At 55.9% G+C, this 48,304-nt stretch carries 53 protein-coding genes; 12 read left to right on the top strand and 41 right to left on the bottom strand.

The window, feature by feature from the left end:
• Positions 1 to 1,075, top strand: a 1,075-nt coding sequence (locus tag OCV64_RS05245) for a bifunctional histidine phosphatase family protein/GNAT family N-acetyltransferase (protein ID WP_262669492.1), incomplete at its 5' end; no start/stop codon positions are given.
• Positions 1,076 to 1,083: 8 nt separating this feature from the next.
• Here the strand turns inward: OCV64_RS05245 and OCV64_RS05240 are convergent.
• Positions 1,084 to 1,347 (bottom strand): hypothetical protein, encoded by a 264-nt coding sequence (locus OCV64_RS05240; protein WP_147570950.1) that lies wholly within the window; start codon positions 1,345 to 1,347, stop codon positions 1,084 to 1,086.
• An 85-nt stretch (positions 1,348 to 1,432) separates the two neighbouring features.
• On the opposite strand from OCV64_RS05240, the gene OCV64_RS05235 reads away from it, so the two are divergent.
• A complete protein-coding gene (locus OCV64_RS05235; protein WP_262669491.1) occupies positions 1,433 to 1,651 on the top strand; it encodes a helix-turn-helix domain-containing protein in 219 nt (72 codons plus the stop codon).
• Between the two features lie 61 nt (positions 1,652 to 1,712).
• On the opposite strand, the gene OCV64_RS05230 is transcribed toward OCV64_RS05235, so the two are convergent.
• Positions 1,713 to 2,330: a tRNA1(Val) (adenine(37)-N6)-methyltransferase gene (locus OCV64_RS05230; RefSeq protein ID WP_262669490.1), complete on the bottom strand. Its 618-nt coding sequence runs from the start codon at positions 2,328 to 2,330 to the stop codon at positions 1,713 to 1,715.
• A gap of 110 nt (positions 2,331 to 2,440) precedes the next feature.
• Here OCV64_RS05230 and rsmI point away from each other — a divergent pair, with 110 nt between their 5' ends.
• Positions 2,441 to 3,271, top strand: a complete 831-nt coding sequence (rsmI, locus tag OCV64_RS05225) for a 16S rRNA (cytidine(1402)-2'-O)-methyltransferase (RefSeq protein WP_262669489.1) — start codon at positions 2,441 to 2,443, stop codon at positions 3,269 to 3,271.
• Between the two features lie 47 nt (positions 3,272 to 3,318).
• Here rsmI and OCV64_RS05220 read toward each other — a convergent pair whose 3' ends face one another.
• Positions 3,319 to 3,579: an AbrB/MazE/SpoVT family DNA-binding domain-containing protein gene (locus OCV64_RS05220; RefSeq protein WP_186852175.1), complete on the bottom strand. Its 261-nt coding sequence runs from the start codon at positions 3,577 to 3,579 to the stop codon at positions 3,319 to 3,321.
• A 237-nt stretch (positions 3,580 to 3,816) separates the two neighbouring features.
• On the opposite strand from OCV64_RS05220, the gene OCV64_RS05215 reads away from it, so the two are divergent.
• Positions 3,817 to 4,395 carry a nucleoside recognition domain-containing protein gene (locus OCV64_RS05215; RefSeq protein ID WP_147571002.1) on the top strand — a complete coding sequence of 193 codons (579 nt, stop codon included), beginning with the start codon at positions 3,817 to 3,819 and terminating at the stop codon, positions 4,393 to 4,395.
• An 82-nt stretch (positions 4,396 to 4,477) separates the two neighbouring features.
• The gene (locus tag OCV64_RS05210) at positions 4,478 to 5,002 is read left to right on the top strand and encodes a spore maturation protein (RefSeq protein ID WP_262669488.1); all 525 of its coding nucleotides are present in this window, start codon (positions 4,478 to 4,480) and stop codon (positions 5,000 to 5,002) included.
• A 38-nt stretch (positions 5,003 to 5,040) separates the two neighbouring features.
• Here the strand turns inward: OCV64_RS05210 and OCV64_RS05205 are convergent, their stop codons facing one another.
• From OCV64_RS05205 to OCV64_RS05180, 6 genes are all read right to left on the bottom strand, one after another.
• The gene (locus OCV64_RS05205; RefSeq protein WP_240286860.1) at positions 5,041 to 6,390 is read right to left on the bottom strand and encodes a DUF1576 domain-containing protein; all 1,350 of its coding nucleotides are present in this window, start codon (positions 6,388 to 6,390) and stop codon (positions 5,041 to 5,043) included.
• Positions 6,391 to 6,421: 31 nt separating this feature from the next.
• Positions 6,422 to 7,330, bottom strand: coding sequence for a riboflavin biosynthesis protein RibF (gene ribF, locus OCV64_RS05200; RefSeq protein WP_262669487.1), 909 nt, complete (start codon positions 7,328 to 7,330; stop codon positions 6,422 to 6,424).
• A 62-nt stretch (positions 7,331 to 7,392) separates the two neighbouring features.
• Positions 7,393 to 8,262, bottom strand: coding sequence for a tRNA pseudouridine(55) synthase TruB (gene truB, locus OCV64_RS05195; protein WP_147571004.1), 870 nt, complete (start codon positions 8,260 to 8,262; stop codon positions 7,393 to 7,395).
• Positions 8,255 to 9,202, bottom strand: a complete 948-nt coding sequence (locus tag OCV64_RS05190; protein WP_147571005.1) for a DHH family phosphoesterase — start codon at positions 9,200 to 9,202, stop codon at positions 8,255 to 8,257. Before OCV64_RS05190 ends, truB begins: the two co-directional genes overlap by 8 nt.
• Entirely contained in the window at positions 9,199 to 9,585 is a 387-nt protein-coding gene (gene rbfA, locus OCV64_RS05185) for a 30S ribosome-binding factor RbfA (RefSeq protein WP_240286853.1), read from the bottom strand. Before rbfA ends, OCV64_RS05190 begins: the two co-directional genes overlap by 4 nt.
• 39 nt (positions 9,586 to 9,624) lie before the next feature.
• A complete protein-coding gene (locus tag OCV64_RS05180; RefSeq protein ID WP_186852180.1) occupies positions 9,625 to 9,846 on the bottom strand; it encodes a helix-turn-helix domain-containing protein in 222 nt (73 codons plus the stop codon).
• 89 nt (positions 9,847 to 9,935) lie between these two features.
• Between OCV64_RS05180 and OCV64_RS05175 the strand changes: the two genes are divergently transcribed.
• Positions 9,936 to 10,118 (top strand): hypothetical protein, encoded by a 183-nt coding sequence (locus OCV64_RS05175; RefSeq protein ID WP_262669486.1) that lies wholly within the window; start codon positions 9,936 to 9,938, stop codon positions 10,116 to 10,118.
• Between the two features lie 577 nt (positions 10,119 to 10,695).
• Here the strand turns inward: OCV64_RS05175 and infB are convergent.
• From infB to OCV64_RS05150, 5 genes are all read right to left on the bottom strand, one after another.
• A complete protein-coding gene (gene infB / locus OCV64_RS05170) occupies positions 10,696 to 13,086 on the bottom strand; it encodes a translation initiation factor IF-2 (RefSeq protein ID WP_262669485.1) in 2,391 nt (796 codons plus the stop codon).
• Positions 13,087 to 13,107: 21 nt separating this feature from the next.
• A complete protein-coding gene (locus OCV64_RS05165; protein WP_262669484.1) occupies positions 13,108 to 13,722 on the bottom strand; it encodes a ribosomal L7Ae/L30e/S12e/Gadd45 family protein in 615 nt (204 codons plus the stop codon).
• Positions 13,715 to 13,990 carry an RNase P modulator RnpM gene (gene rnpM / locus OCV64_RS05160; RefSeq protein WP_186852429.1) on the bottom strand — a complete coding sequence of 92 codons (276 nt, stop codon included), beginning with the start codon at positions 13,988 to 13,990 and terminating at the stop codon, positions 13,715 to 13,717. The genes OCV64_RS05165 and rnpM overlap by 8 nt, the downstream gene beginning before the upstream one ends.
• A gap of 79 nt (positions 13,991 to 14,069) precedes the next feature.
• A complete protein-coding gene (gene nusA, locus OCV64_RS05155; protein ID WP_262669483.1) occupies positions 14,070 to 15,248 on the bottom strand; it encodes a transcription termination factor NusA in 1,179 nt (392 codons plus the stop codon).
• An 86-nt stretch (positions 15,249 to 15,334) separates the two neighbouring features.
• Positions 15,335 to 15,790 (bottom strand): ribosome maturation factor RimP, encoded by a 456-nt coding sequence (locus tag OCV64_RS05150; RefSeq protein WP_262669482.1) that lies wholly within the window; start codon positions 15,788 to 15,790, stop codon positions 15,335 to 15,337.
• Positions 15,791 to 16,094: 304 nt separating this feature from the next.
• On the opposite strand from OCV64_RS05150, the gene OCV64_RS05145 reads away from it, so the two are divergent.
• Positions 16,095 to 16,511, top strand: a complete 417-nt coding sequence (locus OCV64_RS05145; protein WP_262669481.1) for a hypothetical protein — start codon at positions 16,095 to 16,097, stop codon at positions 16,509 to 16,511.
• Between the two features lie 94 nt (positions 16,512 to 16,605).
• Here OCV64_RS05145 and OCV64_RS05140 read toward each other — a convergent pair whose 3' ends face one another.
• Positions 16,606 to 18,618, bottom strand: coding sequence for a YgiQ family radical SAM protein (locus OCV64_RS05140; protein WP_186852184.1), 2,013 nt, complete (start codon positions 18,616 to 18,618; stop codon positions 16,606 to 16,608).
• A gap of 398 nt (positions 18,619 to 19,016) precedes the next feature.
• Here OCV64_RS05140 and OCV64_RS05135 point away from each other — a divergent pair, with 398 nt between their 5' ends.
• Entirely contained in the window at positions 19,017 to 20,348 is a 1,332-nt protein-coding gene (locus OCV64_RS05135) for an MATE family efflux transporter (protein ID WP_240286842.1), read from the top strand.
• Positions 20,349 to 20,416: 68 nt separating this feature from the next.
• Here the strand turns inward: OCV64_RS05135 and OCV64_RS05130 are convergent, their stop codons facing one another.
• The 6 genes from OCV64_RS05130 to OCV64_RS05110 all read right to left on the bottom strand — a co-directional run bounded on the left by OCV64_RS05130 (position 20,417) and on the right by OCV64_RS05110 (position 25,295).
• Positions 20,417 to 20,656 (bottom strand): hypothetical protein, encoded by a 240-nt coding sequence (locus tag OCV64_RS05130; RefSeq protein WP_147571016.1) that lies wholly within the window; start codon positions 20,654 to 20,656, stop codon positions 20,417 to 20,419.
• Between the two features lie 477 nt (positions 20,657 to 21,133).
• The gene (locus tag OCV64_RS16160; RefSeq protein ID WP_147571017.1) at positions 21,134 to 21,310 is read right to left on the bottom strand and encodes a ribbon-helix-helix domain-containing protein; all 177 of its coding nucleotides are present in this window, start codon (positions 21,308 to 21,310) and stop codon (positions 21,134 to 21,136) included.
• 202 nt (positions 21,311 to 21,512) lie between these two features.
• Complete coding sequence (locus OCV64_RS05125; protein ID WP_147571018.1) at positions 21,513 to 21,692, bottom strand: hypothetical protein; 180 nt, start codon at positions 21,690 to 21,692, stop codon at positions 21,513 to 21,515.
• Between the two features lie 408 nt (positions 21,693 to 22,100).
• Positions 22,101 to 23,885 carry a sigma-54-dependent transcriptional regulator gene (locus OCV64_RS05120; RefSeq protein ID WP_186852186.1) on the bottom strand — a complete coding sequence of 595 codons (1,785 nt, stop codon included), beginning with the start codon at positions 23,883 to 23,885 and terminating at the stop codon, positions 22,101 to 22,103.
• Positions 23,869 to 24,777 (bottom strand): helix-turn-helix domain-containing protein, encoded by a 909-nt coding sequence (locus OCV64_RS05115; RefSeq protein ID WP_240286840.1) that lies wholly within the window; start codon positions 24,775 to 24,777, stop codon positions 23,869 to 23,871. Before OCV64_RS05115 ends, OCV64_RS05120 begins: the two co-directional genes overlap by 17 nt.
• A gap of 128 nt (positions 24,778 to 24,905) precedes the next feature.
• A complete protein-coding gene (locus OCV64_RS05110; RefSeq protein WP_262669480.1) occupies positions 24,906 to 25,295 on the bottom strand; it encodes a hypothetical protein in 390 nt (129 codons plus the stop codon).
• A gap of 267 nt (positions 25,296 to 25,562) precedes the next feature.
• Between OCV64_RS05110 and OCV64_RS05105 the strand changes: the two genes are divergently transcribed.
• Both OCV64_RS05105 and OCV64_RS05100 read left to right on the top strand, forming a co-directional pair.
• Positions 25,563 to 26,462, top strand: coding sequence for a dihydrodipicolinate synthase family protein (locus OCV64_RS05105; protein ID WP_262669479.1), 900 nt, complete (start codon positions 25,563 to 25,565; stop codon positions 26,460 to 26,462).
• A gap of 17 nt (positions 26,463 to 26,479) precedes the next feature.
• The gene (locus OCV64_RS05100; protein ID WP_186852190.1) at positions 26,480 to 28,006 is read left to right on the top strand and encodes a UxaA family hydrolase; all 1,527 of its coding nucleotides are present in this window, start codon (positions 26,480 to 26,482) and stop codon (positions 28,004 to 28,006) included.
• Positions 28,007 to 28,077: 71 nt separating this feature from the next.
• On the opposite strand, the gene OCV64_RS05095 is transcribed toward OCV64_RS05100, so the two are convergent.
• The 16 genes from OCV64_RS05095 to rplU form a co-directional block, all read right to left on the bottom strand.
• Positions 28,078 to 28,875: an HpcH/HpaI aldolase family protein gene (locus tag OCV64_RS05095; protein ID WP_243200919.1), complete on the bottom strand. Its 798-nt coding sequence runs from the start codon at positions 28,873 to 28,875 to the stop codon at positions 28,078 to 28,080.
• 233 nt (positions 28,876 to 29,108) lie between these two features.
• On the bottom strand, positions 29,109 to 30,140 hold the full coding sequence (locus tag OCV64_RS05090) for a Bug family tripartite tricarboxylate transporter substrate binding protein (protein ID WP_207721900.1): 1,032 nt from the start codon (positions 30,138 to 30,140) through the stop codon (positions 29,109 to 29,111).
• Between the two features lie 29 nt (positions 30,141 to 30,169).
• The gene (locus tag OCV64_RS05085) at positions 30,170 to 31,690 is read right to left on the bottom strand and encodes a tripartite tricarboxylate transporter permease (RefSeq protein ID WP_186852191.1); all 1,521 of its coding nucleotides are present in this window, start codon (positions 31,688 to 31,690) and stop codon (positions 30,170 to 30,172) included.
• A 15-nt stretch (positions 31,691 to 31,705) separates the two neighbouring features.
• A complete protein-coding gene (locus OCV64_RS05080; RefSeq protein WP_186852192.1) occupies positions 31,706 to 32,230 on the bottom strand; it encodes a tripartite tricarboxylate transporter TctB family protein in 525 nt (174 codons plus the stop codon).
• A 38-nt stretch (positions 32,231 to 32,268) separates the two neighbouring features.
• Positions 32,269 to 33,561 (bottom strand): nickel pincer cofactor-dependent isomerase, group 22, encoded by a 1,293-nt coding sequence (locus OCV64_RS05075; RefSeq protein ID WP_186852193.1) that lies wholly within the window; start codon positions 33,559 to 33,561, stop codon positions 32,269 to 32,271.
• Positions 33,562 to 33,585: 24 nt separating this feature from the next.
• The gene (locus OCV64_RS05070; RefSeq protein WP_262669478.1) at positions 33,586 to 34,335 is read right to left on the bottom strand and encodes a hypothetical protein; all 750 of its coding nucleotides are present in this window, start codon (positions 34,333 to 34,335) and stop codon (positions 33,586 to 33,588) included.
• Positions 34,332 to 35,321, bottom strand: coding sequence for a hydroxyacid dehydrogenase (locus OCV64_RS05065; RefSeq protein ID WP_262669477.1), 990 nt, complete (start codon positions 35,319 to 35,321; stop codon positions 34,332 to 34,334). The genes OCV64_RS05070 and OCV64_RS05065 overlap by 4 nt, the downstream gene beginning before the upstream one ends.
• Positions 35,322 to 35,333: 12 nt before the next feature.
• Positions 35,334 to 36,416: a PdxA family dehydrogenase gene (locus OCV64_RS05060; RefSeq protein ID WP_186852196.1), complete on the bottom strand. Its 1,083-nt coding sequence runs from the start codon at positions 36,414 to 36,416 to the stop codon at positions 35,334 to 35,336.
• Positions 36,417 to 36,427: 11 nt separating this feature from the next.
• Positions 36,428 to 37,336, bottom strand: coding sequence for a 4-hydroxy-tetrahydrodipicolinate synthase (gene dapA / locus OCV64_RS05055; protein ID WP_240286824.1), 909 nt, complete (start codon positions 37,334 to 37,336; stop codon positions 36,428 to 36,430).
• A 23-nt stretch (positions 37,337 to 37,359) separates the two neighbouring features.
• The gene (locus OCV64_RS05050; RefSeq protein ID WP_262669476.1) at positions 37,360 to 38,520 is read right to left on the bottom strand and encodes an iron-containing alcohol dehydrogenase; all 1,161 of its coding nucleotides are present in this window, start codon (positions 38,518 to 38,520) and stop codon (positions 37,360 to 37,362) included.
• Positions 38,514 to 39,785: a four-carbon acid sugar kinase family protein gene (locus OCV64_RS05045; protein WP_262669475.1), complete on the bottom strand. Its 1,272-nt coding sequence runs from the start codon at positions 39,783 to 39,785 to the stop codon at positions 38,514 to 38,516. The genes OCV64_RS05050 and OCV64_RS05045 overlap by 7 nt, the downstream gene beginning before the upstream one ends.
• Before the next feature lie 1,149 nt (positions 39,786 to 40,934).
• Positions 40,935 to 42,215 (bottom strand): GTPase ObgE, encoded by a 1,281-nt coding sequence (obgE, locus tag OCV64_RS05040; RefSeq protein ID WP_240286818.1) that lies wholly within the window; start codon positions 42,213 to 42,215, stop codon positions 40,935 to 40,937.
• Positions 42,216 to 42,239: 24 nt separating this feature from the next.
• Positions 42,240 to 42,662, bottom strand: a complete 423-nt coding sequence (locus OCV64_RS05035) for a PPC domain-containing DNA-binding protein (protein WP_147571020.1) — start codon at positions 42,660 to 42,662, stop codon at positions 42,240 to 42,242.
• A 129-nt stretch (positions 42,663 to 42,791) separates the two neighbouring features.
• Complete coding sequence (gene rpmA / locus OCV64_RS05030) at positions 42,792 to 43,076, bottom strand: 50S ribosomal protein L27 (protein ID WP_147571021.1); 285 nt, start codon at positions 43,074 to 43,076, stop codon at positions 42,792 to 42,794.
• Positions 43,077 to 43,079: 3 nt separating this feature from the next.
• Entirely contained in the window at positions 43,080 to 43,409 is a 330-nt protein-coding gene (locus OCV64_RS05025) for a ribosomal-processing cysteine protease Prp (protein WP_147571022.1), read from the bottom strand.
• Positions 43,409 to 43,720, bottom strand: a complete 312-nt coding sequence (rplU, locus tag OCV64_RS05020; RefSeq protein ID WP_147571023.1) for a 50S ribosomal protein L21 — start codon at positions 43,718 to 43,720, stop codon at positions 43,409 to 43,411. Before rplU ends, OCV64_RS05025 begins: the two co-directional genes overlap by 1 nt.
• A gap of 324 nt (positions 43,721 to 44,044) precedes the next feature.
• Here rplU and OCV64_RS05015 point away from each other — a divergent pair, with 324 nt between their 5' ends.
• The gene (locus OCV64_RS05015; RefSeq protein ID WP_147571024.1) at positions 44,045 to 44,404 is read left to right on the top strand and encodes a hypothetical protein; all 360 of its coding nucleotides are present in this window, start codon (positions 44,045 to 44,047) and stop codon (positions 44,402 to 44,404) included.
• 47 nt (positions 44,405 to 44,451) lie between these two features.
• Here the strand turns inward: OCV64_RS05015 and OCV64_RS05010 are convergent, their stop codons facing one another.
• From OCV64_RS05010 to OCV64_RS04995, 4 genes are all read right to left on the bottom strand, one after another.
• A complete protein-coding gene (locus OCV64_RS05010) occupies positions 44,452 to 45,078 on the bottom strand; it encodes an NUDIX hydrolase (protein ID WP_262669474.1) in 627 nt (208 codons plus the stop codon).
• Between the two features lie 7 nt (positions 45,079 to 45,085).
• The gene (locus OCV64_RS05005; RefSeq protein WP_147571026.1) at positions 45,086 to 45,406 is read right to left on the bottom strand and encodes a hypothetical protein; all 321 of its coding nucleotides are present in this window, start codon (positions 45,404 to 45,406) and stop codon (positions 45,086 to 45,088) included.
• A 53-nt stretch (positions 45,407 to 45,459) separates the two neighbouring features.
• Positions 45,460 to 47,208, bottom strand: a complete 1,749-nt coding sequence (gene argS / locus OCV64_RS05000; protein ID WP_147571027.1) for an arginine--tRNA ligase — start codon at positions 47,206 to 47,208, stop codon at positions 45,460 to 45,462.
• 67 nt (positions 47,209 to 47,275) lie between these two features.
• Positions 47,276 to 47,722: a DUF1934 domain-containing protein gene (locus tag OCV64_RS04995; protein ID WP_147571028.1), complete on the bottom strand. Its 447-nt coding sequence runs from the start codon at positions 47,720 to 47,722 to the stop codon at positions 47,276 to 47,278.
• 256 nt (positions 47,723 to 47,978) lie between these two features.
• Between OCV64_RS04995 and OCV64_RS04990 the strand changes: the two genes are divergently transcribed.
• The coding region (locus OCV64_RS04990) for a hypothetical protein (protein ID WP_262669473.1) at positions 47,979 to 48,304 on the top strand (326 nt) is incomplete at its 3' end.

Below are 48,304 nucleotides of genomic sequence, written 5' to 3'. Positions count from 1 at the left end.
GATTACAGAAAATGGCTTTGCCCAGATCAAGGCTCTGGAGGATCGCTTTCGGGATATCCACATCGACGCGGTCTGGTCCAGCGACCTGTACCGCACATGTACCACCGCCCGGGCCATCTATGTGCCCAAGGGTCTGCCCCTCCACACTGACCCCCAGCTCCGGGAAATCAATCTGGGGGACTGGGAGGACCAGACTTGGGGGCAGGTGCGGCACTTTGATCCGGCGGGGATGGCGGCCTTCAACCGTAGCGACCCTGCCTGGCGGGCCCCTGGCGGCGAGAGTCTGGCCGAGGCGGGGGATCGGCTGGAGCGGGCCTTGACCTCCCTGGCACGGCAGCACCCCGGTCAGACCGTCGCCGTATTCAGCCATGGCACGGCTATCCGCCAATTTCTCGCCAATGTGAAAGGCATCTCCCCAGAGGACTGGCACACCCTCAGCCACAGCGAGAACACCGCCGTCAACTGCCTCACCTTTGACGGAGAGCGGTTCCAGGTAGTCTTTGACAGCGACGCCTCCCATCTGCCGCCGGAGCTGGCCACCCTGGGTAAGCAAGCCTGGTGGCGGAAGGACAAGCAGAAGGCGGAGGACGTGAACCTGTGGTTCCGCCCCATCCGGTGGGATACCGAGCGGGAGCTGTATCTGGGCGCTCGGCGGGATGCCTGGGAGTCCACCCACGGTCTGGAGATCCCCTTTGATGGCGCGGGCTTCCTCCGGGACGCCCAAAAGCACCTGGACCAGTCCCCCTGGGGGGTGACGGTGGCCATGGCCGGGGAGGAGCCGGTCGGCCTGCTCCAGTTGGACCAGGAGCGGTACAGTACCGACAACGCCGGGTACATCCCCTTCTGCTACATGAACCCTCAGCGGAGGGAGCAAAACTTAGGCGTCCAGTTGGTTGGGCAGGCCGTTTCCTACTTCCGCCCCCTGGGACGGGACAGGCTCCGGCTGCGCTGTGCCCCCTACAACGACCGGGCCCAGCATTTTTACCGCAAGCACGGCTTTGTCAAAATCGGGGAGGAAACGGGGAGCCGGGTCCCCCTGGACATCATGGAGAAGTACATCGGCTACCAGCGGTAGGGCCCCCCTCACCCCAGCATCTGGCGGATCAGCTCCTGCCGGAGGCCCAGTCCGAAGGCGTAGTAGCCCCCCTGGAGGTAGCTGCCAAAGTCGGCCAGCTTGGCGAAATAGTCCTCGTACGCCGGGAGCCCCACCGCCGCCTCGATCTGCCGGGCCGCCTGCTCATACTCCCGTTTGGCGGCCTGATAGGAGGGCACCGTGTCCAGAAAGCGCTCCACCGCCTCGGGCACTTCCCCGTTGAGCCAAAAGAGCTGGGCTAAAAGTTGTTGCATATTTAACACCTCATTTTTATGGACTTTAAGCAAGTATTATTATATACTTGCTTAAAGTAGGTGTCAAGAGATTTCGGAGGGAAATATGGCCCTATTTTGTGAACGGTTGAAATTATTGCGAAAAGAAAGAGGTCTGAAGCAGAGGGAGATGGCCGAACAGCTTGGTCTGGCCCTTAGCTCCTATCAATGCTATGAGTATGCCCAGCGCTTTCCCGACTTCCACGGCCTGATCGCCATCGCTGACTTCTTCGATGTCAGTCTGGACTATTTGGTGGGCCGCTCGAATGTCCGGGAGCGCCGGTGACCTCTCTCCTCCATATGGCAAAACAAAGCCGGGACCGTCCACAAACGGTCCCGGCTCTGTTTTATCCTTCGATGGTCAGCCCCGGCTTCCCCTGCCGCACCCCCTCCACCAGCAGGAGGGAGGGCGGATGGCCCGGCCCGTGGGACACCAGTTTGAGCCGCTTAGGCTCCAGCCCGCTGGCCCGGAGGATGCACACCACATCCGTCAGCCGTTCAGGCCGGTGGCACAGGGCAAACCGCCCCCCATTCCGCACCAGTCGGGCGGCGGCGGCGCACAGCTCCTCCAGGGCACAGTGTTCCTCGCTCCGAGCGGGACCGCCGCTCCCTCCACTGCCCAGGGAAAAATAGGGTGGGTTGGACACCACCAGGTCAAAGGCCCCGGCAGGCAGAGGCACGGACCGCAGGTCAGCGGGCAGGATCTCCCCCGCCAGACCGTTGCGCTCCAGATTGTTCCGGGCGGTTCGGGCGGACAGGGGGTCCAGCTCCACCCCGGTAAGGGACAGGCCCTCCGCCCTCCGGGCCAGCAGCAAAAGCAGGACGCCGCTCCCCGTTCCCAGGTCACACACCCGCCACCGGGGCCGCACAGTAGCGAACTCCCCCAGGGCAAGGGCGTCGCCCCCCAGTGGAAATACCCCTTCCGGCCAGGAAAGGTTGTAAGGGCCAAGCTGTTCCGTCTTCATGAGCTTTCTCCCGCCTCTCTCAAACAGATAAGAAAAGAATACCACAAAAGAGAGAACTATGGTATAATACGGAGGAATCTTTTGACGCTGACAGAGGAGGCGAAGGGCATATGGCCGGAACCTTATATCTGGTCCCCACCCCCATTGGCAATCTAGGGGATATCTCCCAGCGGATGGCGGACACCCTGGCTCAAGCGGACTTCATCGCCGCCGAAGACACACGGGTATCCATCAAACTGCTCAATCACCTGGGGCTGAAAAAGCCCATGGTGTCCTATCACCGCCACAATACCGACAGCGGCGGCCGGGCGGTGCTGGACCGGCTGCTGGCTGGAGAGAATTGCGCCCTGGTGACCGACGCAGGGATGCCCGCCATCTCCGACCCCGGCGAGGAGCTGGTGGCCCAGTGCGCCGCCCTGGGGATCCCAGTGTGTCCCATCCCTGGTCCCTGTGCCCTGGTAGCCGCTCTGGCGGCCTCCGGCCAGCCCACAGGCCGCTTCACCTTTGAGGGCTTTTTGCCCATGAACAAGAAAAACCGCCGCTCCCACCTGGACTCCCTTCGGGGGGAGGAACGGACCATGGTGTTCTATGAGGCCCCCCACAAGCTGGCTGCCACCCTCCGGGACCTGGCGGACACCTTTGGAGCGGACCGCCCCATCTCCCTATGCCGGGAGCTCACCAAGCTCCATGAGGAGATCCGCCGCGCCACCCTGGGGGAAGCGGCCGACTACTATCGGGACAACACCCCCAAGGGGGAGTTCGTGCTGGTGGTCCGGGGCTCAGAGCCGACGGAGGAGGGCGAGGTCACCCTGGAGGACGGGCTGCTGCTGGTGGACCGCCTGCGGGGAGAGGGACTATCCCTCCGGGACGCTGTCCGCCAGGCGGCCAAAGAGCTGGGCCTGCCCCGGAAGCAGCTCTATGACCGGGCCGTGGACCGATGAAAAACAAACAGGCAGTCATCCGTTTGGATGACTGCCTGTTTTTGTCTTCACTCCAGGTCGGACTGGCTCAACAGCTGAAGGCCCGCGGCACATTTGCGGCAGACATTTTTCCCCCGGAACGAAAAAATGTCCTTCTCACTATCACAAAAGACGCAGGAAACCTGATACTTTCTCAAAACGATGCTGGGCCCGTCCATATAGATCTCCAGCGGATCTTTCTCCTCGATCCCCAAAGTACGGCGCAGCTCGATGGGCAGTACGACCCGGCCCAGTTCGTCCACTTTCCTCACGATACCGGTGGATTTCATCGCTCTCTTCCTTTCTATATATTTCTCCGGCCCACGGGGAGGGGGCCGGCGGATTGTTTGAAATCATTGTATTGGTTAAAGTTTACTTTGTCAATGTTTTCCTGTCGAAAAAGGGCGAAAAGGAAAAATTTACCTGATATTTTCCTAATTTTTGTCCCATATTTATCCAATTCTCAAAAGGCAGGCATACCGGCCGGGGCCCGCCCGTATAAATGGGGACAAGAGGGGGTGGGCAGTATGACGATGACGGTAATCTGGACAGGGATGGTGGTCATCTCTGTGCTGTGCGGTCTGGCCACCGGCCGAGGGCCGGAGGTGGCCGCCGCCGCGGTGGAGGGCACCTCGGCAGCGGTGGAGCTGTGCCTCTCCATCGCCGGGATGATGTGCCTGTGGACCGGAGTGATGGAGGTCATGCGCCGGTCCGGTCTGGCCGATCGGCTGTCCCGCCTGCTGGGTCCGGTGCTCCGACGGCTCTTTCCCCAGATGGCCCGGGATCGGGCGGTGATGGACAGCATCTCCGCCAATGTTTCGGCCAACCTTCTGGGACTGGGAAATGCCGCCACTCCCCTGGGACTGGAGGCCGCACGGGGCATGGCCAAAAAGAGCCCCGGCGTGGCCTCGGACAGTTTGTGTATGCTGGTGGTGTGCAATACCGCCTCCATCCAGCTCATCCCCACCACAGTGGCCACCGTGCGGGCGGCGGAGGGGTGCGCCTCTCCCTTTGACATTCTTCCAGCGGTGTGGCTGGCTTCCGCCCTGTCTGTGAGTGTGGGGATTCTGATGTGCAAAATCTTGGCAAAGCTCTGGCCAGAGTGAGTTTGGCTTATTCTGGCCGCCGCCTGTTTTTTCCCCTTGAACTCTATTCAAATCTGTTTCCGTCAGGGAGGTCTTCCGGACTGTGCAGCTCTTTTTCAACATGATCGTCCCCTTTACCATCTGTGGGGTGGCCCTCTATGGGGCCTTTCATCGGGTGGATGTGTACTCCTCCCTGGTCCAGGGGGCGGGGGAGGGCCTGTCTACTCTGGTCCGCATCGTCCCCTCTCTGGTGGGGCTGATGACGGCGGTCTATATGCTCCGAGCCTCCGGCGCCCTGGAGCTGGCCGCCCTGGCTCTGGCCCCTCTGCTGGAGCGGGTGGGACTGGACCCGGAGCTGCTGCCCCTGATGCTGGTCCGGCCCATCAGCGGCTCCGCCGCCCTGGGTGTAGGCGCGGAGCTCATTTCCACCTACGGTCCCGACTCCCAGCTGGGCCGGACGGCGGCGGTAATGCTGGGCTCTACAGAAACCACCTTCTACACCATCGCCGTCTATTTCGGGGCCGTTGGCATCACCCGTACCCGGTACGCTGTCCCGGCGGCCCTTTGCGCCGATCTCACCGGCTTTCTGGCCGCCTCTTGGGCTGTGGGCCTGCTGTTTGGAGGATAAGAAAGAGGATGCGGGAACCGTCCCGCATCCTCTTTTTGCTATGTATCGTCCTCTTCGGTCAGCTGCTGTGGGTCCGGAGGCACCAGGGGCTCATCGTGCTCCAGGGGATCAAAGTAATCCTGATCCTGGATGACAGGCTTGCGGTGCCGGGCGATGGCGACGATAGTGGCATAGAGCACAATGGCCACCAATCCGCCGGAGAAGCCGTTGTTGTACAAGTTCATCCCCGCCACTGGGGAGCCGGTATACAGCACCACCGAGGAGTGGATAAAGCCGGCCAGCACCCCATAGGGCCAGCCGAAGTACCCAGACACCGGGGCCAAGGTGGTGCAGAACAGGCAGGCCAGTTGGACTGCCGGGTCATTGAGAGACCAGTGCATCACAAGGCTGCCCAAAAAGACGCCTCCCATCACTGGGATGATATTGAAGGCATGTTTACCAAAGGCGGAGAAACCCATGATGGTCAGGATGCCGCCGATGGTCGGACCGTTGAGTTCGCCCCCTCCGGCCAGAATAAAGGTCATCCCAATCAGGCCGTTGACTCCCGTGTTGATAAGCACCGGGGCGGCGCCGAACATACGAAGATAATCGCTGGGGGCACGGCCGCTGGTCTGGAGCAGACGACGGTATCCCGCCCACGCCGCCCACACCGGCCTTTTGCAGAAAAACAGCCCGGCCAGAATCAGCAGCAGGCACAGGGCGGCCAGCATGGGGGCGAAAATATGGTCATAGCCAGTCGCCCACCGATAGTAGGTGGTGGGATCGGCCCCCATGGAGCTCATGAGGGGAACCAGGATAAAGGCCACCAGCCCACAGGCAAAGCCGATGTTGTACAGGTTCATACCATTTTGCACCTTGTAGGTATAGGCCGAAAGCGGCGGCATAATGAAGCCAATGAGCACTCCTACCAGCACCCCGGAGGCGGGGGTCCCCCAGCCGTTGTCCAGGGCGATGTAGCTGACCACTGGGGCTAGGGCGGTAGCCATCAAGCCAGTGGCGGCGTATTTGCCGAAGGGCTCCTTCCGGCTCTTGGCATACAGCCAGCTGCCCAGCAGGATAGGCCAGATGTTCACCGGGTTTTTGCCGAACAAGGAAAAGCCGGACATCAGGCCGATGACCACCAGGCTCATTCCGTTCAGGGGCTCCCGTGAGGCCCGGAGGACCAGAATGGAAATGGCGGTCACCAAGGCGGAGTTGACCAGGGCCGGCCCCGGCCCGGACACTAGGATATAGTCGGTGATCAGGGCGTCCTCCGTGAGGACGATACGGGCCAGGCCGGACAGCACATCCCTGGGACCGGCCCACACCAGACCAGTAAAAAACAGGATAGCGGTGTAGATCCATAGGCAGGGGTACATCTTTTCATAGCGCCAGTGGTGATGTTCCAATGGACAGGCCTCCTTTCTTTCCGGGGGCGGGTCAGTTCAGGGAGCGGAAATAGGCTCGGGTCTGATCGGCGTTGCGTCCAATCTCGTTCGCCAGGGCCTCCAGGGAGGGAAACCGGCGCTCTCCCCGCAGGCGCTTGAAGAACTCCACCCGGATCTCATGGCCGTACAGGTCCCCATCAAAGTCCAGGATATAGCTCTCCACTGTCACTCGGCCGTCGTTGTCCTCTACCGTGGGCCGGACGCCTACATTTGTCACGCCGTTCCGGCACTGGCCGTCGAACCAGACGCGAGTGGCGTACACCCCAAAGGCCGGGACGATAACCCCTGCCGGCACCCGCAGATTGACCGTGGGAAACCCCAGGGCGGAGCCGCCGATCTTCTTCCCATGGGCCACCCGGTCGGTGAGCGTATGGGGGTGGCCCAGAAACTCCCCAGCCCGCTCCATCTCCCCCTGGGCCACCAGGGTACGGATATAGGTGGAGGAGATGGTGATGCCGTCCTGCTCCACCCTGCCGATGATGTCACACCCCAGGCCGAGCTGGGCGCATTTCTCCCGCAGCCGCTGGGGATTTCCTTTCCCCATATAGCCGAAGTGGAAGTCATGCCCAGCCACCACATGGACCACATTCAGCTCCCGAACCAGATAGTCGGTGATAAAATCCTGCCAGTCCATCCGCTGCATGGCGTCAAAGGAGGCCACTATCACCTCCTGGATGCCGTAGTACCGGCGCATGAGCCAGATCCGATCTTCCACACTGCTCAACAGCGGGACCATCTGTCCAGTGATGACGGCGGTAGGGCTTCGGTCGAACGTAAAGGCGCAGGGAGCGGCCTCCAGCTTGTCGGCGGCAGTCCTCACCGCCCGGAGCAGCTCTCCGTGGCCCAGATGAACCCCGTCGAAAAAACCCAGGGCAATCACACGTTTTGGTTTATCTGCCATATCTCTTTTCTCCTCTGCCGCCCGACGGCGTGCGTCCGGGCGCTGTTTCCATAGGGGGCCAGTCAAACCTGGAAAAAACTTTTGATTGTCGTCAGCTTGCCGCTCCCAGCCCGACACAGGGCCAGAAATTCACCATTCTGGCCATACACCCGATATTCTCCGGTCGCTAACCTGGGCATAACCACTGTCATGCCGTTGCGGACTTTCCGCTCTGCCGCTGGGTCTAGGACCAGCTTCTCCCGGTCAGCAAAAAAGGCGTCCACAGAGCGCAGCAGGGCCGCTGGGTCGGCCGCCTCCCCTGCCTGGTCTAAGGTCAGGGCATCCTCCAGGCCGAAGCCGGCAGCCATTGTCCGCCGCAGGGAGGACATACATCCGCCGCAGCCCAGGGCCATCCCGATATCGTGGCACAGGGTCCGGACATAGGTGCCCTTGGAGCACCGCACCCGGATGGTAAACTCGTCGGGGGCGCTCTGCCCTTCCACCATAAGGGAGCGGATGGTCACCGGCCGGGGCGGCCGCTCTACTTCCCTCCCTTTCCGGGCCAACTCGTAGAGCTTTTTTCCATTAATCTTAATGGCGGAATACATGGGAGGCACCTGGAGGATATCTCCCCGAAACTGCCCCAGCACCTCCTCCAGCCGGTCCGGCGTAACGGAAACCGGGTGCCGCTCCTCCACCTGGCCGCTGGTATCCTGGGTATTGGTGATAACTCCAAGTTTTAACCCAGCAATATATTCCTTATCAGACTTATCAGCAAACTCCACCGCCCGTGTGGCCCGGCCGACGAACACCGGGAGCACTCCGGTCGCCATGGGGTCCAGTGTGCCGGCATGGCCCACCCGCTTCTCATGAAGGATACCTCGGAGCTTGGCGCACACGTCCATACTCGTCCAGCCCTGTGGCTTATCGATGATAACGATCCCATTAGCCATTCCGCACCTGCTCAATCGCGTCGATGACTGCCTGACGGGCCTGGGCCATAGTACCCTGAATGGTGGCTCCGGCGGCGGCGGCGTGGCCGCCGCCGCCCATCCGGGCGCAGACGGCGCTGGCGTTCAGGTCACCTGGGTCGGTACGAAGAGACAGCTTGCATACCCCCGGCTCCAGCTCCCGCAGGGTCACCCCGGTCTTGACGCCCTCCACTTGGCCCACAAAGGCGGAGATATCTTCGATATCCCGCTCCTGGGCCCCTACCTGGGAGAGCATATCCAGAGTCAGAAAGACCAGCGCCGTTTCTCCTCTATCCCGCAGTTCCATCCCGGCGGCCAGCAGTCCCTCCAGTTTCAGCCGCTTGAAGGACTTTGTCCGGAAATGCCGCCGATTGACAGGATAGGGGTCAAAGCCGCTGTCCATCAGGTCGGCGGCGACACGGTGGGTGGCGGCGGTGGTATTGCTGTAAACAAAGCAGCCGCAGTCTGTGGAAACGGCCACATACAGGGCCTCCCCTATCTCTGGAGAAATCTGGCAGAAATGTTGTACGATCTCATACATCAACTCGCCGCAGGCGGCTTTTTTTTCATCCAGACAGGTCTCATGGGCGAAAAACTCTTGGGACGGGTGGTGGTCGATGGCCAAGTCCACCCGGTCTACATATTTCACAGCATTGTCTGGAAACAGGGAGCGGGCGGCGATATCCACCGAAATCACCGTTTTGGGCTCATAGCCCGACCGGGCCAGCAGTCCCTCCAGATAGGGGGTAAAAAGGGAGGTAGCCTCTGGATTTTCCAGCACATAGGCCTCCTTCCCAACCCGGCGCAGAGCCCGGCACAGGCCGGCGGCACAGCCGATGGTATCCCCGTCGGGACGCAGGTGGGTCAGGATCAAAAAGTTATCGCGGGCCATTAAAAATTCGGCCGCCTGTTTGGCTGTCATATGCCCTTGTCCTCCTGATAGGGATTGTCCGGGTTGACCGGCTTGACCACCTCAGGGTCCCGGAGCAGCTCCAGGATGTGGGCTCCCTTGACAATGGAGTCGTCCTGGACAAAGGACAGCTCTGGGGTGTAGCGCAGCTGGAGCGCCCGGCCCAGCTCCCGGCGCAGATAGCCGGAGGCGGACCTCAGCCCCTTGAGCACCTGGGCGCAGTCCCCCTTGTCCAGTACGGAGATATAGACCTTGGCGTACCGCAGATCCGGTGTGGTCTCCACCGCCGTTACTGAGATCATGCCGGTGACCCGTGGATCTTTTACATTGGGGATCAGAGAAGCCAGCTCCCGCTGGATCTCCTCATTGATCCGGCCGATTCGATTGCTTGCCATAAATGTTTCCTCCTTTTGGGGATGTCTTCGGGCAGAGGTTCACCGCTCCTCGTCCTGAAAGCCCAGCAGATAGTCGGCGGACACCTGGTAGTGCTCGCAGATCAGAGCAAATTTTTCAAGGGTCGTACTTCTCTTCCCGGTTTCCATATCACTAATCTGTGTAATAGTCACATCTAATATAGCAGCCAAATCTCCTTGGTTTTCATTGGCCCGCTTTCGAAGTATCCGCAGACGTTCCCCGAATTGATTTTTATTGAACACAAAATTCCCCCTTGACTTTTAGCTAAAAGCTGATATGCTAAAGACGATTAAGCTTATAGCTAAATTTACGTGAGGTGAATAGGATGACTATGCTCTTTGAACTCTTGTACCATTACTGGTGTGTCCCGTACGACCCGGAGCGTTTCCCGGAATACCTACGCAAAGATCCGGTCCACGCCTATGGGCAGTACGCCTTTGAGGAGGGCTTTAAGCTGGGGGCCCAGCTGACCTGTCTCTCCCTTCACGATCCGTATATGCAGACGCTGGAATAAGCGGCACAGGGCGGGCACTTTGTGCCCGCCCTGTGCCATATTGTATTATACAATGATTTTCGGAAGATTAAAAGGGAAATTTTCAGGCCGGGGCCGCCTTCGGCGGCCTTTTCCCTTAAACCTCGATCTGTTCCATAACGAAGGCCTCGATAATGTCGCCCTCTTTGATATCCTGGAACTTCTCGAAGGTGATGCCGCATTTCCCCACGGGATGTCCCATCCCGCGGGGACCCCTTTGATTTGAAATGCTCGGGCGGAATAAATCCGCCCTCCGCAAATCTCAGCCTTTGGCTTCGATTTTACGCGCCAAAGGGCGCGCCCCGCTACGCGGGGTACTCATGCGCCATCAGCGCTCCACTTCCTCCATCAGGAAGGCCTCAATGACGTCGCCTTCCTTGATGTCCTGGAACTTCTCAAAGGTGATGCCGCATTTCCCCACGGGATGTCCCATCCCGCGGGGACCCCTTTGATTTGAAATGCTCGGGCGGAATAAATCCGCCCTCCGCAAATCTCAGCCTTTGGCTTCGATTTTACGCGCCAAAGGGCGCGCCCCGCTACGCGGGGTACTCATGCGCCATCAGCGCTCCACTTCCTCCATCAGGAAGGCCTCGATGACGTCGCCTTCCTTGATGTCCTGGAACTTCTCGAAGGTAATGCCGCATTCGTAGCCGGCGGCCACCTCCTTGACGCTGTCCTTGAATCGCTGGAGGGAGGCAATAGCGCCATCGTAGATCACGATGTTGTCCCGGAGCAGGCGCATCTGAGCGTTGCGCTGCATCTTTCCGTCCAACACATAGCAGCCGGCCACCATGCCCACGCCGGTGATACGGAACACGTTGCGGACTTCGGCCCGGCCCAGCTCCACTTCCTTGAACTTGGGCGCCAGCATCCCCTTCATGGCCGCCTCGATCTCGTTGATGGCGTCGTAGATGACCCGGTACATCCGCATATCCACATGATTGCGGGCGGCGTTCTCCTTGGCGTTGGCGTCCGGGCGGACATTAAAGCCTACGATGATGGCCCCGGAGGTGGTGGCCAGCATCACGTCGCTCTCGCTGATAGCGCCTACAGCGCAGTGGATGACCCGGACCCGGACCTCCTCGTTGGACAGCTTCTCCAAGCTGGCCTTCACCGCCTCGGCAGAGCCCTGGACGTCGGCCTTGACAATGACGTTTAGATTCTTCATCTCCCCGGCCTGGATCTGGCTGAACAGATCCTCCAGAGATACCTTGCCCACAGGGGCGGAGGCCGCGTTCTTCTGTTCGTGCTTGCGCTGCTCCACCAGTTCACGGGCCATGCGCTCGTCGGCCACGGCGTGGAAGTCGTCGCCAGCGCCGGGCACCTCGCCCATGCCGATGATCTCCACAGGGACGGAGGGACCGGCCTCGGTCAGCTTGCGGCCCTTGGCGTCAGTCATGGCGCGGACACGGCCTACGGCGGTTCCGGCGATGATCACGTCGCCCTGCTTCAGGGTCCCGTTCTGGACTAGCAGGGTGGCGATGGGGCCGCGGCCCTTGTCCAGCCGGGCCTCAATGACCGCGCCGTGAGCGGAACGGTTGGGGTTGGCCTTCAGCTCCCGCATCTCGGCGGTGAGGACCACCATGTCCAGCAGGTTGTCAATGCCCATGCCTGTCTTGGCGGAGATAGGACAGACAATCGTTTCGCCGCCCCACTCTTCGGGCACCAACTCATACTCGGTGAGCTGCTGCATGATGCGGTCGGGGTTGGCGGTTGGCTTATCCATCTTGTTAATGGCCACAATAATAGGGATCTCGGCGGCCTTGGCGTGGTTGATGGACTCCACGGTCTGGGGCATAATGCCGTCATCAGCGGCTACCACCAGGATGGCCACGTCAGTAATCATGGCGCCACGGGCCCGCATGGCCGTAAATGCCTCGTGGCCGGGGGTATCCAGGAAGGTGACCGGGCTGCCCTTTACCTCCACCTGGTAGGCGCCGATGTGCTGGGTGATGCCGCCCGCCTCGCCGGACACCACGTTGGCGTTGCGGATGTAGTCCAGCAGGGAGGTCTTGCCGTGGTCCACGTGGCCCATGACCACCACCACGGGGGCACGGGGCTCCAGATCCTCGGCCTTGTCCTCGGCGGTGTCGATGAGCTTCTCCTCGATGGTGACGATGACCTCCTTCTCCACCTTGCAGCCCATCTCCTCGGCGATGATGGCGGCGGTGTCGAAGTCGATGATCTCGCTGAGAGAGGCCATCACACCGTTTTTCATCAGGCACTTGACCACCTCGGCGCCCGTTTTCTTCATCCGGGAAGCCAGCTCGCCCACGGCGATCTCGTCGGGGATCAGGACCTTGACCGGAGCCTTCTTGGCGATCTCAAGCTGGAGGCGGCGCATCCGGTCCTGCTCCTCCTGCTTGCGCTTGTTGCCGAAGGAGCCCGCCTGCTTACCGCCCCGCTGGCGCTGGGCGTTGCGGCCCTGGAACTTCTGCTTTCCACCCCGGTCCTGCTGCTTCTGATCCGTAAAGGACTCCAGGCGCTCGTCGTACTTATCCAGGTTGACGGTGCCACTGCCCCTGGTATCCACCACCTTCTTCTCCCTGGTGGTGGGGCGGGGCGCCGACTGCTGCTGCTTGGCCTGATGCTGCTGAGTCTGGGACTGGGGCTGGGGCTGACGGCCCTGCTGAGGCTGGGCGGCCTGCTGGCCCTTCTGCTCGGCTTTGGGCTGCTCCCTGACCTCTGCCTTAGGGGCGGAGGGAGCGGGCTTTTTGGCATCGGGGTCATGGTAGATATCAGCATAGACCGATTCAATGGAGTCAATCTGGTTATTTTGAGTCAGATACTCAAAGACGATGGACAGCTCCTCGTCGGTCAAGGGCTGCATATGGTTCTTAGGCGGGTGTCCATACTGGGTCAAGATGTCCATGACCGCCTTGGAGGGCAGGTCCTTGCCTCCCTTTTTAAAATCCTTTGCTACTTTATGGAGCGGATATTTTATCATCATAGATAGAAGCCACCTCGTTTCTTAGCTATCATGCCGGAGCTTACCAGACAGGCGCCGGCCGCCGGGGCCTGTCTTGCGGGTACGGTCAGTCCGGCGGCCGCCGGTCTTGGCCAAACGGGGCCCGCTCCCCTCTTGGGGAGCCTTGGGTCCAGCTTTTTTCCTGGCGGGGGCAGGGGGGGCCTCCTCCCTCTTGGGAGGCGGGGCCCAGGGCTTTCGTTTGCCCTCCCGCAGGTTTTTCTCGTGCTGCCGCTTCTCCCGCTGACGCTGGAGGGCCCGGTCGGCCTTCTCCCGGATCTGCTGGGCGGCGGGGCCGTATTTTTCCGGATCGCGGGCGGCCAGCTTCTCCAGGATGGAGGCGGCAAAGCCCGAATCTGCCAGGGCGACCATGGCACAGGACGAGCGGCCCAGCGCCAGCCCCAGTTCCGCTTTGGAAAAGGGGAGGGCCAGCCAGAGCACGTTGCCCGCCTGGCCGAAATGGGCGGCCCTTCGGCAGGTGTTAGGGGCGGCGTCAGCGGCCAGCAGCACCAGCTTGGCCTGCCGGGCCCGGCACAGGGCCCCCACCGGCTCCTCACCGACCTCCAGCCTGCCGGCCTTTTTGGCCAAGCCCAGCAGGTGGAGGATGGGATCATTAGCCATCCGCCGGCACCTCCTTCATCTGCTCCTCCAGCCCAGACCAGACCTCATCGGGCATCTGGGCGGAGAAAGCCCGCTCCAGTGCTCTGGCCTTTCTGGCCTTTTTCAGACAGTCTGGATTGGGGCACAGATAGGCTCCCCTACCAGGCAGCTTGCCCTTAAAGTCCAGGGACACCTTTCCCTCAGGGGAACGGACCACCCGGATCAGCTCCATTTTTGGTTTCATTTCCCGGCAGCCAAGACATTGGCGCATGGGAATCTTCTTGGGCACGGTCCGCACCACCCTTTTGGTCAGAGTTGAGAGCAGCGAGCTAAGATAGGAGATATCTTCACTCTCCACTCGATTCAAATCAGGCTTCTTCCGGAGCCTCAGCGTTATCGTTCTCAGTGATCTCCCCCGCAGGCAGGTCCTCCTCAAGAGCCTCAATGGGCTCCAGGGGGGCGGAGGCGGGCTTGATGTCGATCTTATATCCAGTCAGCTTGGCGGCCAGGCGGGCGTTCTGCCCCTCCTTGCCGATGGCCAGGGAGAGCTGGTCGTCGGGCACCACCACCCGGCAGCTCTTGCCGTCGGGCAGCTCCTCCACCGAGAGAACGTCGGCGGGGGACAGGGCGGCGGCGATATACTCCGCCGGGTCCTCAGACCACTTGATAATGTCCATCTTCTCGCCCTTCAGCTCATCCACAATGGTGTTGACCCGCTGGCCCCGGGGGCCGACGCAGGCGCCGATGGGGTCCACGTTGGGGTCGGCAGACCAGACGGCCAGCTTGGTGCGGGAGCCGGCCTCCCGTGCCACAGACTTGACCTCCACGGTGCCGTCATAGATCTCAGGCACCTCCAGCTCGAACAGCCGCTTGACCAGTCCAGGGTGGGTCCGTGAGATGAGGACCTGGGGACCCTTGCTGTTGGGACGGACCTCCACGACATAGACCTTCAGCCGCTGGCCCTCCACATACCGCTCGCCCTTCACCTGCTCATTGGTGCCCAGATAGGCGTCGGTGAACTCAGAGCCGGAGTGGATGCGCAGGGACACGGCACCGTTCCGGGGATCGATACGGGTAACCACACCGGTAACCAGCTCCTGCTCCTTGGAGCAGAACTCGTCATAGATCATCCCCTGCTCCGCCTCACGGATGCCCTGGATAATGACTTGGCGGGCGGTCTGCGCGGCTACCCGGCCGAAGTTCCGGGGCTTGATCTCCATGCGGACCACATCGCCCAGTTGGGCCTGGGGCAGGGCGTTTCGTGCCTCGTCCAGGCTGATCTCCGTGGCGGGGTCGTCCACCACCTCCACCACTTCCTTCTTCAAAAACAGGCGGACAGTGGCGGTCTCCTCATTGGCCTCGATGACCAGATTTTCCCCCATCCCCTCGTGGTCCTTCTTATAGGCGGACAGAAGGGCCTGGGTAATCTTCTCCATCATATAGCCGGGCTTGATGCCCTTCTCCTGCTCGATCTGGGCGATGGCGGCAAAGAACTCCTTGCCGTCCAGCTCATTGCTGCTGACTTTTTTGGTTGCTCTCTTAGCCACGATAGTTTCCTCCTAAAACAGCGGAAGCGCCGCCGTTCATTGTATAGCTTTTGCGCAGCGGGCCGCCCCAATGGCGGTCGTGTCCGTCAAAACCGGGGATACAGCCGGACCAGGGCGATCTCCTTCTTCTCAAAGTTCACCGGGCTGCCGCCCACCTCCAGGGTCACATTTCCGTCCTCAAAGGCACGGAGCAGACCCACATGGTCTTTACGGCCATCTCTGGGGCGGTAGAGCTTTACCTCCACCTCGGCCCCCAAGAATTGGGCGAAATGATCCGGCTTTTTCAACACTCGGTCCGCCCCGGCAGAGGACACCTCAAAAGTGTAGCTGCCCTCAATGGGATCGGCCTCGTCCAGCAGGTCGGACAGGGGCCGGGAAACCGCCTCGCAGTCATCGATGGACACGCCGCCCTCCTTATCGATGTAGACGCGGAGGAACCACTCCCCCGCCTCCTTCACATATTCCACATCCCAGAGGGTGCATCCAGCCCCCTCCACCACGGGGAGGGCCAACGCGGCCACGGTATCGGTAACTTTTGCCATAAAGTTCCTCCTATTTTGCCCCTCACTCCCGGAGGTTCGGCCCATTTGGTCAATCAAAAAGAGCGGAGCCTTGACCCCACTCTCACCAATACTACCTTAATAACATCATGACTATACCACAAACCAAGGCGGATTGCAAGAGCTGGAGAAAAGTTTTTTCCAGATCAAGGGCTTTTTCCAGCGCAAAACATAGAAAAAATTGTCAATGAGAACAGTCATTACCGGATTTTTCGGCAGTCAAAAGACACATACTACCACCCGGATGGAACTTCCGTTGGACAAACAGGACGGGAGGAAGTTGAGAATGAAACGATATCTAATGGCTCTTGGCCTGGCTGTGACCATGGTGGCCACCCTGGCCTCCTGCGGCAACACGGACGGGAATACCAACAGCGGTACCAATGGCCCCGCCAACGGCTCTGTGTCCGGTTCCGCCCAGACCAGAAACCGGCGTACCACCTATGACCGCAGCAACGCCTATGATTATCTGGAGGACGGCCGCTATTCTGCTGACGCCAATGGACGAGTATACGGCGGCCGGAACGACAACATGGGCCGAGACCTGACCCAGGGAGCACGGGACCTGGTCCGCGGAGCCGGTGACGCCATCGGCGACGTGGGCCGGGGCATCGGCGATGCCGCCCGAGACATCACCGGCGGGACCACCGGCACCCCCAGTTGGGAGCCTAATCCCGGTAACCGGAGCACGATGAATTATTAAAAAACAGGCAAACCCCAAAAAGGGGTCCGGCAAAACCAGTTTGCCGGACCCCTTCTCATTCTATTCACGCCTTTTTTCAGCCCGGTGCAGGGTCTCATTTCTTGCGGCCTCCCTTTTTGGGCTTGGCCTTTGCCCAGCCCGCCTTGCGGGCCGGACGGGCCTCCTTCTTCTCCACCCTCTGCCGGCTGTGCACGCTCTCCCGCCGGGTGGGGCCGACGCCTTTCTTGCCGGCTGATTGGCCGCCGCCCTTTCCCTTGGCGGCCGGAGCCCGCTCCCCCGGTCCGTCCGAGGACCGCGCTCCTCTGTCCGGCCGGACCAGACAGTGCTTGCCGTAGCCGATCAGGTCCTCCCGGCCCGTCCGGTGGAGGGCCTCCAGCACCAGCTTACGGTTTTGGGGCTTGCGCCACTGCATCAGCGCCCGCTGGAGGGCCTTGTCGTGGGGCGTCTTGGGGACGAACACCGGCTCCATAGTCCGGGGGTCCAGTCCGGTGTACCACATGCAGGTGGCCAGGGTGCCCGGTGTGGGATAGAAGTCCTGCACCTGTTCAGGCATATGGCCCTGCCTGTTCAGCCACTCGGCCAGCTTTACCGCATCCTCCAGAGTGCAGCCCGGATGGGAGGAGATGAGGTAGGGCACCAGATACTGGTCCTTGCCATACCGCCGGTTGAGCTTAAAATACTTTTCTCGGAATTTTTCATATACCTCAATGTGGGGCTTTCCCATGTAGTCCAGAGTATGGGCCACACAGTGCTCCGGCGCCACCTTGAGCTGGCCAGAGATGTGGTGCTGGACCAGGTCGGTAAAAAACTCCCCGCTGGGGTCCTTCATCAGATAGTCAAACCGGATGCCGGATCGGATGAACACCTTTTTCACCTTGGGGATCTCCCGCAGCTTGCGCAGCAGCAGCATATAGTCGGTGTGGTCCGCATCCAGGTTAGGACAGGGCTCCGGGGCCAGGCAGGCCCGGTTTTTGCACATCCCGTGCTTGAGCTGCTTCTGGCAGGAGGGCCGGCGGAAGGTGGCCGAGGGGCCGCCCACGTCGTGGATATAGCCCTTGAAGCCGGGGTGCTCCGTCAGGGCCTTCACCTCACGGATGACCGACTGGTGGCTTCGGCAGGAGATGGTCCGTCCCTGGTGAAAGGCCAGGGAGCAGAAGTTGCACGCCCCAAAGCATCCCCGGTTGTGGGTGACGGAGAAGCGCACCTCCTCGATGGCGGGCACGCCTCCCATCTCGTCGTACATGGGGTGGGGCTCCCGGACATAGGGCAGCTCGGCCACCCGGTCCATTTCCTCTGTGGTCAGGGGGAAGGCCGGAGGATTGACCAGCAGGAACTGTCGGCCGTGTTTTTGCAGGATGGCCCTGCCCACCACAGCGTCATGCTCCTGATACTCCACCATATTGGCCCGGGCGTAGGCCTCCTTAGAGGCGGACACCTCCTCGAAGGAGGGCACCTCCACCCTGGGGTATGTGCACACATCCGGGTACTTCACCGCCGCACAGGTACCCCGCACATCGGTGATCTCCCCCACCGGAGTGCCGCTGGCCAGCCGGGCGGCGATCTCGATGGTGGCCCTCTCCCCCATGCCGTAGGTCAGCAGGTCCGCTTGGGCGTCGAAGAGAATGGAGCGGCGGACCTTGTCCTCCCAGTAGTCGTAGTGGGCGAAGCGGCGCAGGCTGGCCTCCAGTCCGCCGATGACCAGGGGGATGTCCCCAAAGACCTCCCGCACCCGGTTGGAGTAGACAATGGTGGCGTGGTCGGGGCGCAGGCCCGCCCGCCGTCCGGGGGAGTAGGCGTCGTCATGGCGGCGCTTTTTGGCGGCAGTGTAGTGGGCCACCATGGAGTCGATATTGCCCGCGGAGAGGAGCACTCCCAGCCGGGGCCGCCCCAGGGCGGCAAAGGCTTCCGGGTCCCTCCAGTCGGGCTGGGCCAGCATGGCCACCCGATAGCCCTCGGCCTCCAGCACCCGGCCGATGATAGCCGGACCGAAGGAGGGGTGGTCCACATAGGCGTCCCCGGTAATCAGCAGAAAGTCATAAAAGTCCCAGCCCCGGCGCTCCATATCCTGGATGCTCACCGGCAGGAACCGCTCTCGGTCAAAACTCATGGTCATTTCCTCGATTTCATGAAAATCAGGGTAAAACAGCGCGCAGTCCTCGCCCCAGGCCCTCCGCCACCGCCCATGGGGAGGCAGCAGGATCGGGCTCCCGGCCCCCATCATGATCTTCAGCCGGCGGGCCAACAGCATAGAGATCACTCTCTCAAGAAAGAGCATATCACACCAGGGGCGGAATTACCACTGTTTTCTCCCGTCCAGACTGGCCCCTTGAACCCCCCCTTGACAAACCGCTTTTCTCTCGGTATAATCCTTTCGGTCACTCGGAGGGTACGCCATTCGACAGAAGAAATGGTACGCTGGATAAGGTGACGGGCTGAAATGCCCGTTGGCTTATCCGGCTTTTTTGTTGTCCTTCGGACCGATCTCACAACTGGGAGTGATCTTCTGTGGACCTGCTGACAGGAAATGTAAAAAAGCTCTATTTCCGGTATCTGGGCGCCGCCTTTGGCAGCGCCATCATCTCCTCCATCTATGGGCTGGTGGACACCGCCATGGTAGGCCAGTACCACGGCCCTCAGGGGGCGGCGGCAATGGCGGTGGTGGCCCCGGTGTGGAATATCATATACAGCCTGGGCCTGCTGGCTGGCATCGGCGGCTCCGTGCTGTTCAGCACAGCCCGCGGCCAGGGCCAGAGCCGGCGGGAGCGGGAATATTTTTCCGCCGCCCTGCTGGGCGTGTCCGGGCTGGCTATTATAAGCTGGCTGGTCATCTTCCTGCTGGACGCCCCCCTCCTCACCCTGTTCGGTGCGGACCAGACGCTGCTTCCCCTGGCCCAGGCCTATCTTCTTCCGGTCAAGTGGGTCGTGCCGGTCTTTCTGTTTAACCAGATGCTGGCCGCCTTTCTCCGCAATGACGGAGACCCCGGCCGGGCGGCGGCGGCCGTCCTGTCCGGGGGTATCTTCAACATCTTTGGGGACTACTTTTTTGTTTTTGCGCTGGATATGGGTATCTTTGGGGCCGGGCTGGCCACCGCTATCGGCTCGGTGATCTCCCTGCTGGTGGCCCTGACCCACTTCCTGTCCCCCAAAAACACGCTGCGCTTCCTGTGGCCCAGCCGCCTGCCCCAAAAGCTCCGCGCCATCCTGGTCACCGGCTTCTCCACCTTTTTCATCGACATCGCCATGGGCATCCTCACCACCCTGTTCAACCGGCAGATCATGTCCTGCCTGGGGACAGACGCCCTGGCGGTATACGGCATCATCGTCAACGTAAGCACCATTGTTCAGTGCTGCGCTTACAGCGTGGGCCAGTCCGCCCAGCCGATCCTGTCCATCAACTTCGGCGCCCACCAATGGGACCGCCTCCGCCAGACGCTCCGATATGCCCTGTGGGCCGCCGCCTTTTTCAGTCTGGCCTGGACCGCCCTGATCTGGGCGGCCCCCAATGGGTTTGTCCGTATCTTCATGGACGCCGGGCCGGATATCTACGCCATTGCCCCGGCCATCCTCCGGACCTACGGCCTGTCCTTCCTGCTCCTCCCGCTGAACATCTTTTCCACCTACTACTTCCAGTCCCTCCTGCGCCCCGCCGCCGCCTTCTTTGTGTCGGTGGCCCGGGGGCTGGTCATCAGCGGCGGGCTGATCCTCGCCCTCCCCGCCCTTCTGGGGCCGGAGGCGGTATGGCTGGCTATGCCGGTGACCGAGGGGGTAGTGGCCCTGGCGGTCGTCCTTCTAATCCGCCGGTACACCGGCGGCCTGGGGAGGGCGGAGGTGGGCTGACCCTCTCCCCGGCACAAGGGAGGCGGCCGCCCGATGGACAGCCGCCTGATGCCCTTTGCCCGTTCCCCTTAGTCCTGGGCGGGGGCGCTCCCCTTGTGCTCCGCCTGACACAGCTCTATGCAGGCATAAAATTGGGTGTGGAGCCTGTCGTACATCTGGTCCAGGTAGTCCCAGAGGGCATGAAATCCGCTGGACAGATCGCTGTCCTCCCGGTCCACCGCCAACGACATGACCCAGAGGGCGCAAATGCCGTCCCGCAGGCGGTTCATCGGGTCCTCCATCTCAAAGAGGACCTTATGCAGTTCCATCTGAAAACCTCCTTGTGTTTCCCCCGGAGGTGTGGTATCATAGATTTGCCAGACCTTCTGGGATGGTGTTTGTGGGGTGTTGGTGTGCTTGTCAGGTGGGCCAACACCCTATTTTATTTTCTCATAGACCTCACGAATCCCTTGACGAATCACATCCGCCTTTGTCATGCCGGTTTTCTGGCAACAGATCTCCAGCAACCGGATATCCTCGTCTGACATACGGATTCTTGTTTCGTGATTCTTTGGCTCCGATGTCGGCCTTCCCCTTAGTGACAAATTTTTCGCCTCCTTTTTGTATCACCATATATTAAAATTATTTTGGTGATACAAAAGTCAAGTATTATTTTTCTGTTCTCCTATCTGCCTGCCATCGTGTCCTCCTTGTATTTTCCCTGGAGGTGTGGTATCATAGATTTACCAGACCTTCGGGGATGGTGAGGGAGTAGTCGTTGACACTTGTCGGGTGAGCGGCTACTCTCATTTTTTAAGGCTCTTTTCCACCAAATCAATTCCCTTTTCGATGACCTCGGTCCGAGATATTTGAAGCTTCTCCGCACACATTTTCAATTTATCAGCGGTTTCCGGCGTCAATCTCACACCGAGGTTCACACTTTTGGTAATCTCTTTGGGCGGACGGCCAGTCCGTGGAGACATCTTCTCACCTCACTTTTTGCTCCTGCAATAATTATATTATTGTACGAGCAGAAAGTCAAGTATTATTTTTTTGTTCTCCTATCTGCCTGCCATCGTGTCCTCCTTGTGTTTCCCCCGGAGGTGTGGTATCATAGATTTACCAGACCTTTGGGAATGGTGTTTTAGGAACAGTCCGTGACTTTTTGAGGGTGGCGGGCTGTTTCTATTTTTCTTGGTAAAGTTCCTCATCCAGCTTTTCACGGAACCATTCTGTTCTTCCGATCCCCTTTTTTGCCAGCTTCTGGTCCAGCTGTTCCGCCTTTTCCCGGTCGACCATGAATACAAGCTGCTTCATGTTCTTCCGCCGCTCTCTGAAGTACTCTGCCCTGCTTTTATCAGCCACATATTCACCTCCTTTGTGGCTAACTACATTATATGCTTGTAGTTAGCTACTTATCAAGAGTTTTCTATGCTGTGATCTTTTCTTCTATCTTCTTTTTGCCCCTTTTCATAATAGGTGCTGTCAGCAGGAGGCCCACGGCAGGTAGGGCATGACCACCGGGCACGCCCAAAGCACAGTCCAGAGAGAGCGGCGCGCCGAGGTCGCCGCGCTCTACCCGCAAATCGTGACATTTCCCCTAAAAGGAGCTTATCATCATAAGGCCGTTTTGATCCGTTTTCCCTTTCCCACACAAAAAGCACCGTTCCGCAATTACGGAACGGTGCTTTTATAGATAAAATTACCTTTTGTATTCAAACTCCAGGTCGTACATGGACACGATATCCCTAACAGCTTGATCACCAGTTCTCCTTAGTTCTTAAGCATTCTCCACAGCGTGGTTCGGCTGATTCCCAGCCTTTCCGCTGTTCGGCTCTGGTTTCCGTTCTCCCGCTCTAAAGTCCGCAACACAATGTCCCGATTGATCTCCTGCAATGTCCGGTTTAAATCCAAGGGCGCCTCAGTATCCTCCCCCCTGTCCCCTACCGGCACTACAGAGCCTTCCCGTTTCAGCACCTCCTCAACAGCTTCGGCGGTGATATAAGGCTGTTCAGTCATCATGGCCAGTTCTTTTACAATACGCTGGAACTGAGAATAATTTCGCGGCCAGTCGAATTTTTGCAGCTTTCGCATCGCCTCTGCCTCTATACCCGATACCTGCTTGGTCATAGTGGTATTCAGATGGCTGAGATACATATTGACAATGGCCGGAAACTTCTCGACTCGCTGACGCAGCGGGGGCAGATAGAGGGTAAGACAACTCAGCACCTCAACAAACTCTACCCCGGCGTCAGGCATTGCCTCGTCCTTTTTGCACACACAGGAGAATATGAGCCGGTTCATCTTATGCACGTTCATGGCAATAATGTTAGCCAATAGCTGCCCCCGCTGGTCCGAGGTGAGCACGTCTATATTTTTGATAAAAATGGTACATTCGCTCCTGGTCAATGGCGAATTATGGTGGTTCATCAGATAGCTCCACCCCTTTGTATTTAGCAGGAAGCAGTCTACCACCACCAGCGGCGAATCCCACCAGTCGCTCTGCAGGTACAGATAATTGACGGCCTGCTCTTTGCATGTCCCCTCCTCGCCAAATACCATAACAGGCTGGCTGGTACGGTTGATGTTTTGGATCGTATGATACAGATCTCTCAGCAGTCCTACCACTGAGTACAGGCTGCCCGAATACTGCTCTTCCACCTCAGATTGGCCCGAATAGCGGATGCCACGGCGGATATCCGACAGCGGCACCTGACTTTCGGAGAAATAGTAGGCGGTATAATGCTCATTGCCCACAGTTTCTCGGTGTGAGCGGATAGAATATTGAATATTGTCTATCTGCTTCAGGATGTGCTTCTGACTGTTTGTTTCGCCTCGAAGGCTTTCTTGACGCAGGTAGTCTATAATAGCAGTGCCGCTGTCCTCGATGGTGGAGAAAAACAGTTCCCCCTGGTCATTAAACACTACGGTTTGATTGATCTGATTCCAAATCAAGCTCCGCAAAAAACGGTTCTCTGCCCTGAGATTTCGGTAATTCCCGTACAGTTGAATCGTCTGGGTAAACGCCATACGCACTCCCTCTGCTCCAGAGGTGATAAGCACTACATCCAGTCCCAGCTGCATTGCCGTGGTGTGCGCTACCATATCACATAGGATGGCCTGGGTCCCCTTTTCTCGGATAGACTGTAAGACAGGCTCAACCTCCGCAGCGTTGCGAATAGTATAGATGTCGATTTGGTATTGCATCACCTCACACAGCAGCCTTGCGCTTGTGGTCACATTGGGAAAACCTACAATCGCATAGTGGTCTGATACCTGCTCCGCCAACTGCATTGCCCGGAGCAGGTCGAAGGGCAGAATCGGAATCTCAATAACCGGAAGATCCAGCCGTTCTCGAAGCATGGTAGCGGTCCCGCCCCGGGAGATAATGACATCATAATCGTTATAGAAATTCCGGCGGGCCATCTCTACCCCCTTCTGCAGATCTCCTACATAAACTGTCAAGTCGATGTCCTGATACTCCTTGGAAACCTCCAACATTAAGGGGCGCATCTCCGAATAAGGGGCTATGCCCAGCAGTCTAATTTTCTGTTCCATCGACGATCCTTTCTGATGGTTCCGATCCAATACCATTACGTAAGGGGATCTCAAATTCTCCCTCCGGCGTATTTTGGTTATAAATCACATTTACAGGGCGGTCCGACTTCACCCGATCAATATACTCCGAAGGAGGAATCCCAGTCATTTGTTTAAACAGGCGACTAAAATAATGGATACTCTGATAACTCAGTTTTTCAGCGATCTGGCTCACATTTAATTCTGAGTAAAGCATCAGTTCCTTGGCCCTCTCGATCTTCCGGTGGTTGATATATCGGTTTGGCGGCACTCCCACTCGTTCCCGGAAAATTAGCCGGAAATAGTTTGCACTATATCCACATCTGGCTGCCAAATCCTTCACCCATAGCGGACTGTCAATATTCTCTTCAATCATCTGGAGGATCTTCCGCATTTCCGGATCTTCTCGCTGGGCAGCTAGATCATACAGCTGCCAGTTCTCCATCTCCTTGTGTTCCCATCTCATCAAGGAAATAAGCAGTTCATACAAGCGCAGACTAATTACTTCGTCATAATCCTGATTCTGGTTGATCGCTTCCTCAAAAATATCTCGCACCATGCTCCCTACAGGCTCCACTGTGGACGCGAAGAATAGTGGTAACTTTTTCACCCGCTCTTCCAACTCCCTAGAGCAGGTAAATTTCAAATCCAGGCAGCAGGAAGTGTCCAGGCTCGTGATAGAGTGGCATATCTCTGGTGGAACCAGAACCAGGCTTCGTGGTCCGGTTTCAAATCGTTCCTGCCCAACCCGCACACAAGTGTGTCCGCTCAGACAATATATATAATGAAAAAAGTTGTGCCTATGGGGCTCGATATACTGCCCTGCCATCTTTTTGTTTTTTACTACTCGGTGAACTGACACATCGTTGCGCATAAAATTACTCCCATAGGTCTTTCTACTGATCATACACTCTTAAAACATTTGCTTGTCTCCCCAAGGATCCGCAAGTCTGCAACAGAAATATTCAAGCCATTCCTGACCGCTGTAATATTTCTTCTTATTCACTCTTGGATCCCAGAGATCTCCTCAGGCCGGATATTGGTTACCTGGCCATAGATACACAGAGCATCCAGGAATCCTCCTTCATCATATCCAAACACATGCCACTCCAGCTCTGGAAAATGCATTATATCTCCCGGGCAGAGCCACTGTTGATGTTCTAAGCTGTCTGGCCCACTCCCCCATTTCACATATGCCCTCGCGCAGTCCAGCACTACTACAGACTCCTCCGCGTGGTTATGAGGGGCCATAGGGCCGCTGTCTGCGCAGTAACGGCAGTAACTTACAGTCATTTTCGCGCTGGCTATGGCGCTGTCTTTGCCTACGGCATTTTGTACTACCCGTCCTGGCAGACTAGTTCTGAAAATCTCATCTCTATGCTTAAAATCCATCTGTATTACCTCCTGATTTTTTTCATAGGCTTTTTTCTTGTGGCGGTGACATTACAGGAAATCATTATAGTCAATGCACGCTTTTATTGTATTTATCTTTTTCGCCTGTACCCGTATCCTTTTCAACTTTTCCATTTTCACTGGTACTAATCCTACCGTTCTGATAATAGATAGAGCGAAAAGTATAAATGAAAGAGTGCTTTATATCAATACTTTTCTCTTGTCTATCCTTATACTGGATACATCAAATATCAGGAGGTATTCCTTATGAGCAAGAAAGAGATTATCGGCGTCATTCCGCCGATCATTACTCCTATTGACGATCAGGAAAAGGTAGATGAAAAGGCTCTGCGGGCCCTAATTGACCACTGTATCAACAACGGTATCCATGGTATTTTTGTGTGTGGATCAAACGGCGAATGTATGGCTTTGACACAGGAACAGCGGGATCGAGCCATTCAAATCACCTTGGACCATTGTGCTGGCCGAGTACCTGTTATTGCCGGTTGTATGGACTCCAGTACCCAGCGCGCCATAGAAAATGTAAAGCGTTTTGAAGATATGGGTGGCCAGACTGCTGTGATTACTCCTGTGTTCTATGCCCGTCACGCAACACAAGATGAAACCGTCCAGCATTTTGAGCAAATCAGCCGCAACACCAGCGCAAATCTGATGATATACAACATCCCGCCTTTTACCGGTCAGTTGCTTACAGCAGATACCATCATCCAGTTATCTAAAATAGACAAGGTCATCGGTGTAAAAGACACATCTGGTAATTATCCTCTTTTTATCAAGCTGCTTAATCACTTTAAAGGCACAGATTTTCTAGTACACCAGGGCTCTACAAATCTGGCAGTCCCCAGTATGCTTATGGGAGCCGACGGGTATATCCCTTCTCTGGCCCCCCTGTTTCCAAAGGCTCACATCAAACTGTATGAATATGGAAAGGCCGGTAATATTTCGGAAGCCATGAAATGGGGCGCCATTGTAGATGAGATCTGTAAGCTTTACCCTATGGCGAAGAGTCAGACCGCTTCCACCAAGTACGCCATCAGCACCCTCGGCTTTGCCAGCGAACGGGTATGCCGCCCCACTGAACCTATCACTGTTGAGGAGCGAAAGCGCATCGATGCCCACATTGCCACGCTGAGGCAATATATGTAGAAACGGGGGTGAGTGACATGGCCGACAACTTCATCCTGATTCATCTGGATCCAGCCGACAATATAGCAGTGCTCCGTGCCGCAGCGGAGGCTGGCACTGTACTTACCCCAGATGGTCTGACCATCCGGCAGGACATCCCTATCGGGCATAAGGTGGCCATACGCCCCATCGCCCAAGGTGAGCCAATCTTAAAATACAATACAGTCATCGGCTATGCTTCCCAGAATATCTCTCCTGGAGATCATGTCCATAACCACAACATCCGTTTTGATACCATCAAAGAAGTCTACCATTACTGTGCTGATTACACCCCAGTCCCCATTCTACCGGCCCAGGAACAGCGTACTTTTCTGGGCTATGTGCGGCCTAACGGGCTAGTCGGCACACGGAACTGTATTGCTGTCACCGTATGTAGCAATTGTGCCGCAACCGTGGCCAGAAAAATTGCCAACCACTTTACCCCAGAGATATTGTCCGCTTATCCCAATGTAGACGCCGTGGTTCCCCTCATCACATCTTCCGGTTGCGGTCTGGAGAAGTCCGGTGACCCCATGATCTATTTGCGCCGGGTACTGGGCGGCCTTATCAAGAACCCCAATATAGCAGGCGCCCTTGTATGTGCCCTGGGCTGTGAGTCTAACAATATCGACAACTTTTTTCAGGAAGCAGGTCTAGTCCCCAGTCCCACACTGGGTCGCTTGGTAATCCAAGAGGAGGGCGGCTCCCGAAAATCAGTGGAAAAGGGCATCTCTATGGTAGAGGCCATGCTTTCCCTCGCCAATCATTCTGTTCGCCAGGAGGTACCTGTTTCTCATCTGAAGGTCGGACTGGAATGTGGCGGCTCCGACTCTTTCTCTGGTTCCTCAGCCAATCCAGCGCTGGGCAAGGCAATCGATCTTCTGATCCAGAACGGCGGTACCGCAGTCCTCACAGAACCCACCGAGCTACTCGGTGTGGAAGGAGCACTGGTCCGACGCGCCAGATCTCCCCAGGTAGCGCAAAAGCTCATCGACATCATGCGGTGGTGGCTGGACTACTGCCGTGGAAAGGACTCTCAAATCTATGGCAAAGTTACCCCCGGCAATAATGCTGGCGGCATCACCAATGTCCTGGAAAAAGCTCTTGGAAGCGCGAAAAAAGGCGGGAGCACCCCACTCAACGATGTAGTTGGCTATGCGGAACCTGTTACCACTCCCGGCCTTAACATCATGAACTCTCCTTCTTATGATCCGGTATCCGCTGCAGCCATGTTTTCCGGCGGCTGCAATCTTTGCGCTTTTACCACTGGCCGGGGCTCCTGCTATGGCAGCCAGCACTTCCCCACTCTAAAGATTTCTTCCAATACCCCCCTCTATCTCCGCCAAAAGGATGATATTGACCTCAATGCCGGCGCTGTTATCGATGGGGAAAAAACTTTGGAGCAGATGGGGCAGGAAATTTTCGATGCTCTCATCGAAGTGGCCTCTGGGAGGCGAACTAAAAGCGAGCTGTTCGGAATGGGTGGCGATGAGTTTATCGTTTGGTGGCTTGGCATCACCGCTTAACTCAGTCCCAGCATATAGAATGCCAAACCTGCTGGAAGGGGAAATCGGCCAAGCCGGTTTCCCCCATTTTATCAATCCAGACTTCTGGAAATGTCCCTCATCTCTTTCCCCTGGCCATTCCAGAACTCCCGCAGCTTTGCCATCTGATCTCCAAGGCTGAAATGCCGGACGCCCAAGTCGATGTAATACTGGGCCTCTGCGGGCGAATTGATCTCACATCTCGGCTGAACACCATGCCGCAAGGCCGCTGAGATGACCTGTCGTTCAGCCTGCTTAAACTCCTGTGTATGATCCGCTCGATTCCAGCCACGGCTCATGCAGTAGTCCGCCGGGCCAAATTGCACCATATCTACGCCTGGGATATCGCAGATCTCCTCAATCCGTTCCACAGACTCCCGCTTTTCGATCATGAAGCATAGTACAATATCGTTAAGCCGTTGAATATGCTCCAACTGGGATACTCCATTCGGGCTGCTGATGAATCGCCGGTTTGGACATCCATATACGCCATCTGTGCCTTCTACCAACGGACGGATGGCTCTGACAGAAGCATACACATCCTCCGGAGTCCGGCAATCAGCAAAATTGACCCCTTGGAATCCAGAGGCTACCGCCTTTTGTGACACATAAAATCGATTTTGAAAATCCACCTTTATCATAGTGCCCATTTCATACAGTTCAGCTGCCCGGGCCATGTTCTCCAGATCCATCTGTGTGAATGGAGCGTATTCCGCTACAAATTCCATGTAGTCAAAGTTTCCGCAGGCACCTAAAGTTTCGGTGAAGATCGGCCAAGTGGACCACATACGAGTACTCACCGATGTCTTTCCTTCCTGTAAGATCCTGCGCAGTTTGTTTTCTCTCATCATTTCTTTTCCTCTTTCCCATAGAACGCAAGACATGTAAGCATACTACTATTACAGCGGGCCTGCCAGCGGTAAAACCATGCAGCTGTGTCTCGCTCATTCATATCCCCAATGGCATTTTTACCATAGCTGACAGCACTGGGATGATATCTAACCGACCAGGTGTTCAATCACTTTTATACAGGAGGGGCCCCCGCTTTGGCGGGGGCCCCTGTTGTTTATTCGACGGCCTCGAATCACAGGAAGGGCACAAAGCTTTGGAACAGGTCACGCTGCTCCTTCAAATTCGCAAGGGTTTCCTCCACGTTAAGTACAAAGGGATTCTGGAAGCAGTAATCATTCACCATTTGTTTCCAATCGTCCGTAGCGGTAACGTCTAGGATGGCGGCATTCATAGCCTCAACAATTTCAGCAGGAGTCCCCTTAGGCGCCAGAAGAACATACTCCGTATCTAGCTTCAGCTCAGGGATCAACTCGCTGGCCGCAGGCTGATCTGGGATCAGGTCAGGGGCCTTGGAAAGTACGGTGCATAGGCTCTTCAGCTGACCGTTCTCAATATAGTCAGCCGCAGTGGAATAGGGCAGGGAGGTAGCGTCGATCTCGCCGCCCAACAGAGCAGTCAGACGAGTGGCGCCATCGCCTGCGTCAATAATATTGAATTGAGCGCCACCCAGGTTGGCCAGAACACAGGACAGAATGTATACGCCACCGCCGGTAGAGATGCCCAACTTGATCTGACCAGGATTGGCCTTGGTGGCTTCGATCAGTTCCTCCAAGGTATTATAGGGGGAATCCGCGGGAACAACGATATTCTCACCGGACTGCATTCCATACACCGCTACTGGCTCAAAAGCATCATAGCCGAAGTCCACCATGCCGGTCGCTTCGTTGCCGTTTAGCGCCGCAGTATTAGTGGCAATAAAGGTGTAACCGTCGGTCTCTCCATCCTTATATTGCTGCATACAGGTAGCGCCGTTGGCGCCGGTCACGTTGGTGACGACCACAGACACGCCCAACTCACTTTCCAGCGCAGTGGCCAACTGACGCCCCATATAGTCAGTATCACCACCGGCTCCGTGGGTCATATAGATGTTGATCGTCTTGTCGGGCCAACCCTCCGCAGCATTGGGATCGCTGGGAGCATTTGAAGTAGAGGCGCTGGTAGTGCTCTTGTCATCCCCCGAAGAGGGTGTTCCAGGATTGGCGCAGCCGGTAGCCATAACCAGCACCATAGCTGCACTCAGCATCAGAGAGATCATTCTTTTCATCTTGTTCTTCCTTTCTTTTTGGCTTTTATTTATTCATCACCGCTGGCAGCCATCTTGATAGCCTCAGCTTCTTCTGCACGTTTCGCGTCTTTCAGGTTCGCACGGGCAGAGAAGATGACCACCAAGACCGTCGCAATGATCAATACACAGAAAATCGGATGATTCCAGAAGGGATCGCTAGAGGCCAGCTGAGATACGCGGCGCAGGTTCTGCTCAAAGGTCGGGCCTAAAATAAATCCAAGGATCATAGGGACCGTTGGGATCTTGGCCTTTACGAGCAAATAGGACATCAGGCCAAATAAAACCATGGCATAGGTATCAAAGAGCATATTGGCGTTTCCGATAGCGCCAATGGCGCATAGCACTACAACCACCGGAAGCAAATAATTCTTGGGTACTTTTAATACAGATATGAAAAATCGCATACCCAGCATCATGAACACCAGCATAAAAATCGCGGCTAATACCATAGCAAAGAAGATCGCATAGACCACCACGCCGTTCTTCTCATAGATCAGGGGCCCTGGCGCCACATTATGCACCTGGAGTCCACCTAGTAACATTGCGGTAACAGCATCGCCGGGAATACCCAGGGAAAGGAGAGGGATCATAGCGCCGCCTATCGTTCCATTATTGGCGGTCTCAGAGGCTACCACGCCATCCATGATACCTGTCCCGTACAGTTCGCGGCGTTTGGAGGTGTTCTTGGATACAGTATAGGAGATCATACAAGACACACCGCCACCGATGCCTGGCAGAATTCCAATGCCGACACCAATCAGCGCGGATACAATGGCGTTTGGAATATTACTCACAAACTCCTTCATAGAGAAGCCAACGCCCCTGATTTTTACGTCCTGTCGAATGGTGTAATCCTGTTTTTGGCGCACTGTTTCGGCATAGGCCATGACCTCGGAAATGGCAAACAGACCGATTAACAGAACTACAAGGGCAAAACCGTTGTTCAACTGATACATACCGAAGGTAAACCTAGGCTTGGAGTCAATGGGCGAAAGGCCAACTGTAGCCAGCAAAGCCCCCAGCACAGCGGAAATCAGGCCCTTCGGCATATCATGTCCTGTAAGGGCGACAACCATGGACAGGGAGAAAACAGCCAGGGCACAATACTCATATGCCTGGAACTTAAGCGCAAAGTCACACAGCACAGGAGCCAGTACCACAAGCAGGCCAATGCCAATGACGGTTCCAATAAATGAGAACACCACACCGGTGCCTAGCGCTTTGCCTGCCTCGCCCTTGTCTGCCATTGGTTTTCCATCAAAACAGGTGGCTACAGAGGAAGGTGTACCGGGAATATTCAACAGAATAGCGGAAATCAAGCCGCCGGAAATACCGCCAATGTAAAGTGCCATCAGCATCGAAATACCTTCCGAGGCTGTCATTGAGTAAGTGACCGGCAGGAACATAACAATAGCCATGGTGGCGGTCAAGCCTGGGATGGAACCAAAGATGATACCCACCACTGTACCTATGGCTATTAGAGCAATAGTCATGGGCTGAAGGACTTCCATTAAGCCTTGAACAATCATTCTTTTAGCCCTCCTTTACAGTCCGAATATACTCAGGAGTCCAATGGGAAGTAGGACATTCAGCATGTATCTGAAGATATAGAACAGGAGACAGCCTGTAATAATAGCTGTAATCGCTGCGGGCAGCACATTCTTTTTCCGATGTTCGCCCGGAGTAAGCACCAGGATCTGTACAAATACATACAGGATTGTAGTAGGTACAAACCCAATGGGCCCCATTAATCCCACATACAGGCCCAGAGCCACGAAACTGACCACAACCTCTCGCTTCTCGACCAATGCTGCTATCATAGAATTTTTTTGCGTCACACCGCCTTCGGCCTTATAGGCTTTGCGCTTCTTCATCCCTCTTACAATCAGCCACAGACTCAACACCAGCATGGCCCCACCCCATAGATAAGGCACAAAGTGGTTAGTCAAGGGAGTGGCTCCCAGGCCGGTGAAAGTGGGGATCCCAGGGATATTGAGCAAATACCATATCGAGAAAATAAAAATTACCGTACCGGGGATAATATCCAGCCTATACTTGCTGTTTTTCATATACCCTTTTCTCTTCCTTTCTGATCAATCTATCCTGTTTATATCAAATCCAGCAAGTTGCCCTTCTGGTCAAAACGCAGGGGTCTCGCTTCTTCTAATATCTCAATATCTTCTCTGCCTCTCATCTGCTCCAGAAGTGTTTCAGAAATCATGATCGTTTCCAGGGACAGCGTGTTTTTGATATAAACCATCCGAACATGATTCTTGTCCGCTTTTGTCAGCGTACGTACCGCGACTTGAAGTGCCATTTTGTCGTCCTCCAACACCATCGGAATCTTTCCCACACCCAGCACAGTCGAGGTGATCATGTTGAAATAGGTGGCATTGGTATCTAGCTTTTCAAACACGCGCTTTGTCGTCGTGTCCGCATTTCCAAGTCCAATATAGCTGCCGTGACTTTCGGGGGAGATGTCCAATACTACTACCCTCTCTTTTTTAATACCGCCAGTAGCATAAGGCGTCCCAAAAGTCCCTGTCACATTAGGATCCATGCCGCTGCCTGAAAAATTTTTCCCAATCTCTCTCACCAGCAGCACGTCCGTTTCCGGCATTAGAAGCCGGGGAAGGCGGCTTTTAGCAAAAAGCAGCAGTTCGGGCTCTTTGTCAAAGATTTCCTCCGCGGGAAGGACCTCGATCCGGCAGGTCTGATCAAATTCATTTTCGATAGTACCTACGCCAAAAATTATATTGGTGTGATCAAAAATCACCTTGGCATATTGTGGAAGCCGTTCCCCCATCCATTGAAATCCCGCCCGGTGCAGGGAGTCTGCTCCCTCACGTTTTCCCATACCAATGGCCATCATCTTGACCAGGCCTGACTCATAAGCTCCCCGGAATGCTGTATGGGCTTTGATCCGCCCCACAACGATGACTGCGTCCGCCTCATACGCAAAGCGATCCACTCGCACTTCATCGCCGTTGGAGAGAGAACCCACCTGCACAGTTTCCATACTGGAGAAGATGGGGCATCGACAGGCCTCCTCTGTAATTCCATAACTCTCTAGAATCTCCCGTTGTCCTTCCGCCGTAGCACCTCCGTGACTACCCATCGCTGGTATGATATAGGGATGAGCGCCTTGCGCCCTCACATAGTCAGCCAATTCCCTCAGGATCAGCGGCATATTGGCAATCTTTCTACTGCTGCCGGTGAGAACCACCCGCATTCCAGGCTTAATACGGGACCGCAAGTCCTCTCGATCCAGCTTTTCCATCAGATAGGCAGCAACATCCTCTATTCCATCTCTGGGGAATTTTTGTCTAATCATGGCCATTCGCGGCAATTCTACATCTGCTAGCACCGCACGAAGACCAGATTGTTCTTTAATTTCCATCGTATTTTCCTTTCCAACGGCAAGTCACATCTCTTCCCTCTTGTGCAAGCGAACCAACTGAAGCGCCCACCCCAGCTCTGGAAGAGGGTTATACGTTATGCTGCGCTCCGTGATAGGCATCAAAGGATTGATCCGATATCCGAGGAATCGCCCCCGCAGAATCAGTTCCAGTCTGTCCCCTTTTATGCAAAGAAATAGGCCATTGGCCGCCATAGATCCAATCTGTTTAATCAGCTTCTTTTCCTGTTTGGGCAGTTCCGGCATTTCCTCTCCCTCTATCCAAAGGGGGACAAATTGAATCCCCGGATAGGTTATCCTGATATAGCACCCACTGAGCATAGCGTTCAAGCCATTTTCCACAACAGGAAACGTCACATCTGCCAACTCCACCTGGATGTCTCCCATTTGGCCCCGGACTAGCTCTCGGCTCAAAAAAGCTCGTCCGCTACCAGAGCAGCCCAAACCGCCCGACAGAACCGCGGCCTGGTCCACGCCGTCTTTAGGCCTGTACTCAAATTGGTCCAAGCAGGCGCAGACAGCATAGGTCAAGATGGCCCCACGGACACACCCAATATATCGGCGGTTCAGCGGCCTGACCAGCAGCAGGTAGACAGCCAGCAGAATACCTGCCACCATATAGCCCATCGGCCCAATCCCTACCAAGAAAAGCGCAACTCCCGCAATGAGAAGAGCCAGAAAGTACAGCAGATTTGCCGCCATCATGATCAGCCGTTTTCGGCTCAAATTCTTTATAGCTGTTTCTATGGGACTCATACCTGGGCCCAATCTTTGCCTGCCCATCTGGGATGGTCATATGCTGCTTTGTCTGCTACATACGGCCATTTCTCCCCTCGGCATACTGCCAGACACCCCTTAACGCACATCTGCGCCATCTTAATGACTGCCTCCCGGGTCTGGGCGGCTGAGTGGGGGCTGAGGACCAAGTTTGGACAGGTAAGCAGTGGATCATCTGCCCTGGGTGGTTCACTACAGAACACATCGGTACCTGCCCCAGCGATAACACCTTCTTTTAAAGCTTCCACTAAGTCAGACTCATTGACGATCCCTCCCCGGCTACAATTAATAAGTAGAGCTGTCGGCTTCATCATAGACAGTTGTCTCTTAGAAATCATGCCTCGGGTCTCCTCTGTAAGAGGGACATGGATAGTAACTACGTCGCTGATTTTCAGCAGATCTTCGTAATTTTCATAGTAGTCAGCTCCCAAAGCCTCAATCTTTTCTTGTTCCAGGAAGGGGTCATAACCGGCCAGTTTCATGCCGCAGCCCCGGCATATCTTGGCAGTTTCCCGGCCAATGGCGCCTAACCCAATTACGCCAACTGTTTTTCCTTCCAACTCAAAAGCCTTCTTGGCCCCACGAATCTCCCAGTTACCCGTGCACATTTCGTTTTGCCCCTCTATTAAATTTTTAGACAGGGCAAATATCATGGCTACAGTATGTTCGGCTACACTTCGGTTGTTTGCCCCCGGAGTAATTACAACCGGGATGCCCTTTGCGGTCGCAGCTGCTATATCTACTGTGTCATAGCCCACTCCGGTCCTGCCGATAACCTTCAGGTTGGGGCTATGCTCAATAGCATGTCCATCACATTTGGCGATTCTGACAATAAGTGCATCCGCATCCCGCATTTGGTCCAAATAGTTATTAGGGTCCTGGTCATCTGCCACATAGATGTCAGCTGTATCCTTCAGCAGCTCCATCCCCTCTGGACAAACAGCCTGGGTCATAACGAATTTCATAGGGTCCCCTCCTTACCTTTTCTTATGGTTCGCCAGAGTGATTGCATAATCCATGGCGTTGACCAAGCTCAACTCATTTGCGTGTCCGTTACCTGCATGGCCAAAGCCAGTACCATGGTCCACACTGGCCCGGATAATAGGAAGTCCCAGAGTAACATTGATTCCCGCTACAGCATCCCAGTGCCTCTCAGCTTTGTTATAGACAAATCCCTTCACTTTCAGGGGGATATGGCCTTGGTCATGATACATGACTACAACAATGTCATACCAGCCGCCCAGCGCCTTCGAAAACACGGTATCAGGCGGTGTAGGTTTTTTCTCAGGAATCCAGATTCCTTCAGCCATGGCCGCGTCAACAGCGGGCTGTATCTCCTCAATCTCTTCTCGACCGAACATCCCGTTCTCCCCGCAGTGAGGATTTAAGCCTGCCACGCCGATCTTAGGCTTCTCAATCCCTAAAGCTTTACATCCCTCATTAGCAATGCGGATACATTCCAGTACCCGCTCCTTTTTCACAAGATCGCAGGCCTCTCTCAGGGAAACATGGGTCGATACATGAACCACCCGCAGGTCGTTATGGGCCAGCATCATAGTATACTTGTCAGTTTTGGTATAGTCAGCATAAATCTCAGTATGACCGGAGTAGTGATGACCGGCCATATTGATCGCTTCTTTGGCTAAAGCATTAGTAACAGTAGCATCTATCTCGCCCGCCATGGCCATTTGAATCACTTTCTCCACATACCGAAAGGATGCCTCACCACCTAACCGGCAAGCGCCTATGCCGAAAGGTTGCGGCACATCCTGGTCAGCAGTATCTGGAATTTGATCTACAGCTACTAATCCCAGGTCTAGCACGTCGATAGTTCCATATGTAAACTTGGCTTCTTCCACACACTTGACTGGGTTAAGGGTCAGCGTGGCGCCTCTTACTTTCTTGGCCACCCGAAGGGCATAGTCCATGCTGCTCATATCCCCTACAACCAGGGGCCTGCAACGGTCATAAATGCCCTTGTTCGCCAAGGCCCGGACCGTAATCTCCGGGCCATTGCCGAAGGGATCCCCCATTGAAATACCCAAAATCGGTCTGTCCATTTTCTTCCTCCTCAGCACATGCCCTTATCCGCGTTTTCTTTCAGCACCTTTCTCAACTCCTCTACCCCCTCGTCACATAGGTAGTTGAAGGGGCGTCGACAGTCGCCCACCGGATAGCCCAGCATGGAAACAGCCTTTTTGACTACGGTGTTGGGATTTCCATATTTAAATATCGCCCGGAATGAAGCGATGGATTCCTGGGCCACTTCAGCTTCCTCCAGTTTACCGGCTTTAAACAAATCATAAATGGAGGCCAATACATGGGGATACACATTAGCACAGCCCGCAATACCACCGGCCCCTCCCGCTTTCAAGCAAGGAAGGATTAAAGAGTCGTTTCCAGACAGGACTTTAAAGCCCTTGTCCAAATCCCTGGTCAGGTTGATATATGCCTGCAAGTTGTCCCAGTCGCCGCTGGAATCCTTGGCCCCCATAATCACATCCACATCCTTCGCCAGCTTGGCAACGGTTTCCGGCAGCAACTTGTTGCCAGTACGTGCCGGGATATTGTACAAAACGATGGGAATATCCACATGCTTGGCCACCTCAGCATAGTGGTTATACAACTCCTTCTGAGAGGCCAGGGCAAAGCTCGGGGTAATAATGGACAGAACATCCGCGCCCAATTCCTGAGCCTTTTTGCTCATTCGAATCGTGTCAGCAGTGGAAATACAGCCTGTGCCGGCATAGACGGGTACCCTGCCATTTACTTGGTCAATAGTAACCTCCAGCACCTCAATCTTTTCCTTTTCACTTAGTATATAGCCCTCACCATTTGTTCCAAAGGGAAACAGGCCGTGAACGCCGCCCTCAATCATTCGTTCAATTTGCTCCCGCAGCACATCCAAGTTAACGGACTCATCCGAATTCATAGGAGTGAGGATTGGCGGGATAATGCCTTTTAACTCAATCTGCATCATTTTTGCTTCCTTCTTCCTCTAAATTAAAGTATTTCAAGATACAATGCCCTGGCATCCTCAGGAGTAACCTGTCGCATATTGTTGACCAGTAGTCTCTGGACCTGCATCCCAGCCTCTACTAAGCCGTCTAGGTCTTCCGCCGGAACGCCAAACTCTTTTAGACTGGTTGGAATGTCCAAATCCTTGACGATCTTCTCCATCCAGGCCAGCATGTACGCGCTCTTTTCTTCCACAGTCACACAGGTCTTCTCTCCATGGACACAGCGGTCATAAGCGACAGCAAATCTTTCTCGGCACTCAGGCTCATTGAATCGCATGACAGGGGCCAGCAGGATTGCGTTAGAAACGCCATGGGCAATATGGTACTTGCCGCCCAATGGATAGCTCAGTGCATGAACCGCTGTAGTACCAGAGGCCGTGATGGCTAATCCCCCATAATAAGCGGCGATCTGCATCCGGTTTTTGGCCTCCATGGCCTCCGGATCGTTACAAGCATCCATGATATTATTCAAGATTAGATCCAGACCTTCTAGTGCATACAAATCACTGAAAGGGTTCGCTTTGTTGCTAGTAAAGCACTCGATACAATGGGCTAAGGCATCTACCCCAGTAGCCGCCGCAATTTTCCTGGGCAAATTTTTGATCATTCTGGCATCCAAGATCACATAGTCTGCGATCATATTTTCGTTAACTATGCCCACCTTCAAGTTCTTTTCTGGTACGGCCACGATAGCATTTGGGGTAACCTCTGCCCCCGTTCCAGCAGTCGTAGGGATAAGAATGATAGGGACACACTTCTGTGCCTGACCAGGCTTGTCCAGCAGCTCCTTTACACCATACTGGTCTGTTACTAGTACGCTAGCGAGTTTTGCTGCGTCCATTACCGATCCGCCACCGCAAGCGACAATTAGGTCTGCACCGGATGCCTTGAATTGGTCAACTAACTTTTGAACTGCTTTATAGGAAGGTTCTGCGGGAAGATCATCCAGCACATAGTAGTCGGCACCAGATGCCTTCACAGCTTCCTCAGGTAAGGCGAACAAGCCGCAGCCTTCGATGCCTTTATCTGTAAACATAGCTACCCGTTTTGCTCTACAGTTTTGAATAATAGCAGTGATGTTCCCGATGGCATTCTCTCCACCATATACTGCGTGGGGCATTTTCAAATTGTATTCTTTCAGCATACTAATTCCTCCTCGCCACTGTGGGCAATTATTTTGGCTAGATCAGTCAGCAATTCCGCTGAACCAAATCCTCCGGATTTTGAAATTAGATTGATTCGTTTCCCATTGTACTCTGTTCGGGAAAGAACCACCCCAGGCACCAGTTCACACACTGGAATCAAACTGTCTTGATTAATTTCCCTCATAAATGCCAACAGTGTGTCACCACCAGTCAGCATCAGTGTCGCTTCCAAACCGCCTTCGAGCATCCGCTCTAATAGTCTTCCCATAGACTGGGCAATAGCGCTTCTTGTCGCTTCTATATTCATATCCCTAGTCAGCGCATAGCTGCGGGTCTCCTCAGCTTCCTCCGGTCCTCCACAATCGATTATAGCGGCTGTACTATGTTGGAGCTTGTTCAGCCATTGAGCAAGAACACACTCTCCATCCTCACTCTCCAACCAGGTGGGATCCAATTTCTGTTGTGGTGTCAATCGGATACGATGCATGCCATTCTTTTCCGCAGTGTCCAACTGCTCTATAGTGATGGGATTGATGCTACCACACACGGTGATGAGGCGTGGATTCATAGCGGGTCGTCTACAGTCATACTGTGTCAGATTTAGCAATTTTGGCAATACCGCGGCTAATCCGGCACAACCCGCCAGCAGTTTCAGCTGATGGCAGTCATTCAATCTTTGAGCGATTTGAAGAAGGTCCTCGTCGGTGACTGCATCATAAATCAAAATACCTTCTTTATCGGGTATGTCTTCTCCCGCAGCGACTAAATATGTTGGTATATTACTTTGCTCCCCAATTATGTTCTGGATATTTGAGTGCCTGACTGGCTCAAAAGGGTCAGAACCGAACACGCTGTCTGCCACTGGGACCTGCCCAATATAGTGGATGCCATTTACTGTTACTCGATTCATTTTAGGAAAGGCCGGAATAAAATGGAGCTGTTTACCATGGGCCGCAGCCCGCATAGCAGAAAGTTCACTGCCTATATTGCCCCTCAATGCGGAATCTATCTTTTTATAGATACAGGAGACAGAGGCCTGCTGGGCCTGACTCACGATCTTTGCCACGATCTCTCCAGCCTCTGCTGGAGGCATATGCCGAGTCTCAGCAACAATAATAAGCACTTGGACTCCCTGTTCCAGCCCAGCAAAAATATTCTGGTTTTGGGGGGTATATACTCGAACCAAGGTCCCTTTAGCCTTAAATTGTATTCCTGTGTCCAAAGCCCCAGTAAAATCATCTGCAATAACCAGTAGCTTAATCATGACATTCCCTCATTCAAACTGCTTTATTTTGGAACATCCTTAATCTTTGAAAATGAGTTTGAGAAAAGACATCCCTATATATCATTTACTTAATCAAATCCTAACTTTTGTTTCTTTTCATATCAATCCATTTGACTTGTAAAAATTGTTTATATTTGAAACGATTTCTCTAGCGTTTTATGCAAAAATATATCTCGCCGCCCTCTCATATAGGAAAGCCCTCTATCATCATTGGGCAGTATGACCATATCTAATTGCTTATGGGCATAAAAATCCCCCCGCGGATACCGTGGAGGGATCTTGGGGGCATTTCCTGTTGTCAATCTACGCTAACTCGGCTTCACTGGTATACATTTTACCATTTCACTGTTCCCTCTCCTATGGTGTAGCCGTTTTTATTCCTGGATGTAAGGTAGAAGGAAAAAGGTAGAAGAAAGAAGGCGCGTAACTTTGTCATGACCTTTGGATAATGGGAAGACAGCAATATAAATCGTTTCATACCATATCTAACATACGCAAGGGACCAAATTTCCTTCTGACACATATTCGGCAGTAATAGCAGTAAAATAGTGTATGTCTTATATAAATAGACCTACCCCCCATTTTTAAGTACAGATACTTCCTCTATCAACAAACTTATAGAAATAGATGCAGGTCCGTCCTAGTCTTTTGATAGCCCTCCTAAATTCATTACCCAACTATTCCTGTATGGACTGTTCACTCTATTTTTGCCCTCTTTGGGTAGCCAAATGTATTGCTAAACATTTGCTTAACCGTACGAATACAAATATCGGTTTTCTTGCTGGCGGCCTCGTAATCGTCTATATTGTTGCCTGTATATTTTTTTATTCTGTTAGTTGACGGCAAAGCTGGATTTTACCAATAGACTTACTACGTCTTGGTTTACACTACTTTACTGTGTGCATAAAGTTATACCGTAATATACCAAAAGCCCTTCAAAAAACAACTAGTCGGAATTTCAGGAATAACGGATCTTCTACTATTTTTTAGGAAATATAGTAACGGGCAACAAAATTTTATATAAGATTCTAAAATCAAAAGCTTTATGTAAATACAGTACGAAAAAATTTCCTCCATATACGAAAAACACCGTTCCGAAATTATGGAACGGTGTTTTTATAGATAAAATTACCTTTGGTATTCGAACTCCAGGTCGTACATGGACACGATATCCCCGTCCTTGATGCCCATCTCCTCCAGCTTGTCGAACAGACCGGACTGGCGCAGCTTCTGGTCGAACCAGTTGCGGCTCTCATAGTCGGAGAAATTGACGTTGGCGATAAGCCGCTGGAGCCAGGGGGCGTCCACCACCCAGGTGCCGTCAAACTCCTGGATATTGACCTCTCCCTCGGTATCCACCTCCGGGGGCCGCTCCACATAGGTGGGCTCGTACACCACCACGGGAGGCAGCTGGGCCAGCTCCTGGGCGCATCGCTTTATCAGCTCCTGGGTGCCCTGGTGGGCGGCGGCGGACATCTCAAAGAGCTCCAGTCCCTTTCCCTCCACATGGGCCCGCAGCTTGTCCAGCAGGGCGGGGTCCTCCATGATATCCACCTTGTTGGCCACCACCAGCATCTTCCGCCCAGCCAGTTCGGGGGAGTATTGGGCCAGCTCCTCATTGATGGCCTCAAAGTCGGCCACTGGGTCCCGGCCCTCGCTGCCCGACACGTCCACCACATGGACCAGCAGCCGGCAGCGGTCGATATGCCGCAGGAAATCGTGGCCCAGGCCAGCGCCCTCCGCCGCCCCTTCGATGATGCCGGGGATGTCGGCCATGACGAAGGACACCCCATCCTCCACATAGACCACCCCCAGGTTGGGAAACAGGGTGGTAAAATGGTAGTTTGCGATTTTGGGCTGGGCCCGGCTGACCACCGACAGCAGGGTGGACTTGCCCACGTTGGGGAAACCCACCAGCCCCACGTCGGCCAGCAGCTTCAGCTCCAGCACCACATCCCGGCTCTCTCCGGGCAGGCCCGCCTTTGCGAACCGGGGCACCTGCCGGGTTGGGGTGGCAAAGTGCTTGTTGCCCCAGCCGCCCCGCCCCCCTTTACACAGGATGAAGGGCCTGTCGTCGGACATGTCCCTGATGATTTCCCTGGTCTCGGCGTCCCGGATGATAGTGCCCCTGGGGACCTTGAGGACCAGGTCCTCCCCGTCCCTGCCGGTACATCGCTTGCCGCTGCCGTCGCCCCCATTTCCCGCCACATACTTCCTCTTATAGCGGAAATCCATCAGGGTGGACATATGGTCGTTGACCTCTACCACAATATTTCCGCCCCGGCCGCCGTCGCCCCCGTCGGGGCCGCCGGCCGCCACATATTTCTCCCGGTGGAAGGAGACCACACCGTTTCCCCCGTTGCCAGAGCGGACGGTGATCTTTGCGGTATCTACAAAAGGCGCTGCCATCTGGGGCACCTCCTCACTCTCAAATCAAAATTCCAGCAGGTTCAGCCCCACTGTATCGCTGAATTTCCGCCCTACCTGGCCGTCCCACACCTGGAGGAACAGCTCCAGCGTGGCGCTGATGGTGGCGGAGGACAGGTGGCCGGCATGGACCTGGCCGGTGACCGGATTGCCGATGGTAATGTGGAGGTGGAGATAGGGCTCGCCCTCCTTACGGGTGACATTCCCCACCAGAGCGGAAATTTCATAGTCCCCCTGGTATCGCTGGGAGTAGTATTTCTTCTCCACTGTGTTGAAAATACCAATGGTCACGTCGTTGGCCGCCCCAAGAGCGGATACGCTGGCCAGTTGGATACTCTCCTGCTCCACCAGCCGGGTCAGGCTGCCCACGATCTCCTCGCCGGGGTCCAGGCGAAGCACATAGCCCTGTTCAAATTTGCGGTAGTCCATATTTTATCCTCCTTCACAATATTCCCCGTTTTCTGTCCCATATCCTTGTCCAAGGCGGGGCGTCACATTCCGGGACTGGAAAAAGGCCGCAAACGGAGTCCGTTTGCGGCCTTCTGTTAAGCAACGAAATTACTGGGCGATCTCCACAATGGAAACCTGCTTGCGATCCTTGCCCAGGCGCTCAAACTTGACCCTGCCGTCCTTCAGAGCAAACAGGGTGTCGTCGCTGCCCTTACCCACATTGACGCCGGGATGGATGTGGGTGCCGCGCTGACGGACCAGGATATTGCCGGCCAGCACAAACTGTCCGTCGCCCCGCTTGACGCCCAGGCGCTTGGCCTCGGAGTCACGGCCGTTCCGGGTGGAACCAACGCCCTTTTTGTGGGCGAAAAACTGCAAACCGATATTCAGCATAACTTACACCTCCATGACGGAAATATTTTCTGGGTACTCCTCCGCCAACTGGACACAGTGGACCATCAGCGCCGCCAGAAGGGTCTGGCAGGTGCTCTCGTTGGTCTGGCCCAGAGCGCTGGGGAGCTTGAGGGAGATGGATGCGTCCTTTTGCTTCACCTTTACAGCGGCCTCCAGCCCCAGTACGTCGTTGACGGCGCACTCGGTCAGGCGCACGGCGCTGGTGATGGCGGCGCAGACGATGTCCTCTCCCTCCGGGGCATAACCGCTGTGGCCCTTCACCTCGAAGCCCACGATCCGGCTGCCCTCAGTCTGAAAGGTTACGGTGGTCATCAGGCCTTAATAGCGCCGATCTGCACCTTGGTATAGGGCTGGCGGTGGCCCTGACGCTTCCGATAACCCTTCTTGGGGGTGTACTTGAAGATACGGACCTTCTTGCCCTTGCCGTTCTTCACGACAGTGGCAGCCACAGAGGCACCCTCCACCACGGGAGCGCCGAAGGTAGCCTTGTCCCCATCCAGGATGGCCAGCACCTGGTCAAAGGTGATGGTCTGTCCGGCCTCGGCCTCCAGCTTCTCGATAAACAGGGTGTCCCCTTCGTTCACTTTGTACTGCTTGCCGCCGGTCACGATGATTGCCTGCATTTGTTTCAACTCCTTCATTACGGGCTCGCTCTCGCAGGAGGGGGCCGTTCCCCGCTTGTCACACCTGGGTCCCCTTGCGGCCGGGTCGTTCACTCCCCTGACCGGAAATCTGGTGCTTTTCCTGTTCAATGCGGCTATGATAGTTTATCAGCAGAGCAGAAGGTTGTCAATAGAAAACGGAGATTTTTTCTCCTGTTTCCACCTTTTTTGGCCTCTTTCCTCCAAAGGTGGAATATACCATCCAATTAATAAGAATCACTTGCGTTAATATTTGTTCTGTGCTATATTCTTCTCATCCAATACCATTGAGAGGAGGCGTTCCCCATGAAATTCAAGCCCGAATTGTCCACCGCCGTCCTGGAGCGGCAGCTTCTGGACCGGGAATTTTCCGCCGCTTGGGAGGCGGGGCGGGTGCGTCTGGGGGAAAGCTGTCTGTTCTTTCCCAAATTTTCCGGCACTACCTATCTCCCATACAGCCAGATTGTGAACGCCTATCTACGTCAGGAGGAGGTCAACGCCAATTTGTGCTGTGGCCGGGCCAATTTTGACCAGTTTTTCCTCATGGTCCGTGGGACCGACGGCCAGCTGCGCCGAGGGCAGGTGCTGTCCAAGGAGAAGGGGAAGGAGGCCCTGGCCCTCCTCGCTGCCGCCAATCCCGCCATTGAGATCGGCTACCACCCCTGACCAGACATAGGCAAAACGGCCCGGCCGCCTATGCGGCCAGGCCGTTTTCAGTTCCTCTCCAGGGAGCGGACCAGCGCCACCAGATGGCGGGTGATCCGGGCGGTGAGTCCCCAGATGGCCCGCCCCTTCCAGGGGTAGATGGGGACGTTCTCTCCTCCCGGCTGCCAGCGGTAGTCCCGCGGGATGCCCACCAGCTCATAGGGGAAGTTCTCCCCCGTCTGGGGAATCAGCTGATAGTCATACTCCAGGGGCTGGGTGGCCAGCAGGTGGCGGAGGGGCACCAGAAAGGTCTCCTCCACCTCCGCCGAGTTTGGGCACATTTTCTCTACCGCCCTCCTGTCCACCAGGGCCAGGACAGGGTACATGATGAAGTTGGCCCGGTGGGCGATAAAGTCCAGCCGTCCCAGCACCCGGACGGCAGACCGGGGGATGGACAATTCCTCCTCCGTTTCTCGCAGGGCACATTCCTCCGGTGACTCTGCCCCCTCAATCCGGCCGCCGGGAAAGCACACCTCCCCCGGCTGGCGGCGGAGTGTATGGGCCCGGACCTCGTACAGCAGGGACAGGCCCTCCTCTCCCTTCACCATGGGGACCAGTACCGCATATCTCCCCGTGGCGTCCATCAGGCCGGGCTGGCGGCGGGCCAGCAGGCGAGTCAGCGCATCCAGTTCCATAGCCACCTCACACCAGGTTGTTGTACAGCAGGGCAAAGGTGAACAGCAGCCCAATGAGGGAGCCAGCCAGATAGACCCACTCTCTTGGCCAGCGCCAAAACAGGGCGGCAAAGATCTCCGTCATTGCCAGATTGAGCAGCAAGCCCTGCCCCTTGGGGACATAGTGGTGGTTCGCCGCCGTTGGGGGCCTGATGGTCACCATATCAGGCAGCAGCCCCCAGCCCACTAGAGCGCCCAGCAGGCCCAGCACCACCAGCAGGTAAGTGATCAGGTTGCGGTGGCGCTGAAGGGCGTCCCTCTGGCGTGGGAACCATTCACGCTTTGCCATGGCTCATCCTCCTTTGGAAAAACACGCCCCGTCGGGGCGTGTTTTCCCGTTCTTTACATCTTTTCTGGGGCGGACACGCCCAGCAGCTTTAGGCCGTTAGCTAGAACGGCACGCACTGTGTCCGCCAGCTTCAGCCGAGCGGACAGCACAGCGGACTCCTCTCCCTTGATGCGGCAGGCATTATAGAACCGATGGAAGTCCCCAGCCAGGGCGGACAGATACCGGTTGATGCGGCTGGGGTCATAATCACGAGCCGCCAGATGGAGCTCCTCGGGGTATTGGGCCAAGGACTTTACCAGGGCCAACTCCTCTGCCGCCGCCATCAGGCTGGCGTCCACCTCCGCGGCGGCGGGCACCTTGGCTCCCTCCTCCGCCAGGCGGCTCACCAGGGAGCAGATGCGGGCGTGGGCGTACTGGACATAGTACACAGGGTTGTCGCTGTCCTGGCGAACCGCCAGGTCCAGGTCAAAGTCCACCGGGCTGGTGGCCGTCCGGGAATTGAAAAAGTACCGGGCAGCGTCCACGCTTACCTCGTCCAGCAGGTCGTGGAGGGCGATGGCCTTGCCCGACCGCTTGGACATTCGGACAGGCTTGCCGTCCTGCATCAGGTTGACCAGCTGCATCAGCACAATGACCAGCCGGTGGGAGCCGTCCAGCCCCAGCGCGTCCAGGGCAGCCTGGAGTCGGGCCACATGGCCGTGGTGGTCGGCGCCCCAGATGTTGATGGCCAGATCAAAGCCTCGCACCTCCAGCTTGTTCCGGTGGTAAGCGATGTCAGCGGCAAAGTAGGTGTAGAAGCCGTTGGCCCGGCGGAGCACATCATCCTTCAGATCCAGCTTGTCCACCTGCTCCTGGCTCTTGCCCTCCCGCATGAATTTCTCCTTGAGCAACTGAGTGGTGTTCAGCCATAGGGCCCCGTCCTTCTCATAGGTCCAGCCCTTTTCGGTGAGCATCTGTACCGTTTTTTCCACATAGCCGCTGTTGTGCAGCTCAGACTCGAAAAACCACTGGTCATAGACGATGCCGTATTTCTTCAGGTCCTCCCGCATCTTGGGGATGTTGACCGACAAGCCGTATTCGGCCAGCTTGTCCAGCCGCTCCTCCTCGGGCAGGTTCCCCCAGCTTTCCCCGTGGGCCTCATAGATGGCCTTGGCCAGCTCCCGGATGTCATCCCCATGGTATCCCTCCTCGGGGAAGGGGAAATTGTCCTCCCCCAGAAGGAGCTGCATATACCGGGCGTTGATGGACACGGCGAACTTGTGGATCTGGTTGCCGGCGTCGTTGACGTAGAACTCCTTCCAGGTGTCCCAGCCGTCCCGGGCCAGCACATTGGCCAGGGTGTCCCCCAGCACGCCCCCCCGGGCGTTGCCCATGTGCATGGGGCCAGTGGGGTTGGCGGAGACGAACTCCACCATGACCCGCTTGCCCCGGCCCTCCTCGCCGGAGCCGTAGCGGTCCCCCTCAGTCTCCACGGCGGACAGCACCTCGCCGTACCACTTGGGGCCCAGAGTGAAGTTCAAAAAGCCGGGGCCGGCGATCTCCACCTTCTGGAAGTAGCTCCCCTCCAGTTCCAGGTGGTCCACGATAATCTGGGCGATCTGCCGGGGGGCCATATGGAGGGCCTTGGCACCGGCCATAGCGAAGGAGGAGGCGTAGTCCCCATGGGAGGTGTCCTTGGGGATCTCCACTGTGGCCCTCACCTCGGCTCCAGCGGGGAGTAAGCCCTCGGCGGCGGCCTTCTCATAGGCCGCCTGGGTCAGTTTGGCCACCTGTGCCTTGGCGCCTTGGATCATATTTGTCATAGCGATCACATCCTCATTTCTCACGCGGACTTTCTCTCCATCGCCCGTCCCGCGTCTGTATATTTCTCTACTGCTTCAGGCTCCCGGAACCCTCCGCCTCCTTAAATTGGATACAAAAAATATTCCTGCTGGCTACCGCGTGGTCCACCTCGATACAGTAGTCGATCTCGATGTTCCCGCCGTGGTCGTCCAGCTCGGCCAGCAGGTGCCGGGTATTCACCCCGATGGCCATTGCGCCATAAGGTGTATTGTACATGGAGAGGTGGCGCCGCCCCTCCCGGAACACCATCTGGGTATTGAACTCGCCCACCCGCATCAGGGTGACCTGCTCCCCCTCCACCTGGATGGTGGTCATCGTCCCCTCCAGGCCGGTGAGCTCACTCTCCTGATAGGAGAGGGTGTAGCCAGCCTCGTCCTGGGCCAGCCGCCCGGCGGTGACCAACTCGACAGCGCCGGGCTCCCCTCCGTCGTATTTCTGCGTCCCTTTGATGGAGATGATGACATCCTTTTCCATGAGTCCCTCCAGGGTATTCATTCTCGCGCCGCGGAGGCGGACCGCCACCGGGCAGGGGGTATTATACCCTTCCCCGCCCTGGTTGTAAAGGGCAGAGGGGGCGAAGCTAGGTATTTTTTATTTTATGTTATCTTCTCTGGAAAGACAAGGGGAAATTTCCATGGAAAATACCCGTTTTTTCTCCGTTCCCCTATTTGACAATCCCTCAGACTTGATTATAATATAGATACCCATTCCAAGGAAGGAGGTCCTGACGATGAACTTGGAATTGAGTAAGAAGCAATTTCGCCGTCTGCTGGACCTGGTATACATCGGCAACTGGATCCTGAACTCCACCCGTGGAGACCAGCGTTTCGCCGACTATGACCAGGTGGAGAGTCTGCTGTTCGGCCGGGCCGCTTTAGAGGGGATGCCTGATCTGGCCGAGCTGTACCAGGGGGAGGTTGTTCCCTCCAGGGCCTTTGTGGAGGGTGGCATCCACGAGGCCATCATTGAATATGAAAACAACGTCTTTTTTGATATTCTGGCCGAGGACCTGGCCCGCCGGGACATGGATGACGCCCCCATCGATGAGAGCAACTA

Source organism: Muriventricola aceti (assembly GCF_025567565.1).
Lineage (GTDB): Bacteria > Bacillota > Clostridia > Oscillospirales > Oscillospiraceae > Lawsonibacter > Lawsonibacter aceti.
The sequence above is the reverse complement of the archived record's forward strand: the minus strand, read 5'-3'. Positions and strand labels throughout refer to the sequence as shown.

What these genes read in the sequence shown, in the direction of transcription:
- OCV64_RS05240 (WP_147570950.1), bottom strand. Translation starts at nt 1,347, where the DNA reads ATGCAACAACTTTTAGCCCAGCTCTTTTGGCTCAACGGGGAAGTGCCC.
- OCV64_RS05235 (WP_262669491.1), top strand. Translation starts at nt 1,433, where the DNA reads ATGGCCCTATTTTGTGAACGGTTGAAATTATTGCGAAAAGAAAGAGGT.
- OCV64_RS05230 (WP_262669490.1), bottom strand. Translation starts at nt 2,330, where the DNA reads ATGAAGACGGAACAGCTTGGCCCTTACAACCTTTCCTGGCCGGAAGGG.
- rsmI (WP_262669489.1), top strand. Translation starts at nt 2,441, where the DNA reads ATGGCCGGAACCTTATATCTGGTCCCCACCCCCATTGGCAATCTAGGG.
- OCV64_RS05220 (WP_186852175.1), bottom strand. Translation starts at nt 3,579, where the DNA reads ATGAAATCCACCGGTATCGTGAGGAAAGTGGACGAACTGGGCCGGGTC.
- OCV64_RS05215 (WP_147571002.1), top strand. Translation starts at nt 3,817, where the DNA reads ATGACGATGACGGTAATCTGGACAGGGATGGTGGTCATCTCTGTGCTG.
- ribF (WP_262669487.1), bottom strand. Translation starts at nt 7,330, where the DNA reads ATGGCAGATAAACCAAAACGTGTGATTGCCCTGGGTTTTTTCGACGGG.
- truB (WP_147571004.1), bottom strand. Translation starts at nt 8,262, where the DNA reads ATGGCTAATGGGATCGTTATCATCGATAAGCCACAGGGCTGGACGAGT.
- OCV64_RS05190 (WP_147571005.1), bottom strand. Translation starts at nt 9,202, where the DNA reads ATGACAGCCAAACAGGCGGCCGAATTTTTAATGGCCCGCGATAACTTT.
- rbfA (WP_240286853.1), bottom strand. Translation starts at nt 9,585, where the DNA reads ATGGCAAGCAATCGAATCGGCCGGATCAATGAGGAGATCCAGCGGGAG.
- OCV64_RS05175 (WP_262669486.1), top strand. Translation starts at nt 9,936, where the DNA reads ATGCTCTTTGAACTCTTGTACCATTACTGGTGTGTCCCGTACGACCCG.
- infB (WP_262669485.1), bottom strand. Translation starts at nt 13,086, where the DNA reads ATGATGATAAAATATCCGCTCCATAAAGTAGCAAAGGATTTTAAAAAG.
- OCV64_RS05165 (WP_262669484.1), bottom strand. Translation starts at nt 13,722, where the DNA reads ATGGCTAATGATCCCATCCTCCACCTGCTGGGCTTGGCCAAAAAGGCC.
- OCV64_RS05150 (WP_262669482.1), bottom strand. Translation starts at nt 15,790, where the DNA reads ATGGCAAAAGTTACCGATACCGTGGCCGCGTTGGCCCTCCCCGTGGTG.
- OCV64_RS05145 (WP_262669481.1), top strand. Translation starts at nt 16,095, where the DNA reads ATGAAACGATATCTAATGGCTCTTGGCCTGGCTGTGACCATGGTGGCC.
- OCV64_RS05140 (WP_186852184.1), bottom strand. Translation starts at nt 18,618, where the DNA reads ATGAGTTTTGACCGAGAGCGGTTCCTGCCGGTGAGCATCCAGGATATG.
- OCV64_RS05130 (WP_147571016.1), bottom strand. Translation starts at nt 20,656, where the DNA reads ATGGAACTGCATAAGGTCCTCTTTGAGATGGAGGACCCGATGAACCGC.
- OCV64_RS16160 (WP_147571017.1), bottom strand. Translation starts at nt 21,310, where the DNA reads ATGTCTCCACGGACTGGCCGTCCGCCCAAAGAGATTACCAAAAGTGTG.
- OCV64_RS05120 (WP_186852186.1), bottom strand. Translation starts at nt 23,885, where the DNA reads ATGGAACAGAAAATTAGACTGCTGGGCATAGCCCCTTATTCGGAGATG.
- OCV64_RS05115 (WP_240286840.1), bottom strand. Translation starts at nt 24,777, where the DNA reads ATGCGCAACGATGTGTCAGTTCACCGAGTAGTAAAAAACAAAAAGATG.
- OCV64_RS05110 (WP_262669480.1), bottom strand. Translation starts at nt 25,295, where the DNA reads ATGGATTTTAAGCATAGAGATGAGATTTTCAGAACTAGTCTGCCAGGA.
- OCV64_RS05105 (WP_262669479.1), top strand. Translation starts at nt 25,563, where the DNA reads ATGAGCAAGAAAGAGATTATCGGCGTCATTCCGCCGATCATTACTCCT.
- OCV64_RS05100 (WP_186852190.1), top strand. Translation starts at nt 26,480, where the DNA reads ATGGCCGACAACTTCATCCTGATTCATCTGGATCCAGCCGACAATATA.
- OCV64_RS05095 (WP_243200919.1), bottom strand. Translation starts at nt 28,875, where the DNA reads ATGATGAGAGAAAACAAACTGCGCAGGATCTTACAGGAAGGAAAGACA.
- OCV64_RS05090 (WP_207721900.1), bottom strand. Translation starts at nt 30,140, where the DNA reads ATGAAAAGAATGATCTCTCTGATGCTGAGTGCAGCTATGGTGCTGGTT.
- OCV64_RS05085 (WP_186852191.1), bottom strand. Translation starts at nt 31,690, where the DNA reads ATGATTGTTCAAGGCTTAATGGAAGTCCTTCAGCCCATGACTATTGCT.
- OCV64_RS05080 (WP_186852192.1), bottom strand. Translation starts at nt 32,230, where the DNA reads ATGAAAAACAGCAAGTATAGGCTGGATATTATCCCCGGTACGGTAATT.
- OCV64_RS05075 (WP_186852193.1), bottom strand. Translation starts at nt 33,561, where the DNA reads ATGGAAATTAAAGAACAATCTGGTCTTCGTGCGGTGCTAGCAGATGTA.
- OCV64_RS05070 (WP_262669478.1), bottom strand. Translation starts at nt 34,335, where the DNA reads ATGAGTCCCATAGAAACAGCTATAAAGAATTTGAGCCGAAAACGGCTG.
- OCV64_RS05065 (WP_262669477.1), bottom strand. Translation starts at nt 35,321, where the DNA reads ATGAAATTCGTTATGACCCAGGCTGTTTGTCCAGAGGGGATGGAGCTG.
- OCV64_RS05060 (WP_186852196.1), bottom strand. Translation starts at nt 36,416, where the DNA reads ATGGACAGACCGATTTTGGGTATTTCAATGGGGGATCCCTTCGGCAAT.
- dapA (WP_240286824.1), bottom strand. Translation starts at nt 37,336, where the DNA reads ATGATGCAGATTGAGTTAAAAGGCATTATCCCGCCAATCCTCACTCCT.
- OCV64_RS05050 (WP_262669476.1), bottom strand. Translation starts at nt 38,520, where the DNA reads ATGCTGAAAGAATACAATTTGAAAATGCCCCACGCAGTATATGGTGGA.
- OCV64_RS05045 (WP_262669475.1), bottom strand. Translation starts at nt 39,785, where the DNA reads ATGATTAAGCTACTGGTTATTGCAGATGATTTTACTGGGGCTTTGGAC.
- obgE (WP_240286818.1), bottom strand. Translation starts at nt 42,215, where the DNA reads ATGGCAGCGCCTTTTGTAGATACCGCAAAGATCACCGTCCGCTCTGGC.
- OCV64_RS05035 (WP_147571020.1), bottom strand. Translation starts at nt 42,662, where the DNA reads ATGGACTACCGCAAATTTGAACAGGGCTATGTGCTTCGCCTGGACCCC.
- rpmA (WP_147571021.1), bottom strand. Translation starts at nt 43,076, where the DNA reads ATGCTGAATATCGGTTTGCAGTTTTTCGCCCACAAAAAGGGCGTTGGT.
- OCV64_RS05025 (WP_147571022.1), bottom strand. Translation starts at nt 43,409, where the DNA reads ATGACCACCGTAACCTTTCAGACTGAGGGCAGCCGGATCGTGGGCTTC.
- rplU (WP_147571023.1), bottom strand. Translation starts at nt 43,720, where the DNA reads ATGCAGGCAATCATCGTGACCGGCGGCAAGCAGTACAAAGTGAACGAA.
- OCV64_RS05015 (WP_147571024.1), top strand. Translation starts at nt 44,045, where the DNA reads ATGAAATTCAAGCCCGAATTGTCCACCGCCGTCCTGGAGCGGCAGCTT.
- OCV64_RS05010 (WP_262669474.1), bottom strand. Translation starts at nt 45,078, where the DNA reads ATGGAACTGGATGCGCTGACTCGCCTGCTGGCCCGCCGCCAGCCCGGC.
- OCV64_RS05005 (WP_147571026.1), bottom strand. Translation starts at nt 45,406, where the DNA reads ATGGCAAAGCGTGAATGGTTCCCACGCCAGAGGGACGCCCTTCAGCGC.
- argS (WP_147571027.1), bottom strand. Translation starts at nt 47,208, where the DNA reads ATGACAAATATGATCCAAGGCGCCAAGGCACAGGTGGCCAAACTGACC.
- OCV64_RS04995 (WP_147571028.1), bottom strand. Translation starts at nt 47,722, where the DNA reads ATGGAAAAGGATGTCATCATCTCCATCAAAGGGACGCAGAAATACGAC.